The organism is Planomonospora parontospora (assembly GCA_014647935.1).
In the GTDB taxonomy this organism is placed as follows: domain Bacteria; phylum Actinomycetota; class Actinomycetes; order Streptosporangiales; family Streptosporangiaceae; genus Planomonospora; species Planomonospora parontospora.
This window is the reverse complement of record BMQD01000006.1, coordinates 1-56,687: the sequence shown is the minus strand read 5'-3', so window position 1 is coordinate 56,687 and position 56,687 is coordinate 1. Positions and strand designations below refer to the sequence as shown.

The window sequence follows — 56,687 nt, the reverse complement described above, 5'->3', positions numbered from 1 at the left end:
GAGGGTCGCCGGGGCCCCCTACCGGGCCCCGTCCACCCCGGAGGAGAAGGAGCTGGCCGCGATGTGGACCGAGGTCCTCGGCCTGGCCGAACCGGTCGGGGTCGACGACGACTTCTTCGAGCTCGGCGGGCACTCGCTCACGGCCGCCCAGATCATCGCCAGGGTGCGGACGATGTTCGGGGTGGCGGTGCCGATCGTGGCGCTGTTCGAGAACCCCACGGTGGCCGGGCTCGCCCGGGAACTCGACCGCGCGGGCGACGGCGCGGACGACGGGCCGGACCTGATGGACATGGCGGCGCTGCGCGAGCAGCTCGACGGGCTCAGCGCCGAGGAACTGGCCGCCCTCTTCGACGAACTGGCGCCGGACGCATGAGGGCGCCCCTGTCCCCGGCCCAGGAGCGGCTCTGGCTCCTGCAGCGCCTCGACCCGGGGAACGCCGCCTACAACCTCTACCTCGTGCGCGCGCTGCGCGGCCCGCTCGACCGGGCCGCGCTCGCCGGGGCGTTCGACGACGTCCTGGCCCGCCACGAGAGCCTGCGCACCCGCTTCACCGAGGAGGAGGGGGCGCCCTGGGCGGTGGTCGAGCCCCCGGCGCCCGCCGCCGTCGACTGGCCGGTCGCGCGGGACCGCGCGGAGGCCGAGCGGATGACGGCCGAGCGGGCCAACGCCCCGTTCGACCTGGCGCAGGGACCGCCGCTGCGGATCGCGGTGATCCGCCTCGGCGACGACGAGCACGTGCTCTGCGTCACGATGCACCACATCGTCGCCGACGGGTGGTCGCTCAACGTGATCCTGGACGACCTGGCCGCCTGCTACACAGCCCGGGTCTCCGGCGCGGTGGCGGAGCTCGCCCCGCTGCCCGTCCAGGCCGTCCACCACGCCCTCTGGCAGCGGAGCCGGGCCGGGCGCGCGGTGCCGTACTGGCGGGAGAAGCTGGCCGACCCGCCGCCGCCGGAGCTGCCCTTCCGCGAGGGTACGGCGAGCGGGGAGGGGGACTTCCACCGGACGCACCTGCCGCCGGCGACGGCGCGGCGGCTGGAGCGGCTGGCCGGGGAGCGGCGCACCACCCTGTTCACCGTGCTCATGGCGGCCTACCAGGTGCTGCTCTCCCGGCACACCGGGCAGAGCGACGTCCTGGTCGGCAGCGTCTTCTCGGGCCGGGACCGGGCCGAGCTGGAGGGGATGGTCGGGTACGTCTCCCAGACGGTGGTCCTCCGCGGAGACCTGAGCGGCGACCCGCCCTTCACCGAACTGATCACCCGCATGCGGGGCGAGGTCCTGGGCGCCATGGCGGGCTCGTCCGTGCCGTTCGAACGGCTCGGCGAACGGGCGGAGTCACTACTGCCGTCGATGCTGATCCTGCACACCCAGGACGGCGGCCCCCGGCGGCCGTTCGGGGACCTGGAGGTGACCGCGATCGAATCGGGGTTCCGGCAGGCCAAGAACGACCTGATGGTCGAGGCCTGGTCGGACGCCGGCGGGCTGGGGGTCTCGCTCTGCCTCGACACGGGGCTGTTCGGCCCGGAGGCGGGGCGCCGGCTGACCGGGCGGTTCGCCCGGCTGCTGGAGTCCGTCGCGGCCGGGCCGGACACCCCGATCTCGGAGCTGCGGATCTGGACGGACGAGGACGAGGCGGAGATCCGCGCCCAGGCCGTGCCCGACGGAGCCGTCGGAGCCGCAGCGGACGCCGGGACGGAGGGGACGGCCGCGGCGGTCCCGGAGATGATCGCCGCGGTCGCGCGGCGGTCGCCCGGCGCCGTGGCCGTGGTCTGCGGCGGGACGGAGGTCTCCTACGGGGAGCTGATGGCCCGCGCGGACGCGCTGGCCGGCGTGCTCGGGGAGAGCGGGGTGCGTCCCGGCGACATCGTCGGCGTCTGCCTGCCGCGCTCGGTCGAGGCGATCGTCGCGCTGCTCGCGGTGTGGCGGGCCGGCGCCGCCTATCTGCCGCTCGATCCGGACGACCCCGACGAACGGCTCGCCTTCTCCCTGGCGGACGCCTCGGTCGTCCACGTGGTCACCCGGCGGAGCCTTCCCCCCGGCCGGCTCGCCGTCGACCCGTCCGGCCCGGCGGGCGGCGGCCCGCGGCCCGGCCGCGCCGGTGCGGCGGCGGCCCCGGGGGCGGGCACGGGATCCGCTGCGGCCCCGGGGACGGAGCCCGCGGCGGCCGTGGGGGCGGTCGCGGTACCCGCGGCGGTCCGGCCGGCCGACGCCGCCTATGTGATCACCACCTCGGGCTCCACCGGGCGCCCCAAGGGCGTGGTGGTGGAGCACGGGGCCGTCACCGCGCGGGTGCGGTGGATGCGCTCCGCCTACGGCCTGGCCCCCGGCGACCACGTGGTCCAGTTCGCCTCGCTCGGCTTCGACGCGCACGTCGAGGAGGTCTTCCCCACGCTGGCGGCGGGCGCCGCGCTGGTGCTGCTCCCCGACGGGGCGACCAGCCTGCCGGAGGTGCTGGCCACCCCCGCGGGCCGGCGGGTCACCGTGCTGGACCTGCCGACCGCCTACTGGCACGCGCTGGTGGAGGAGCAGGAGGAGGTGGCCTGGCCGCCCGGGCTGCGCCTGGTGATCCTGGGCGGGGAGCAGGTCGCCGCCGCGGCGGTCGAACGTTGGCGGACCCGGTTCGCCGACCGGGTACGGCTGGTCAACACCTACGGGCCGACCGAGGCCGCGGTCATCGCCACCGCCGCCGACCTGGGCGCCGACGCGGCCTCGGGCCGTCCGCCGATCGGACGGCCGATCGGCGAGACCTCGGTCCACGTACTGGACGAGCGGGGCCGGCCGCTCCCGGCGGGTGCGACGGGCGAGCTCGTCATCGGCGGCGCGGGAGTGGCACGCGGTTACCTCGGCAGGCCGTCGCTGACCGCGGCGGCGTTCGTCCCGGACCCGTACGGCCCGCCGGGCTCGCGCCGCTACCGGACCGGCGACCGGGCCCGCCGCCGCCTCGACGGGCGGCTGGACTTCCTGGGGCGGCTGGACGGCCAGCTCAAGGTGCGGGGCTTCCGGATCGAGCCCGGGGAGGTCGAGAGCAGGCTGCTCGACCATCCGGAGGTGGGGCAGGCGTTCGTCACCGTCCGGGGCGAGGAGCTGATCGCCTACTTCACCGGCACGGCCGATCCGGCCGAGCTGCGCGCCCGGCTGGAACGGGTGCTGCCCCGGCAGCTCGTCCCGGCCGCCTGGGTGCGGCTGGAGGCGCTGCCGCTGACCTCGAGCGGCAAGGTCGACCGCGCGGCCCTGCCCGAACCGGACCTCGTCCCGGCCGCCGGGCGGGTCCCGCCCGGCACCGACGCGGAGCGGCTGGTGGCCGGGATCTGGGAGGAACTGCTCGGGGTCACCGGCCCCGGCGTGTCCGACGACTTCTTCGCGCTGGGCGGGCACTCCCTGCTGGCCACGCGGGTGGCCGCGCGGATCCGCCGCGCGACCGGGGTGGAGGTCCCCGTCCGCACCGTCTTCGACCGCGCCACGATCGCCGGGCTGGCCGCCGCGGTGGAGGAGCTGCTGATCGCCGAGCTGGCCGGCATGACCGACGAGGAGGCGCTCAGACTGCTCGACGGCTGACCGCCGCCGTCAGGACGACGGGCGGCCCGGTCCGGAGCGCTGACCCCGGCGGAGCGGGAGGGACTGCTTGGCCAGGCGCTGCGCCCGGGCGGTGCCGCCGGGGTGGTCGGCGCCGTGCGTCCCGCTGGCCTTGCCCGCGCGGGAGGGTGTCCCCCCGACCGTTCCCCTGACCGATCCCCCGGTCGTTCCTCCGGCGGCGGGGCCGGCCTGCTGCTGCCGGGCGGCCGAGGCCTTCCGCTGCTCGTGCTGGGCCTTCGTCTGCCGTGATTTCGAGCTCATGGGCACCCCCGAGAAGTGATGGCCGCTAAGGTGTCCCATGTCCGTTTTGTGGAGATGGAAACGCGGGAGTCCGGCCGGACGCGCCCTGCCTCGCCCCGCTCTCGCCGGAGATCACGGTTCTCCGCGGTGGAGACGGTAGAAGGGGTGGCCGGGGACGGGCCCGGCCCGCAGGGCGGACCTGCCGGTGACCTCGGAGCGCAGGCGGCTCTCCTCGCGGGCGGCCGGGCCGCCGGCCACCGGCGCGTCCGCGGCGGCGCGGAACACGCTTTCCGCGCCTGGGGTCGACGGCGCGGGCGGATCCGTGCCGCCGGAGGAGGATCCCCGGCCAGGGCCTCGACCAGGCATGTCGTGCGAGTTCATGACACGCGGGCACCGCTGTCCGAAACTTTCTTAAGATCTCCGAGATTTTTCGCGTCCCGCACCGTAAGCGCTTTCGCGGGGCGCGTCAATGGATCTCTCCCGCCAACCTCTAGATAACGGTGTGAAGACGGCCGTTGATACCGCGGAAAAGCCAATGTAACCTCAGCGCCATCTCTAGAAACTATCGGCAACGCGATGAAACTTTCAGAGATCAATCCGCGGTAGCGGATCACATCTGCGGTAGCGACGGCAGAGGAAGGAAGACCACTGTGAAGTCGTTCAATCGGCGAAGTGTGGTGACGCTGGCGGCGGCCGCGCTACTCCTTGCGGGGTGCGGCGGCGGCGGCCAGGAGAGCAACAACGCGGGATCGGGCGGGGGCGCCTCCTCCGGGGGCAAGGTCACCGTCGAGTGGTGGACCATCCACAACATCGATCCCATGCTGGGCGTCTGGAACGGGCTGGTCAAGGACTACCAGGCCAAGCACCCCAACGTCACCATCAAGGTGAACGCGATGAACGTCGAGAACTTCAAGTCGAAGCTCACGACGGTCACCCAGTCGGGCAAGGCCCCGCACCTGTTCCACACCTGGGGCGGCGGCGTGCTGGCCCAGCAGGTCGAGGCGGGGCTGGTCAAGGACATCACCTCCGACATCGCCTCCTGGTCCGACACGCTCTCCCCGGTCGCCCTGTCGGCCTACCAGATCGACGGCAAGACGTACGGCGTCCCGCACGACCTCGGCATGGTCGGCTTCTGGTACAACAAGAAGCTCTTCGCCAAGGCCGGCATCGACGCGCCGCCGGCGACGTGGACCGAGTTCCTCGACGACGTCAAGAAGCTCAAGGCGGCCGGGATCGCCCCGATCGCCCTGGCCGGCAAGGCCAAGTGGCCCGGCCACTACTACTGGGCCTACCTGGCCATGCGCGTGGCGGGCCTGGACGCGCTCAAGCAGGCGGCCGAGACCAAGTCGTTCGAGAACCCCGACTTCGTGACGGCGGGCCAGAAGCTCAAGGAGCTGACCGCCCTCGAGCCGTTCCAGCCGGGCTTCCTGGGCGCCGACTACGACAAGCCGGACGGCCAGGCCGCCACGATCGGCAACGGCAAGGCCGCGATGGAGCTGATGGGCCAGTGGGCCCCCAGCGTCCAGCGGGACACCTCCAAGGACCTCGGCGAGGACCTCGGCTTCTTCCCGTTCCCCGCGGTCGAGGGCGGCAAGGGCGCGGCGACGGAGGCCTTCGGCGGCGGCGGCGGCGTCGCAGTCGGCGCCGACGCGCCCCCGGAGGCGATCGACTTCCTCAAGTTCATCTCCGAGCCCGACAACCACCGCAAGGGTGTCAAGACGGGCGCCATCTTCCCGGCGGTCAAGGGCACCGAGGACGCGGTCACGGACCAGCACGCCAAGCTCGTGACGGAGAGCCTCAACAAGGCCACCGGCTACCAGCTCTACCTCGACCAGGCCTACCCGCCGGCCGTCGGCCAGCAGGTGAACGACAGCGTGGCCGAGCTCATCGCCGGGTCGAAGACTCCGGAGCAGGTCGTCGCCGACATCACGACGGCGGCGAAGTCGGAGTGACGACCGAGTGAAGACGAAGGAAGGGGCCGGGCGCCTGCCCGGCCCCCCGATCGGGGAGAACCGATGAAACCGGAGACCCTGGCGGCGGACAAGCGTCCGGCGCAGCCGGGACCCCGCCGAGCGCGGCCCTCGTCCGACGGCGGCGGCGCGGCCGGCCGCCGCAGGAACCGGCGCCGCACGCTGATGACGATCACGCTGTTCCTGCTCCCGGCGCTGGTGCTGTTCGTCCTGCTGGTGCTGGCGCCGATCCTGCTCGCCGCGTACGCCAGCGTGTTCAAGTGGAACGGGTTCGGCGGGCTGCCGACCAATTTCATCGGGCTGGACAACTTCACCCGGATGTTCGAGGACCCGGTGTTCCTCGGGGACCTGTGGCGCGGTCTGATCCTGATCGTGCTCTCGCTGGTGGTCCAGCTGCCGCTCGCCCTGGGGCTGGCGCTGCTGCTCAACCAGCCCATGCGCGGCAGGGCCTTCTACCGGTTGCTGTTCTTCGCGCCGTACGTGCTGTCCGAGGTCATCACCGCGGTGCTGTTCACGATGTTCTTCTCGCCCGAGCGCGGCCTCGCCAACGAGATGCTGAGCATGATCGGGCTGGAGGAGCTCAGCTCCACCTGGCTGTCGGACCCCTCGAGCGTCATGTACTCGGTGTTCATCGTCATGACCTGGAAGTACTTCGGCTTCCACATGATCCTGTACTTGGCCGGACGGCAGGGCATCCCCAACGAGCTGATCGAGGCCGCCCAGCTGGACGGGGCGACCGGCTGGAAGGTCTTCCGCCACGTGACGCTGCCGCTGCTGGGGCCGACGATCCGCATCAGCGCCTTCCTGTCCATCATCGGCGCCATCCAGCTGTTCGACCTGGTCTGGGTGCTCACCGAGGGCGGGCCCATCCACTCGTCCGAGACGATGGCCATCACCATGTTCACCTTCGGTTTCGGGCGCTACCAGGTCGGCTACGCCAGCGCCATCAGCGTCGTGATGTTCCTCATCAGCCTGGTCTTCGCGCTCGGCTACCAGAGGTTCGTCCTGCGGCGTGACACCGAAGGGGCGATCACCGGAATGCGAGACCAGCGATGAGCCACATCAGCAGCCGCGAACGGGCGAGGACGCAGCGCAGGCTCCGGCACCTGGGACTGCACACGATCGTGATCGCGATCGGAGCGCTGATCGTCGTCCCGATCGGGTACGGCGTGCTCGGCGGCTTCAAGAGCAACCAGCAGCTGTCGACCAACCCGTTCGGCCTGCCGTCGCCGTGGGTGGTCTCGAACTACACCGACGTCCTGGCCTCGCCGGACTTCTGGCGCCAGGTCGGCAACAGCACGTTCATCGCGATCGCCACGGCCCTCATCGTGGTCGCCACGGCGGCCCTGGCCGGGTTCGTCTTCGCCCGGTTCGCCTTCCGCGGGCGGGAGCTGCTGTTCACCCTGTTCACGATGGGGCTGATGTTCCCCTTCGCGGTGGCGATCCTCCCGCTGTTCGTGCTGCTGCGCGCCATGGGCCTGCTGGACAACCCGCTCGGGGTGATCCTGCCCCAGGCCGCCTTCGCCCTGCCGGTGACGATCGTCATCCTGCGGGGGTTCTTCCGGACGATCCCGGGAGAGGTGGAGGAGGCGGCGACGCTCGACGGCTGCAGCGCGTTCGGCTTCTTCTGGCGGATCCTGCTGCCGATGGCCCGACCGGCCATCGCCACGGTCTCGGTGCTCGCGGTGGTCAACAGCTGGAACAACTTCTTCCTGCCGCTGGTCGTCTTCAACAGCCCCGAGTGGTGGACGATCCCGGTGGGCGTCCAGCAGTTCAGCGGCCAGTACTCCACCGACACGGCCAAGGTGCTCGCCTACGTCATCGTGGCGATGCTGCCGGCGCTGGGGTTCTACGCCGTCGCCGAGCGCCAGCTCATCAGCGGCCTCACGGCCGGGGCGACGAAGGGCTGAGGGATGAGCGGGCGGCGCGCCTCACCGCGGGCCGGGCGGCCGGCACCGGTGGGGCGCGCCCCTTCACGGACCCTCCCGGGGACCCCCCCGGGCGGGCTTTCACACCCCCCTCCGGAGGCCGGGGAGCGCGCCTCCGGAGGGGTCCCCTCAGTGGCGGGGCGGGGCCGTGCTCTCCCGGACGACGAGCTCGGTGGCCAGCTCCACGCGCTTGGCCTCCGGGGCGCCCGGCCCGGAGGCCACCACCATGCGGGTGGCCAGCGCGGCCATCTCCTGGAGCGGCTGGCGGACGGTCGTCAGGGAGGGCCAGGCCGACTGGGCGAGGGGCAGGTCGTCGAAGCCGACCACGCTGAGGTCCTCCGGGACGCGCAGCCCCCGCTGCCGGGCGGCCTCCAGCACGCCGAACGCCTGCAGGTCGCTGCCGGCGAAGACGGCGGTGGGCGGGTCGGCCAGGGCGAGCAGCTCGCGGCCCTGATCGCGGCCGGAGTCCACCAGGAAGTCACCGCGGCGGATCAGCTCGGGGGCCACGGCGACGCCGGCGGTCTCCAGCGCGGCCCGGTAGCCGTCGATCCTGGCCCGGCTGCACAGCATGTCGGCCGGGCCGCCGATGATCCCGATCCGGCGGTGCCCCAGCTCCAGCAGGTGCCGGGTGGCGGCCAGCCCGCCGTTCCAGTTGGTGGCGCCCACCGAGGCGACGTTGGGCGGGGGCTCGCCCTCGGGGTCGACGACCACGAACGGCATCGACCGGGCGCTGAGCTGGCGCTGCAGGCCGGCCGAGAGCCGGGAGGCCACGATGACCACCCCGTCGGTGCGCCGGGCCGCGATGCGCTCCAGCCAGTCGCGGCCGGGCCCGGCGTGGGTGTGCAGTACGGAGATCACGACGCTGGCCCCGGCCTCGCGTGCGGCGGTCTCGGCGCCGCGCACGATCTCCATGGCCCAGGGGCTCTCGATCTCGGAGAAGACCAGGTCGACCAGGCCCGCCGGCCCGTCGGCCTGGCCGACCCGGCGCTGGTAACCGTGCAGGTGGAGCAGGCGTTCCACCCGCTGACGGGTCTCCGGTGCGACCTCCGGACGGCCGTTGATGACCTTGGACACCGTGGGGACGGAGACTCCGGCCTCTTCGGCGATCAGCGCGATCGTCACCCGCTTCTTCGTTGGCATGGCACGGAGTGTACCCGAAAAGTTTCGGGGTTTCCTCCTGCTGTGTCACCGGTCACTGGGAGCGCTTCCATAGTCGTATTGACGCATAACGGGCAATTATCTATCCTCGCCCGAGAGCGAAACATTCGGAAGTTCAATGAAACTTTCACAAGATCTCTACTCTCCGTGATAAGGGAGATTTGATGACTCTGCGTGTCTCCGGATCCCAACTCGTCGACTCGGCAGGCACTCCGGTGAGGCTGCGTGGAGTCGGCCTCGGGGGCTGGCTCAACATGGAGAACTTCATTACCGGCTACCCGGCCAACGAGGCCGGGATGCGGAACTCGGTGCGTGAGGCGATCGGGGAGGACCGGGCGGAGCTGTTCTTCGACCGGCTGCTGACCTCCTTCTTCGGCCCCGAGGACGCCGACCTGCTGGCCGCCGCGGGGATGAACTGCGTGCGCATCCCGTTCAACTACCGGCACCTGGAGTCCGACGACCGGCCGTTCGAGATCGACGAGCACGGCTTCCGCCACCTCGACCGCGTCATCGGCCTGCTCGCCGAGCGCGGCATCTACAGCGTGCTGGACCTGCACGCCGTGCCCGGGTCGCAGAACCAGCACTGGCACTCCGACAACCCCACCCACGTGGCCGCGTTCTGGCAGCACCGCCACTTCCAGGACCGCGTGGTGCACATGTGGGAGGCGATCGCCGACCGCTACCGCGACCAGCCTTACGTGGCCGGCTACAACCCGGTCAACGAGCCCGGCGACCCCAGCGGCAAGGTGGTCGGCCCGTTCTACGACCGGCTGGTCAAGGCGCTGCGCGCCGTCGACCCGGGCCACGTGCTCTTCCTGGACGGCAACACCTACTCCACCGACTTCTCGGTCTTCCGCGAGGTCTACGAGAACACCGTCTTCGTCTGCCACGACTACGCCCTGGCCGGCTTCGCGCACGGCGGGCCGTACCCCGGCTACACCCGCGGCGAGTGGGTGGACCGCGACCACCTGGTGCGAACCTTCGAGCGGCGCACCGCCTTCCAGCGCGAGACCGGCACGCCGATCTGGGTGGGCGAGTTCGGCCCCGTCTACACCGGCGACCCCGAGATCGACGCGCAGCGCTACCAGATCCTCACCGACCAGCTGGAGATCTTCGACGAGCACCAGGCCGGCTGGGCGCTGTGGACCTACAAGGACGTCGGCCTGCAGGGCCTGGTGAGCGCGGACCCCGCCGGGCCGTACCTGCGGCGCTTCGGGGACTTCATCGCCAAGAAGACGCGCCTGGGCGCCGACCGGTGGGGCTCCACGATGGAGGAGTCGGCCGACGTCCTGGCGCCGCTGCACCAGCTGGTGGAGACCGAGTTCCCCGAGTGGGACCCCTACCCGTGGGGCGCCCGCTACCAGACCGACGACCTGATCCGGCACATCCTCGTCGCGCAGGCGCTGCTGCCGGAGTACGCCGCCCTGTTCAAGGGCCTCTCCGACGACGAGCTGGTCGCCCTGGCCGACTCGTTCGCCCTGCCGGCCTGCGTGCGCCGTGAGCCGCTCATCGAGCTGCTCACCGCGAACCTCGCGGGCTGAGCCGGGCCCGCAGCACCCCCGCCGAATCCCGTCCGCCGAGAGAAGAGCACCCCCCATGAGCTCCCTCCGCTCCCTGCTGACCGCCGCCCTGCTGTGCCTGGCGACGCTCGTCGCCGTCCCGGGACCGGCGCACGCCGCGCAACCGGTGACGTACGACTTCGAATCCGGCACGCAGGGGTGGGCACCCCGCGGCGACGGGGTCTCGGTGACCGCCCCGTCCGGACTCGCCCGCTCCGGGACCGCCTCGCTGCTGGTCACCGGCCGCAGCGAGAACTGGCACGGGGCGGCCGTCGCACCGGGGTTCGCCGAAGGGCGGACCTACGCGGTCACCGCCTTCGCCCGCGCGGTGGCGGGGGAGAGCACGGTCGCGCTGACCGTGCAGCGCACCCCCGACGGAGGGGACGCGGTCTACGAGCGTGTCGCCGCCGCCACCGTCGGGGACACCGGATGGGTGGAGCTGTCGGGGCGGTACACCTTCACCGGCGCCTCCACCGATCTGCAGCTGTACGCCGAGAGCTCCGACCCGGCCGCCGCCTACCGCCTCGACGACGTCACGATCACCGAGGAGTCCGGCTCCGGCGACGGGAACGGGACGAGCACCGACTTCGAGACCGGCACCGCCCAGGGATGGCGGGCGCGCGCCTCCGCCACCCTGGCCGCCACCCCCTCCGCCGCACGGCAGGGAGGGTACGGCCTGGCCGTGTCCGACCGCTCCGCCTCCTGGGACGGGCCGGCGCTGGACGTCCTGCCGGTGATGGCCAAGGGCGCCAAGTACACGGCCTCGGTCTGGGTGCGTCCCGAGGAGGCGACCTCGCTGGGCCTGTCGATCGAACGGCGCAGCGGGGACACGCCGAGCTACGACCAGATCGCCGCGCCCCGCGAGGTCGCGGCCGGCCAGTGGACCGAGCTGAAGGGCACCTACACGCTCGGCCACGACGTCGACTTCCTGGCGGTGTACGTCGAGTCGGCCTCGGGCACCACGCCGTTCGCCGTGGACGACTTCACCCTGGTCCACGTCCCGGCGGTGCCGATCCAGCGGGACATCCCCGCGCTCAAGGACGTCCTCGGCTTCACCATCGGCACCGCGGTGCAGCGCCCCCAGACGCTCGGCGAGCACGGCGAGCTGCTGCGCAGGCACTTCGAGAGCGTCACCCCCGGCAACCAGCTCAAGTGGGACGCCACCGAGCCGCGCGAGGGCGAGTTCACCTTCGCCGAGGGCGACCACCTGGTCGACTACGCCCACGCGAACGGGCTCAAGGTGCGCGGCCACACCCTCGCCTGGCACAGTCAGACGCCCGACTGGGTGTTCGAGGGCACCAAGGCCGACGTGCTGCGCCGGCTGGAGAACCACATCCGGGCCGTGGCCGGGCGCTACAAGGGCAGGCTGTACGCCTGGGACGTGGTCAACGAGGTCGTCGACGAGAACCAGCCGGACGGCCTGCGCCGGTCGAAGTGGTTCCAGACCACCGGGCTGGACTACATCCGCACCGCCTTCCGGGTGGCCAGGGAGGTGGACCCGGACGCCAAGCTCTACATCAACGACTACAACACCGAGTTCCCGCGCAAGCGCCGGGCCCTGTACGAGCTGGTCAAGAAGCTCAGGGCAGAGGGCGTGCCGATCGACGGCGTCGGCCACCAGCTGCACGTCAACATCGAGCAGCCGCACGCCTCGGAGATCGAGGAGACCATCGAGCTGATCGCCGGCCTCGGCGTCGACCAGCAGGTCACCGAGCTGGACGTCAGCGTCTACACCGACTTCGTCCAGTCCTACCCCGAGATCCCCGCGGCGCTCCTGCTGAAGCAGGGGCACCGGTACAAGGAGATCTTCGACGTCTTCCGCAGGCAGAGCGGGCACTTGAACTCCGTCACGCTCTGGGGACTGGCCGACGACGACACCTGGCTGTCGACCTTCCCCATCACCCGGCTCAACGCGCCGCTGCTCTTCGACGACCGGCTGCAGGCCAAGCCCGCCTACTGGGGCGTGGTCGACCCCGCCAGGCTGGAGCCCCTGGTCCACGACGTCGAGGTGCCCGAGGGCACGCCGAAGATCGACGGCAGGCGCGACCGGGAGTGGGACCTGCTGCCCGACGTGCTCCTGGCCAGGAACGGCGACCTGTCGGCGGGGATCCAGTTCCGCCGCTCCGCCAAGGGCCTGTCGGTGCTGGCCGAGGTGACCGACCCCGCACGGGACGGGCAGGACGCCGTGACCGTGACGGTCGGCGGAACCGACCACGTGATCCGGCGCACCGCCCCGCACGCCAAGGGCCTGCGGGCGCACGTCGGGAAGACCGCCGGCGGCTACCGGGTCGAGGCGCTGCTGCCCGCGGGGGCCTCCGGCGCCGGCGGGGTCCGGCTGACCGTCCGCGACGCCTCCTCGCAGGACGCCCTGGTCTGGGCGGGCGAGATGACCCCCGTCCCGGCGGTGCGCACGACCACGGCGGTCCGGGGCACACCGCAGATCGACGGCACCGTGGACGCCGTGTGGGCCAGGGCGCCGGAGATCCGGACCGCGACCTGGGTCCAGGGCTCGGCCGGGGCGACCGCGAGGGTGCGCACGCTGTGGGACGCCGGACGCCTGCACGTGCTCGCCCGGGTGAACGACCCGCGGCTAAGCGAGGAGTCCCCCGACGCCTGGCAGCAGGACTCGGTGGAGATCTTCGTGGACGCCGACAACGGCAAGACCAAGGGCTACGGCGACGACGACGGCCAGTACCGGATCTCCTTCACCGGCAGGCGGACGGTCGGCGGCCCCCTGGACCCCGCCGCCATAGAGGGCAACCTGACGAGCGCGGTCCGGCAGGTGCCCGGCGGGTACGTCGTCGAGGCCACGATCGGGCTGCCGACCGCCGCCCTCGGCGGGGACGCGCTGCTGGGCTTCGACGTCCAGGTGAACGACGCGACGGGGGCGAGCCGTACCGCCGCGGTGACCTGGAGCGACCCGACCGGCCGGGCCCACCTCAGCACCGCCCGCTGGGGCGTGCTCGGGTTCGCCCGGTGAGCCGGGGAACGGTACGAGAAAGCGGAAGAGAGCACGTGAGGACGTTCGCCAACCCCGTCATCCCGGGCTTCCACCCCGACCCGTCGATCTGCCGGGTGGGGGAGGACTACTACCTGGTCACCTCCAGCTTCGAGTGGTATCCCGGGGTGCCGGTCTTCCACAGCCGCGACCTGGTGAACTGGCGGCAGCTCGGGCACGTCCTGGACCGCCCGTCCCAGCTGCCGCTGGACGGGATCCGGCCGAGCGGCGGGATCTACGCCCCCACCATCCGCCACCACGACGGCGTGTTCTACATGATCACAACGCTGGTGGACGGGCTGGAGAACTTCGTGGTCACCGCGACCGACCCGGCGGGGCCGTGGAGCGATCCGTACCCGCTGGAGATGCCGACGGCCTTCGACCCGTCGCTCTTCTTCGACGACGACGGGAGCGCGTGGGTCACCGCCAACCGGCCGGTCGGCGACGACGGCCTAGGCGAGGTCTTCCTGCGCGAGCTGGACCTCGAGTCCATGACCCTGACCGGGCCGGAGCACGTGCTCTGGACCGGTGCGCTGCGGGACGCGGTCTGGCCGGAGGCCTCCCACCTGTACAAGGTGGACGGCCGCTACTACCTGATGATCGCCGAGGGCGGCACGGACATCGACCACGCGGTCACGGTCGCGCGGTCGGAGCGGGTGACCGGCCCCTACCGGGGCAACCCGCGCAACCCCATCCTCACCCACCGCGACCTGGGCCGCGACCACCCGATCACCGGCACCGGCCACGCCGACCTGGTCCGCACGCCGGACGGGCAGTGGTGGATGGTCCTGCTCGCCATGCGCCCCTACGGCGGCTACCACTACAACCTCGGCCGGGAGACCTTCCTGACGCCGGTCCGCTGGGAGGACGGCTGGCCGCTCGTGTCACGGGTCGAGCCGTACGGCCCGGCCCCGGACCTGTCCGAGCACCGCTGGCCCGCCGAGCCCGCCTGCGACCACTTCGACGCGCCGCGGCTGGCGCCGTGCTGGAACCACCTGCGCACGCCGCGCGAGCCGTACTGGAGCCTGACCGAGCGCCCCGGGCACCTGCGGCTGCGGGTCCGCCCGCAGACGCTCTGCGAGCGGGCGAACCCGAGCCTGGTGGCGCGGCGGCAGCAGCACCGGGACTTCGCGGTGCACGCCTCGCTCGACTTCACCCCCGGCCCGGGCGAGTGCGCGGGGCTGGTGCTGGTGCAGAACGACGACTTCCACATCCGCTACGTGCTCACGGAACGGGGGCTGGAGGTGGTCCGCCGGGAGGGCGGGAAGGAGGAGGTCACGGCCCGCGTCCCGGTGCCGGGCGGCCGGATCGTGCTGGGGATCGAGGCGCGGGGCCAGGAGTACCGCATGCGCTGCGCCACGGCCCCGGGCGAGTGGCTGACGGCGGGGGACCCGGTGGACGGGCGCCTGCTGAGCTCCACCGTGGCGGGCGGCTTCACCGGCGCCTACATCGGCATGTACGCCGCGGGCGGGAACGGCGGGAACGGCGGGAACACGGCCGACTTCGACTGGTTCGAGTACGTCGGACTCGCCCACTGAGCCGCGGCCGGTCCGGGGGCTCCCGCCCGTTTCCCCCGGTCCGGCCGCACACCGCCTTCTCGTGCACCGCCTGCCCGCCCACGACCTCCGCGCACACCGCCTTCTCGTGCACGGTCTCCGTGTGGCGGTCCGGCCGCGCGGCCCGCGGCCGGTCAGCCGCGCAGCCGCCGGGCGGCCAGGGAGATCACCCGGACCGCGGCCGGTCAGCCGCGCAGCCGCCGGGCGGCCAGGGAGATCACCCGGACCGCGGCCGCGGGCGAGAGCCGTACCCCGCGCCAGAGCAGCCGGCTCGAGGCCGGGGCCACGATGAGGGCCTTGTTCCGGGCGACGCCCCGCATGACGTCGCCGGCCAGGGCGTCGACGGAGTAGAGCCGCCCCTGCGCCCGGACCGCGGCCAGGCGGGCGCCCGCGCTCGTGGCGGTCTGCGGCAGGCCCGGGTTGGCGTGGTCGAGCAGCGGGGTGTCGGTGAAGCCCGGGCAGACCACGCTCACCCGCACACCGTGCGCCCTGGCCTCGGCCCGCAGCGCCAGTGAGAGCCCGACCACGGCGTGCTTGGTCGCGGTGTAGGGGAGCATCAGCGGGGCGGGGGTCAGCCCGGCCAGCGAGGCGGTGTTCACGATGTGCCCGAAGCCCTGCTCGATCATGATCGGGTAGGCGGCGTGCACGCCGTGGACCACGCCGCGCAGGTTCACGTCGATCGTACGGTTCCAGTGGTCGAGGGTGAGCTCGTCGGTGGTGCCGCCGACCGCGATGCCCGCGTTGTTGAAGACGAAGTCGAGCCGTCCGTGCTCGTCCCGCACCCCCCGGACGAGCGCGCGCACCGCCTCCGGGTCGGTGACGTCGACCGCGGCGCCCGCGCAGCCGAACTCCTCGGCGGTGCGCGCGGCGCCCTCGCCGTCCAGGTCGGCGGACACGACGTGCAGGCCGCGCCGGGCCAGTTCCCGGCAGAGGGCCCGGCCGATGCCGGACGCGCCTCCGGTCACGATCGCGGTCCTGCGGCCCCGGCGGGCCGGGACGCCGCGCCCTCCGGGAGCGCCCGTGCGCGGCTCCCCGGCAGGCCCCCCGCCGCGCCCTCCGCCCGGTTCGCCGCCCGGTTCGCCGTCTCGCTCGATCATGCGGCCGCCTTCCGCGCGGGCTCGTCGTAGATCCCCATGGCCTTCCAGACCCTCCGCTGGACCCGGTTCATCATGCCCAGCTCGGTGCAGAGTTCACGGGTCCGGGAGACCGAGTCGCGGATCTCCTGCGCCATGTGCGGGTCGTCGGTGTAGACCTCCCGGACGACGTCGTCCGGGATGCGGAACGCCCTGATCATCGATCCGGGCGGCGAGAGCATGATGCGAGCCATGACGCCCAGCACGACGGGGGAGACCAGGCCCAGCAGGAGGCGGTGGAGGCGGGGCAGGCGGGGGACCCGGCGGCGCAGGTAGTGCCGGGCGAAGGAGATGTGCCGGGCCTCCTCCGCGATGTGGATCCGCATGATGACCTCCTCCAGCGGGTGCTTGATCTGCCCCTCCCGCAGCGCCTTGCGCTGCACGTGGTCGATGGGGTCCTCGCCGCCGAGCACGAAGACGAAGAACAGCTCGGTGGAGACCAGCGGGATCCAGGGCGTGATCTGGGAGAGCAGGCTGAGCGGGCCGGGCATGCCGCGGATCGGGAGTCCCGTCCGGTTGACGAACTCCTGGAACATCATCCCGTGGTGCCCCTCCTCGATCGTCTCGTGGTAGACGTAGCGGAACTCGGGGGAGCCGTTCGGCAGCCGGTAGGCGTAGTTGAGCAGGCCGCGTTTGAGCAGGTTCTCGAACTGCAGGCCGATCTTCATGGCGGTCGCCACCCGCCACAGCCCGATCTTCGCGCGGACCTCGGGCGGCTGCGCGCGGTACCACGCGGAGCCGCCCAGCCGGTCGACTCCGGGCAGCTCCCAGCGGGGGTCGTCCTGGCGGACCAGGAAGTCGGGATCGTCCCAGGGGATGTCGACGTAGGGCTCCCAGTGCTTGTCGACCGACGCCTTGGAGAGGCGCTCGATGACCGCCTCGTAGGCGCGCCTCTCCGTGACCGCCCGGTCGTGCTCCTGATCGGCGGTGGTGCGCGGAGTCGCTGTCATGCGGTCCTCCCTCTCGGATCTCCTGCACCGTATTGTACGAAGAATCCAATAAGGCGGAAAGTCCGGAAAACTGAGGTCTTTCAGAACGGAGGGTCCTTTTCGTCACCCCGGAGTGGCGTCTGTCGCCCGCGGGAGGTGCGTCCTCCCTCAGGGTTGTATTCAGCCCACCCTCCACGACCGAAGGCCGCCTTCCGGCGGCTCACGGTGATGCCACCCTTCCCGTATGGCAGCACCGGTGTCGTCAGTGCCCCGGCCCCTCCTGGGCGCCGCCCTCCTGTTGTTCGTCAGCGCGGCCTGGGGGTCGGCCTTCCCGCTGATGAAGGACCTCATCGCCCGGATGCCGGTGGCCGACCTGCTGGCCGAGCGGTACGGCCTGGCCACGCTGGCGCTGCTCGCGCTCCGCCCCGGCTGCCTGCGCGGGCTGCCCGAGGGCACCTGGCCCACCGGGATCCTGCTCGGCCTGCTGTTCGGGGTGGGGCAGACCGCCCAGGCGGTGGCGCTGCACGACCTGTCCTCACCCGTCTCCGGGTTCACGGTCGGCTCCTACGTGGTGATCACCCCGATCCTCGGCCTGGCGGTGCTGGGCACCCGCCTGTCGCGGCGGACGTGGGGGGCGGTGGCCCTGGCGGCGGTCGCGCTGGTCTCCTTCACCCTCCTGCGCGGGACCCCCGGGCAGGACGTCTCCCTGCCCGCGCTGGGCGTCACCCTGCTGGCCGCGGTGCTGTACTCCGCGCACACGCTGGTCCTCGGCGCCTCCGGCCGGGCGCGGCGGGACGTCTACGCGGTCACCGTGATCCAGCTCGGCGTCATCGCCGCGATGACCGGCGTGCTCGCCGCCCCGGACGGCCTGACCCTGCCCCGGACCCCCGAGGACTGGGCGATCCTGGGCCACCTGTCGATCGTGGCCTGCGCGCTCGGCTTCCTGGCCCGCTCCTTCGGCCAGGCCCACGTCCCGCCGGTGCCCGCCGCGGTGATCCTGTCGTCGCAGCCGCTCTGGGTGACCGCCCTGGCCGCCGTCGCCTACGGCGAGGCGCTCACCGGGAGCGTCCTGCTCGGCGGCGGGCTGATCGCCGCGGCGATGCTCCTGGTGGTGGCACCCGGCCGCCGCCCAGCGGCGGGCGCGTCGGCGGGCCCGCCGCCGGGCGCGGGGCGGACCGGACGCCCTCCGGGCCGGCGGGTCACGGGCGCGCCACCGGCAGGCGCAGGACGAACCGGGCACCCTTCGGGCTGTCCTCGATCCGCAGGGTCCCGCCGTGGGACGCGGCGATCTCCCTGGCGATGGAGAGCCCCAGGCCGGTGCCCCCGGCGTCCCTGCTGCGGGCGGCGTCCAGCCGGGTGAACCGGCGGAAGACCACCTCCCGCTGCTCGGGGGCGATCCCGGCGCCGTCGTCGAGCACCTCCAGGACGGCGGTGTCCCCGCGCGCGGCCACGGTCACCGTGACGGCGGAGACGGCGTGCCGCTCGGCGTTGTCCATCAGGTTGGTGAGCAGCCGGGAGAGCCGGAGCGGGTCGCCGGTCACCCGCACGCCCGGCTCCAGCCTCCTGACCACCTCGACCCGGCGCGGCCGGCGGTCCAGCTCGCCGCCGGCCAGCTCGCCCAGGTCGACGGCCTCCTCGGCGGCGGGCGTGCCGGAGTCGAGCCTGGCCAGCGTCAGCAGGTCGGCGACGATCGCCTGGAGCCGGTCCAGGCTGGCGAGCATCGCCTGCGCCTTGGCGGTCCAGTCGACGTCCTCGGGATACTGCAGGGCCTCCTCCACCTGGGTGCGCATCGCGGTGAGCGGGCTGCGCAGGTCGTGGGAGGCGTCGGAGGCGAACCGGCGCTGCTGCTCGACCGCCTCCTCCAGCCGGTCGAGGGTCTGGTTGATGGTCTCGGCCAGCTGCCTGATCTCGTCCTCGGCGCGCGGCACCGGGACCCGGCGCCCCACGTCGGTCGCGGTGATCTCCGCGAGCTCGCCGGTGATCGCGTTCACCGGGTTCAGCGCCCCGGTCACCGTGCGGTAGGTGCCGGCCCCGGCCAGCACCACGATGAGCAGGGAGACGGTGACGAGGAAGGCGAACAGCCCCGAGTGCACGTACCAGGGGATCATCGCGCCGAGGGAGTAGACGAGCCAGTCGCCGCCCGGCCGGTCGATGCGGAAGGCCACGGCGATCACGCACTCCCCGGGCATCCGGGGCGGGTCGCACAGCTCGCGGCCGGCCATGACGTCGTCCCCGCCGGGCCGGAAGTCCGCGACCGGGGGCGCGCCGGCCAGGTCGGGGGTGGCCGCGACGACCCGCCCGGAGGAGTCCAGCACCTGGCTGCCGACCCCGTTGCCGTGCTCCAGCACGGCGGGCAGCCGTCCCCGCTGGGCGAGGTGGACGACCTCCAGGGCGGCGCCGGCCACCTGGTTGGTCTGGTAGTCGCGGGCCAGGTCGTAGAGGGCGAGCGTGGCGACCGTGGTGATGACGAGGCCGGACAGGGCGGCGGTGGCGACGGCGATCAGCGTCAGCCGGGTTCGGACGGACCACGAGTGACGTGTGATCACACCGACCTTCCCCCCGAACCCAGACGACCCCACCAGGCGGATTAATTGCCATTACCTGGCGATACATGGCCAAGAAGGGGCAAAGATCATCTCCGGGTCCGGTGTAGAGCAATGCTCTGTACGGCCGCGCCGCCGCTCGTTAGAGTAAGTGGGCACTGATTGGAGTGGACATGGATCTCGAGGAGTACCGGCGGCGGGCCAGGACCTGGCTGGAGGCCAACGCCCAGGACGGCCCGGACGGCCGGGCGGGGGGCGCCTCCGACCCCGGCGGGGTCGCCGCCGCCAAGGAGTTCATGGCGAAGCTGTACGACGCGGGCTACTCGGGCATCACCTGGCCGGCCGAGTGGGGCGGGCAGGGCCTCACCCAGGCCGAGGAACGCGCCTTCGCCGCCGAGGCCGCCGCCTTCACCCTGCCGACCTACGTCTTCTCCATCGGCCTCGGCATGTGCGGGCCGACCCTCGTCGACCTGGGTACCGACGCCCAGCGCCGCCGCCACCTGCGGCCGCTGCTGCGCGGCGAGGAGATCTGGTGCCAGCTGTTCTCCGAGCCCGCCGCGGGCAGCGACGTCGCCGCCCTGCAGACCAGGGCCGCGGCCACCGACGGCGGCTGGGTGGTCGACGGGCAGAAGGTCTGGACCTCGGTCGCCCAGCACGCCGACTGGGGCCTGCTGCTCGCCCGCACCGACCCGGACGTGCCCAAGCACAAGGGCCTGACCATGTTCATCGTGGACATGCACGCCCCCGGCGTCACCGTCCGGCCGCTGCGCGACATGACCGGCCGCGCCCACTTCAACGAGATCTTCTTCGACGGCGTGCACATCCCCGCGGAGAACGTGGTCGGCCGCGTCGGCGACGGCTGGAACTGCGCCGTCACCACCCTGCTCCACGAACGCCTGTCGATCGCCGGCGGCGTCGGCATGGGCGGGCAGAAGGACAACCCGGTCGCCTTCGAGGCGCTGCGCCGCACCGCCGACACCGCCGACCCCGTGGTCCGCGACCGGCTCGTCGAGCTGCACATCCGCTCCCGCGCCCTGGCCCTGTTCAATCAGCGGCTCGCCCAGGAGACGAAGGCCGGGATCTTCCCCGGCGCCCGGGGCAGCGCGGCCAAGTTGCTGCTGGCCGAGCTGACCATGTTCCAGGCCGACCTGGCCACCTCGCTGGCCGGGCCGGAGGCCGTCGCCTGGATCGAGGACGGGCCCGGGGACGCATCCCCGGGCGGGACCGGGAACGGGGAGGGACCCGGGGTCGGGACCGGGGACGGGGCCGGAGGAGACGGCGGGACGGCCGGAGGGGACGGCGGGCTGGCCCACGCCGTCTCGCTCGCGCCCGCGATGGCCCTCGGCGGCGGCACCAACGAGATCATGCGCAACATCGTGAGCGAGCGCGTGCTGAACCTGCCCCCCGAACCGCGCACGGACAAGAACGTGCCGTTCAAGGAGCTCAGGACGAGCGGAGAGGCCCCCCGATGAGACTCGTGCCCACCCCGGAGCAGCGCGAGCTGCGCGACGCCGTCTGCTCCTTCCTCGCCGCCGCCTCACCCATGCCGGCCGTACGGCGGGCGATGGAGTCGGAGCCCGGCCACGACCCGGAGGTCTACCGGCGGCTGGCCGGCGAGCTCGGCCTGACCGGCCTGACCGTGCCCGAGGAGCGCGGCGGGACCGGCGCCGGGCACGCCGAGCTGGCGGTCGTCCTGGAGGAGACCGGCGCGGCGCTGCTGCCCGGGCCGTTCCTGGCCACCACGCTGGCCGCGATCCTGCTCACCGAGACGGGCGAGAAGGAGATCCTGGCCGGCGTCGCCGCCGGGACGACCACCGCGACCGTCGTCCTCGACGGGAACCGGGCGCTCAACGGGGCCGAGGCCGACGTGGTCCTGACGATCGACGGCGACCGGGTGCTCGCCCGCACCGACGGCGAGCGGCGAGCGCTGCGGACCCTCGATCCCACCCGCCGGCAGGCCCTGGTGGAGCCGGGCGGCGAGGTGGCGGCCGTCTCCGCCGCCGGGATCGCCCGCGCCCGCGACCTGTTCGCCGTGGCGGTGGCGGCCGAGCAGCTCGGCGTGCTGCGGGCCTCGCTGGAGGCCATCGTCGCCTACAGCAGGATCCGGGTCGCCTTCAACCGGGTGATCGGCTCCTACCAGGCCGTCAAGCACCGGCTCGCCGACATGCACTGCACGCTGGAGCAGGCCGAGTCGATCGTCCGGTACGCCGCCTGGGCCGCCGACGAGGCCCCCGCCGAACTGCCCGGGGCCGCCGCGCTGGCCCAGGCGTACCTGGGCCGCGCCTGCTTCGAGGTCGCCTCCGGCAGCCTCCTGCTGCACGGCGGCATCGGCTTCACCTGGGAGCACGACGCCCACCTGTACTACAAGCGCGCCAAGGCGGACGAGGTGCTCCTCGGCCCGCCGCGGGTCCACCGCGCCCGCCTCGCCGACCTGCTGGAGCTGTAGAGCCGCACAGAGAGGGGAACCCGTGACCGACATCAGCGGGCTGCCGGGCTTCTACCGGATCGCCGAGGCCGACCCCGGGCGCAGGGCCGTGATCGACACCGACGGGACCGTCACCACCTACGGCGAGCTGCTCGCCCGCGTCAACCGGGTCTCGCACGGGCTGCGGGCGCGGGGCCTCGGCCCGGGCGACGTGGTCGCCGGGGTGCTGCCCAACGGGATCGACGCGGTGGTCATGCTCCTGGCCACCGGTCAGATCGGGCTGTACCACGTGCCGGTCAACTGGCACCTGACCGAGAAGGAGATCGATTACATCCTGGCCGACAGCGAGGCCCGGATCACGGTCACGCCCGAGTCGGGCGGGACCGCCGCGCTGGCCGAGGGGCAGCCGGAGACCGCGCCGCGGGACCGGACCGCGGGCGCGGTCATGTGGTACACCTCGGGCACCACCGGGTTCCCCAAGGGGGTGCGGCGCCCGCTGTCCGGCGCCGAGCCGGAGAAGAGCCTCCCGCTCTACACCTGGTTCCTCGGCGAGACCTGCGACCTGCGGCCGGGCGACGGGATCCACCTGGTCACCTCGCCGATGTACCACTCGGCGCCGTGCGCGCACACCCTGTTCGCCCTGCACCTGGGGCACACGCTGGTGATCGCGCCGAGGTTCGACCCGGTGACCGTCCTGGAGCTGATCGAGCGCCACCGGGTCACCAACGCGATGATGGTGCCCACGATGTTCCACCGGATGCTGCGCCTGCCGCCCGAGGTCCGCGGGAAGTACGACGTGTCCTCGCTCCGGCAGGTGGTCCACACCGGCGCCGCCTGCCCGGTGGCCGACAAGAAGCAGATGATGGACTGGTGGGGCCCGGTCCTGTACGAGTACTACGGCTCCACCGAGTCCGCCATCGCCTTCGCGGTCAAGCCGTACGACTGGCTGGAGCGCCCCGGCACGGTCGGCCGCCCGGCCCCGACGTTCGAGGCGAGGATCCTCGGCCCGGACGGCGAGGAGCTCCCGCCGGGCGAGCCCGGCCTGATCCACGTCAGGTCGGCCACCAACCGGTTCGAGTACCTCAAGGACCCCGCCAAGACCGCCGCCAGCATGCGGGACGACTGGTACGCCCCCGGCGACATCGGCTACCTGGACGCCGACGGCTTCCTGTTCCTGTGCGACCGCCGGACCGACCTGATCGTCTCCGGCGGGGTGAACATCTACCCGGCCGAGGTGGAGGCGGCGATCCTGGAGCATCCGGCGGTCGCCGACGCCGCGGTGATCGGGGTGCCGGACGAGGAGTGGGGCCACGTCGTGGTCGCGCTCGTCCAGCCCCTGCCCGGTCCCCGGCCCTCGGCCGAGGAACTGCTGGAGCACCTCGGGCCGCGCCTGGCCCGCTTCAAGCACCCCCGGGTGGTCGAGTTCCGCGACGAGCTGCCCCGCACCCCCACGGGCAAGCTCTCCCGCTCCCGGGTCCGCGAGGACTACCTGGAGCACCGGTAGCCCCGGTGGCGCCGTTCACCGGCGACCCGGTGAACGGCGCCTGGGACCCGCGTCCGTGCCGAAGCCGGGATGACGGAGGAGCCGGGCCCGGCGGCCCTCACCCCCGCCCGCTCCGCGGGGCCCGGTCCGGGACCCGCGCGATGAGGCTCCTGCCCAGCCGCTGCGCGGGAGCCTCCACGAACCGCCAGGTCAACGCGCTGATACCGAGCAGCAGCCCCAGCACGCCCGCCAGCGCCACCAGCCGAGCACCCAGCGGTACGGCCAGCGGTTCGGGCCAGAACCGCTCGACGCCCTCCAGCAGGAGGGGATGGAGCAGGTAGATCGAGTAGCTGACCAGTCCCAGCCAGGCCAAGGCCTGCGGCACTCTGCGGCGCCGCAGCGCCATGCCGCCGGCGAAGGTGAACCAGGCGGCGGCGATCGCCGTCTGAAGCCCTGCCTCGCCGTGTGCCAGCCAGATCCCGGCCAGCGGCACCAGAGCCACCCACCCGGCCCGCCTCCAGGGGATCTGGCCCTGCTCGGCCCGGTACAGGGCGGTGCCTGAGAACATGGTGGCCAGGATCAGCAGTCCCTGTCCGGGGGCGGGGAAGCTCTGGTTGACCGCCAGCAGCGCCAGCACGGTGACCACGATGACGATCGCGCCCGCCCGCCGTACCCGGTCCGGACCCGCGAGCACCGCCGCCAGCCCCGTCGCCACCAGCGCGGTCACCACCAGCACGACCGCCAGCATCCGGCCCGATCCACCGGTCGAGAGCAGCGCGACCGGCAGCGTGCCCGCGCCCAGCACGGCCGCCGCGGTGAGACCGAGCGCGCCCGCGGTGCTCCCGCGGTGCAGGCCGAGGACGTAGACCGCGGTCACCAGCAGGTAGAAGGCCATCTCGTAGGAGAGCGTCCACAGCACATTGACCAGGTTCGGTACGTGCAGCAGGTTCTGCAGCATCGTCAGATGACCCACCGTCATGGAGACCGGCCGCGACCCCCACCAGACGTGCAGGCCGTCCCACCCGGCCGCCATCAGCAGCCCCACGCCCGCCAGGCACACCCCGAACAGCGGGTACAGCCGGAGGAGACGGGAGATCCAGAAGGCCCGGACACTGCCTCGCCGCTCCAGCGACGCCGGCACGATGTAGCCGCTGACCAGGAAGAACACCAGCACCCCGTACCAGCCTGGTTCGAAGACCGTCTTGACCGGCAGCCGCGCCTCGGGCAGCAGGAACTTGAAGGCGTGCTCGAAGACCACCGCCACGGCGGCGATGCCGTGCAGGGCGTCGAGCCAGGCCATGCGGCTCCCGGTCTGCCGGGCCGCGGAAAGAGTGACCATCCGGCGATGTTAACGATCAAGGGGTTGAAGGCGCTGATATACCGATAAAAACGACTTTCTGGCTGAGTGGCAGTACTGCGCGGTCCGACCGCCGTGGACGTACGGACATGGAGGCGAGATCCTCGGCCATGGAAGGCTTCGGCCGGCCGGGATTGACTTGCCCCATGACGGAGAACAGCACGGAGAAGACGACACTGGTCACCGGCGGCACCGGCAAGACCGGGAGGCGGGTGGCGGCCGGGCTGCGGGCGCGCGGCCTGCCGGTGCGGATCGGCTCCCGGTCGGGGAACCCGCCGTTCGACTGGAACGACCCGGACACCTGGGAGGCCGCGCTGCGGGACACCGGGGCGGTGTACATCTCCTACCAGCCCGACCTGGTGGCGCCCGGGGCGGTCGAGGCGGTCGGCGCGCTGGCCGGGCGGGCCGTGGCCGCCGGAGCCCGCCGCCTGGTCCTGCTGTCCGGCAGAGGAGAGGAGGAGGCGGGGCGCGCGGAGGAGGCGGTCAGAGGCTCGGGCGCCGAGTGGACGATCGTGCGCGCGAGCTGGTTCTGCCAGAACTTCGACGAGGGCCACCTGCTGGAGCCGGTGCTCGGCGGTGTGATCGCGCTCCCGGCGGGGGACGTCGCCGAGCCGTTCGCCGACGCCGGCGACATCGCGGACGTGGCGGTCGCCGCCCTCACCGAGCCCGGCCATGCGGGCCGGGTCTACGAGGTGACCGGCCCCCGGCTGCTGACCTTCGCCGAGGCCGCCGCGGAGATCGCCGAGGCCTCCGGCCGGGAGGTCCGCTACGCCCCGGTCTCCGCCGACGGGTACGCGTCCATGCTGGTGGAGTACGGCGTGCCGGCCGAGGAGGCGGAGGTGCTGGCCGTCATGTTCGGCAAGGTCCTCGACGGTCGCAACGCCCATCTGGGGGACGGGGTCCGGCGTGCGCTGGGCCGCGCCCCCCGCGACTTCACCGACTACGCCGAGGCCGCCGCGGCCACCGGCGTCTGGAAGGGCTGAGGACGGCCGAGGACGGCGCGCCGGGGGCCCGGGAGCGGCCGGCCGCCGAGACCCGGGGCCCGGAGCCGGACGGCTGGAGGGACCGGGACGGCCCCGGGCTCAGACGGGCCTGCCCAGCTCGGCGCGGAACAGGCGCAGGACGTTCTCGCCGAGGATCTTGACAATCTCCTCCTCGGCGAAGCCGTGCCGGTCCAGGGCCTCGGTGACCAGCGGCAGGCCGGACGGCCCGGCCAGGCCGGGGACGGCCGCCAGCACGTCGAGCCCGTGGACGCCGTCCTCGCAGCACGGCGGCGTGACGTCGTGCATGACCTCGCGGATGAAGTCCGGGCCGAGGCCCACGTGGTCGATCCCGGCCACGCCCGCCACGTACGCGATGTGGTCCACCAGGCGGTCCACGGTGTACTCGGCGGCGTCCTCCGACAGGAACGCCGCCAGGAAGTTCACGCAGACCACGCCGCCGGTCGCGGCGACGCCGCGGATCTGCTCGTCGGTGAGGTTGCGGTGGTGGTCCCGCAGGGCGCGGGCCGCCGAGTGGGTCGCCATCACCGGCCGGGAGGCCAGCTCGAGCACGTGCTCGACGCCCGACGCGCCCAGGTGGGAGACGTCGAAGACCATGCCGAGGCGCTCCATCTCCCGGACCGCCGCCACCCCCGCGGCCGTCAGCCTGCTCCCGGTCGCGTCCTCGCCGCTGCCGTCCGCCAGCGGAGTGCGGCCCCAGTGGGCGATCGAGGCGACCCGCACGCCCAGCCGGTGCAGGGCGGGCAGCAGCTCGACGCTCGCGTCCAGGCCGGGCATGCTCTCCAGCGCCAGGACCAGGGCGATCCTGCCCTCGGCGAGGGCCTCGTCGATCTGGGCGCCGTCCGTGCAGAGCCGTACCTCGGCGGCGTTCCCCTCGGCCAGCGCGTGCGCGCACTCGATCATGCGCAGGGTCTGCCGGAGCGCGCCCTCGGGCCGGTACTGGTCGTCGACGAACACCGGCAGCACCTGCAGGTCCACCCCGCCCTCGCGGAGCTGGGGCAGCCAGCGCTCCCGGAAGAACGACGCCCAGCGCTCCGGCGGCCGGGCCGTCACGGCCATCAGCAGGTCGTTGTGGGTGTCGGCGACCACGGCGCGGTGGTGCAGGTCGTGGTGCGGAGCGCTGGGGAGGTCGGCGGGCACGGGCGGGTTCCTCCTCGGGGAACGACGGTTGCGCACCGACGCTACCGCCCCGGCGCGCTCACCCGCCGAAGCGGAACGCCCCCGGCCGGGGCGCGCGGGTCAGGCGCCGGTAGAGCGTCGTCGGCCCCGGCCAGTTGTTGACCACCCGGCCCGCCGCGTTCTTGTACCAGCTGGTGCACCCCGCCTGCCACACCATGTCGCCCATCGCCCGGTCCAGCCTCCGCCGCCAGGCGTCCATCGCCTCGGGCCGCACCTCCATCGGCCCCGCGCCCGCGAGGTACGGCAGGCAGCCCATGATGTAGCGGACCTGGCACTCGAGCATGAAGACGATCGAGTTGTGGCCCAGGTTGGTGTTGGGCCCGTACAGCAGGAACAGGTTCGGGAAGTGCGGCACCGCGATGCCCAGGTAGGCCTCCGCGCCGTCCTTCCACTCCTCGTGCAGGCGGCGGCCCCGCCTGCCGACGACCTCGAGCGGCGCGAGGAAGTCGGTGGTCCGGAACCCCGTCGCGTAGACGATCACGTCGGCCTCGCGGTGGCCGGCGACGGTCTCCACCCCCGAGGGCGTGACGCGGACGATCGGGTCGGTGACGACGTCCACGTCGGGCCGGGCCAGCGCCGGGTAGAACGCGCTGTCGATGACCACCCGCCGGCAGCCGATCGGGTAGGCCGGGGTGAGCTTGGACCGCAGCTCCGGGTCGGGGATCCGGGCGTGCAGGTGCTCCAGGGCGCGCCTGCGGAGCAGCCCGGTGCTCCACCCGCCCGCCAGGGCGCTGTGCAGGGTCGCCTCGGCGTAGCGGTAGACCCACTCGCGATAGGCCCGCTGCAGGAACGGGACGTACCGGAAGGCCGCCCGCACCGCCGGGCCGAAGACGGCGTCCGGCTTGGGGATCACCCAGTTGGGGGTGCGCTGGAAGACGTCGAGGTGACCGGCGGCCTCGGCCACCGGCGGGATCAGCTGGGCCGCCGACGATCCGCTCCCGATCACGGCCACCCGCCTGCCGGTCAGGTCCGCCGAGTGGTCCCAGCGGGCGGAGTGGAAGGAGGGACCGGCGAAGGACGACATGCCGGGGATGTCGGGCAGGCGGGGCCGGTTGAGCTGGCCGACGGCCGAGACCACCACGTCGAAGAGCCGCTCGCCGTCCGCCGTGCGCACCCGCCACCGGCCCAGCGACTCGTCGAAGGCGATCGAGGTGACCTCGGCGCCCAGCCGGATGCGCGGGCGCAGGCCGTACTTGTCGGCGCAGGACTCCAGGTAGGCGAGGATCTCCGGCTGCCCCGGGTAGCGGCGGGTCCAGCTGGAGTACTTCTCGAAGGAGAAGGAGTACAGGTGCGAGGGTATGTCGCAGCCCGCCCCCGGATAGGTGTTGTCCCGCCAGGTGCCCCCGACGTCGCCGCCCTTCTCGAAGACCGTGTAGGAGCGGATGCCCGCCTGCTCCAGCCGGATGGCCATGCACAGCCCGCCGAACCCGGCACCGATGATCGCGACAGTGGGACTCATACGCTGGCCCTCCACGAGTCAGGATCCACTTACATTAAGCGATCCGCGGGCCCGGAAACAGGGGCGGAGACGACGACGATGGCGGGGCCGGTAGTCTGCCGCACGTGTCCACCCTCGCCGACGCCGTCACCGAGCTCGAGACCCTCTACGACCCCGCCTGGGCGGAGTCGTGGGACGCGGTCGGGCTCGTCTGCGGCGACCCCGCCCAGCCCGTCCGGAAGATCCTGTTCGCGGTGGACCCGGTCGCCGCCGTCGCGGACGAGGCCCTGGCGTGGGGCGCCGACCTGGTCGTGACCCACCACCCGCTCTACCTGCGCGGCACGACGACCGTCGCGGCCACCACCTTCAAGGGCCGCCTGGTCCACCGGCTGATCAAGAACGACGTGGCCCTCTACACCGCCCACACCAACGCCGACGTCGCCGACCCCGGCGTCTCCGACGCGCTCGCCCGCGCCGTGGGCCTGACCGGGCCGCTGGTCCCGCTGAGCCCCGCCGCCGCCGACCCCCGCCGCGGACTCGGCCGCGTCGGCTTCCTGCCCGCGCCGACGCCCCTGCGCGACTTCGTACGGCGGGCCGCCCGGGGACTGCCCCGCACGGCGGGCGGCCTGCGCGTCGCCGGAGACCTCGACCGGGAGGTCCTGCGGGTCGCGGTGAGCGGGGGAGCGGGCGACTCCCTCCTGGGCACGGCCCGCGCCGCCGGAGTCGACGTCTTCCTCACCGCCGACCTCCGCCACCACCCGGCCAGCGAGTTCGCCGAGGCGTCGTCCTCCTCCGGCGGCCCCGCGCTCGTCGACGCGGCCCACTGGGCCACCGAATGGCCCTGGCTGGCCGACGCCGCCCGGCGGCTGACGTCAGGGTTGGCGGCGCGGGGGATTAATGTTGAGGCACGTGTCTCCGAGACGGTCACGGACGCATGGACGACAACAGCAGAGTGCGAGGAATGAAGTGAAAGCAGCCCCGGCATCCCAGAAGCGCCTGCTCGACCTGGCCGAGGTCGACTCCGTCCTCGACCGGCTGGCCCACCGCCGCCGCACCCTGCCGGAACTGGCCGAGATCGACGAGCTCGCCGCCCGCGTGGCCAGGCTGGCCACGCAGGTGATCGCCGCCGAGACCGAGGCGGGCGACCTGGCCAGGGAGCAGTCCAAGGCCGAGTCCGACGTCGACTCGGTCCGCGTCCGCGTCGAGCGCGACCAGAAGCGCCTCGACTCCGGCCAGGTCTCCTCTCCCAAGGACCTGGCCAGCCTCCAGTCGGAGATCGCCTCGCTGACCCGCCGCCAGGGCGACCTGGAGGAGGTGGTGCTCGAGATCATGGAGCGCCGGGAGACCGCCGACGGGCAGGTCGTCAAGCTGTCCGCCGAGCGCGACGAGCTCGCCGCCGCCCGCGCCGCCGCCGAGGACCGCAGGGACGCCGCCTTCGCCGAGATCGACAAGGAGCTCGGCGAGGTGAAGACCAAGCGCTCCGGCGTCGCCGCCGACGTCCCCGCCGACCTGCTCTCCCTCTACGAGAAGCTCCGCGAGCAGTTCGGAGTCGGCGCCGCGATGCTCCAGGGCGGCCGCTGCCTGGGCTGCCGGACGAGCCTGTCCATCGCGGACGTCAACCGCATCAAGGCCGCCCCGCACGACGAGGTGATCCGCTGCGAGGAGTGCCGCCGCATCCTGGTCCGCACCCCCGAGTCCGGGCTGTGACGTCCTACCTCGTCGAGGCCGACGGCGGGTCCCGGGGCAACCCCGGTCCCGCCGGCTACGGCGCGGTGGTCAAGGACGCCGCCGACGGCCAGATCCTCGCCGAGGACGCCGCGGCGATCGGCACCGCGACCAACAACGTCGCCGAGTACCGCGGGCTGATCGCCGGCCTGCGGGCCCTGCTGGACCTGGCCGGGGACGGCGCGGCGGTCGAGGTGCGGATGGACTCCAAACTGGTCGTCGAGCAGATGGCCGGCCGCTGGAAGATCAAGAACGAGGGCCTGCGCCCGCTCGCCTCGGAGGCCGCGGTCCTGGCCCGCCGCCTCCGGGTCACCTGGAAGTGGATCCCCCGCGAGCGCAACACCGACGCCGACCGCCTGGCCAACGAGGCGATGGACGCCGCCGCCAAGGGCCTCCCGTGGCGCTCGACCGCCTCCGCGGCGGGGACCGCCCCGGCGGGAGGAGCCGCTCCGACGGGGGGAGCCGCCGGCCCCGGGAGAGCCTCCGCCGGTGCCGATCGAGTCCCGGAACGCTCCGCCGGTTCCCCGCGCTCCGGCCCTGGCGCGTCCGCGGACGCCGGGCGGGCGGGAGCCCCCGCGCCCGCCGCGCAGGGGGCCCTCTTCGATCCGACCGACGTCTCCGAGGTCCCGTCCGGCCTTCCGGCGAAGGCGGCCGCGGCCATGGCCCCGGCCACCGGCACCGCTCCGGCCACCGGCACGGCCCCGGGCACCGGCTGGCGCCCCCCGACCACCGCGGCCACCACCCTGATCCTGCTCCGCCACGGCGAGACCCCGCTCTCCGTCGAGCGCAGGTTCTCCGGCCTCGGAGACCCCGAGCTCACCGCGAACGGCGCCGCCCAGGCCGAGGCCGCCGCGGCCAGGCTCTCGCAGCCGTCGTACGGCGTGCAGGCGATCGTCAGCTCCCCGCTCAAGCGGGCGCGGGCCACCGCCGAGGCCGTCGCGGCCAGGACCGGTCTGGAGGTGCTCGTCGAGGAGGACCTGCGGGAGGTCGACTTCGGCGACTGGGAGGGCCACACCTTCACCGAGATCCAGCGCCGCTGGCCGGACGAGCTCAAGGCGTGGCTGTCGGACCCGGCCGCCGCGCCGCCGGGCGGGGAGAGCTTCGAGACCGCGGCACGGCGGGTCGAGGCGGTCCGGGACGGGCTCGTCGAGCGCTACGAGAGCAGGACGGTCCTCGTCGTCTCCCACGTGACGCCGATCAAGACGCTGCTCCGGCTCGCGCTGCTGGCCCCGCCCGCCGCGCTGTACCGCATGCACCTCGACCTGGCCTGCCTGTCCCTGGTCGAGTACTACGCCGACGGGCCGGCCGTGGTGAAGTCGTTCAACGACACCTCGCATCTGCGCTGAGAGCGGGCACGCGCGCGGCCGGCGCCCGGGGAGGTCCGGATCCGGCCCCGACAGGCCGCGGCGCCCCGGACCGGACCCGTCGGCCCGGGACCGGGAGGCGTCCGCCCACGCGATCACCGGACGCGGGCCGGACGGCGGCCCGGCCGGAGATCGCCCGGGAGCGGATAAGCTAGGCGGCACGGCGGACGAGCCGGCCGGGCGGCCGCGTCGGGTCCCTTGCGGGCCCGCCGAGGAAGGTCCGGGCTCCACAGGGCAGGGTGGTCGGTAACGCCGACCCGGGGTGACCCGCGGGACAGTGCCACAGAGAACAGACCGCCTCTCGCAAGAGGGGTAAGGGTGAAACGGTGGTGTAAGAGACCACCAGCGCCCACGGTGACGTGGGCGGCTCGGTAAACCCCACCCGGAGCAAGGTCAAGAAGGGACGCTCCGCGAGGAGCGTCCCGCGCGCGACGTTCGAGGGCTGCCCGCCCGAGCCGCGCGGGTAGACCGCTCGAGGCCGGCGGCAACGCCGGCCCTAGATGGATGGTCGCCCCTTCACGCGAGTGAAGGACAGAACCCGGCCTACAGGCCGACTCGTCCGCCCCACCCGCCCCTGACCTGCGGCGGAACCCTCACCCGGGAAGATCGAAGCCCTGAGAGGGCACATCGGGGGCACATCCGGCGGACCCGAGCGCCGAGGCGAAGGCGTTGTCCAGCGCCGTCCGCGCCCGCTCGGAGGCCTCCGGGACCAGGTGCCCGTACAGGTCCACGGTCGTGGTGATGGACTCGTGCCCGAGCCACCGGGACACCTCGGAGATCGGCACGCCCTCGGCCAGCGCCGTACTGGCGAAGGTGTGCCGCAGATCGTGGAACGTCATGTCCATCGGCACCCCGGCCGCGAGGATCGCGGGCCGCAGGACGTCGGCGTTGAAGTAGTCGCGCCGGATCAGGTTGCCGCGCGTCGTCCGGAACAGCACGTCCTCCGGTTCGCACCGGTCGATGTGCTCGGCCAGCGCGTCGGCGAGAACGGCCGGCACCGGGACGTCGCGGACGGAGGCCCGCGTCTTCGGCGGGGCCAGCACCGGACGCCGGTCGATCACCACGACCTGCTGGTCCACCGTCAGCATGCCCTCGGCGAAGTCGATCCGGTCGACGGCCAGGCCGAGGGCCTCACCCTGCCGGAGACCGGCCGCGGCCCCCAGGAGGACCAGCGGCGCGTACTCGGGCCGCATGGACCGGTAGAGCACGATCACCTCGGCGGGGGAGAGGAGCCGGATCGTGGTCTTGTCCGGCTCCGGCAAGCGGATGTCGACGCACGGAGAACGGCGGATCATGCCGTCCCGTACGGCCCCGCGCATGATGCTGGAGAAGATCACATAGACGGTCTCGACCGTACGCGGCGCCAGGCCCTTCACGTGGAGGTCCTTCACCCACCGCTGTACGGCGGTGGGCCGTATGGAGATCAGGGGGACCAGGCCGAAGACCGGATTGATGTGGTTCTTCAGGTGCCCGGCGTAGGTCATCGCGGTCCCGGGCTTGTGCAGTCGCGACGCCATCCACGTCTGCGCGTACACCTGGAACCTGGTCTGCCCGAGCTTGGGGTCGATCCACTCGCCGCGCGGCTCGTCGGCACGGCGCGTCACGTCGAAGCGATCGGCGTCGGCCTTCCGCTCGAAGTTGCGCTTGAGCTGCTGGCCCTTCTCGTCGCGGTAGCGGACCTGCCAGCGCGCTCCCTGGCCGTGCTTGGCGGTCGGCACGCGCTTGTGCTCGGAACACTTCGCCTCTTCGGGCTCGGGGCGGGACTTGTGCCACCGGTCGTAGACGGTCATGTCTGCTCCCGGACCCAGGCGTGCACGTCCTCGGGCAGGTAGCGCAGGTGCTTGCCGATCCGCCGGCCGGGCGGGCCGATCCGCTTGCAGCGCCACTGGTAGAGGGTTCCGACCGGCACGCCGAGGTACTCGGCGACCTCCTCCACCGTCCAGAGCCGGTTCATCGTCTTCATCACCGGCCTCCGGGATCAGCCAGGGCGACACCGGCCAGGGGGACGCCGGTCAGCGCGGCGGCGAGGAGAGCGTCACCGAGCGAGTAGCCCTGTCCGGCGTACTCCCATTCGGTGATCACGAGGACGGTGTCCTCGTCGAAGAGGGGAAGCCGCCCGGTGCTGACGGCCTCGGCGCGCATGTGTTCGGCGCGCTCCTCGCGGATCTGCCCGAAGGTGGTGGAGTAGCGGCGGGACTTGGTGGAGAAGTGGCCGCGGAAGCCCAGCATGTGCGCCCACTGGGTCAGCCGCAGGTCGGCCAGGCCGTCGAGGGCGCCCAGGCGGAAGCACTCAGTGATGAGCCGTCGGGCGTGCTCCCGCAGCGGCAGCGCGTCCAGGTCGTCGAGAGGGCTGATGCGCCGGTCGAGAGTACCGACGCACTCGGCGGCCTTGGTGGCGTACTTGGCGATGTAGCCGGCCACCGCCTGATCGGTCAGCTCCCCACCCATCGTGATCGGGCGGACGTCGAGCTGAGCGCCCCAGCGCAGCACCCGCGCCGGTTCGCCCTTCACGGCCGGGACGGTGACGGCCACGGCCGAGGCGGCATGCCGTACGGCATCCTCCAGGGCGTCGGCCGTCGCCCAGGACGGAGGCGAGGCGGTGGGTCCGTCGGGGCCGTCGAGGCGGATGACGGCGTGGAAGTGGACGACGCCGCGCCGCTGGTACTCGGCGACCTTGGCGAAGGACACCGTCACCTGCTCGCGTAGCTCCCGAACGGTCAGGCCCGCGGTCTTGGCCAGGCGGCGGCGCAGGGCCAGCGTGAAGCGCCGCCACAGCTCCGGTGACAGGGCATTGAACAGCACGCTGCCCGCGTAGTCGTAGCAGTCCGGGCACAGCGGTTCCCCAAGGCGGGTCTCTTCGGTGCCGTGCCGGGCGGTGCAGGACATGACCCGCCCGTGCGGGCAGGTCCCGGAATCACGGCGGGCGTGGCAGGGCAGGACCTTCCCGTTCTTCTCCCTGCGGGTATGGACGACACCGAAGGACGGAGCGGTGAGAGTGACGAACAGGCACGGGTGGCCGGTCACGGTCTCCGGGACGCCCTTGCCGCCGGCCAGGCCCGCACGGATCAGTTGGTAGGTGTCGGCGCGGTAGACCTCGGCGCAGGCCGGGCAGCGCGAGGCCCGCCGGGTCTTGCACGGGACACGGAGCACGCCGCCCGGTTCGGCGCGGGTGCTGTAGCGGTGGAGCAGCTCACCTGTGGCCGGGTCGATGTGGTCGACGCGGCCCCGCAGGTGGATCGGCTGTCGGCAGCCGCCGGTGGCGCGGACCTGGGAGGCCCAGCGGGCGTAGTGGGGATCGTTGAGCCGGGAGACCATTCCGGCTACGGCGTGCGGGTGGGGCAAGATGGGTTCCGTCCTATCCAGAGGTGATCTGTGAGGGATGGCCCCCGGCCTGGCGCGGAACTTGGCGGTTGTGCGGCCAGGCGGGGGGCGCTCACGGCTATGCGCCGTGGTTGTCGATTCCGATGCCGTCGCAGTCGGGGCAGGTCTCGCCGTCTCCGGTGACGCCGGTCCCGTTGCAGGTGCCGCAGCGGTAGCGGACCACCGGGAGGGGTTCGGTCATCGCGCGCCCTTGATCTCGCGCGGGATGATGTTGACGAAGACCCGGTAGTTCCGGGGGCGGGTGCGGTCGGGGTGGGCCCGCGAGACCGAGGTCACGGTGAAGATCTCGCGGAGGCGGAACATGCTGTAGGTGATCTCGGCGTGGGTGCCGTCGAGGCGGATGCGCATGGTGGTTGTCCTTCGGTCAGGCAACGTGTGCCGGGTCGGAGTCAGGGGTGACGCAGCCGTGGTAGCTGCTGAGGGCGCCGTAGCGGGCGCGGGCGTCGGCCAGGATCGCGGCGATCTCGTAGCGGAGCGGCCCGAAAGGCAGCGTGATCATGTAGTGCCCGTACGGCAGGGGTGCCGGGTCGATCCGGGAGCCGCACAGGCCGGCGATCCGGTCGACCTCCGCGCACATTTCGGCGTCCGTCGCCTGCTCGGGAAAGTAGGTGATCGCCGTCGACTGGCGAGGGACGGGGACGCCGGGGTTGGTCTCGATGAAGTCGGCCAGGTCCCGCAGTCCGGTGATGAACGCCGCGCGGCGCGTCGGGTCGGTGGGCATGGGTTCGGTTCCTTTCACAGGGCGTCCGGCACGGTCCGCAGGTGGCGGAGCAGGTCGGAGGCGAGTTGGTCGGACACGCCCAGGCGGGCGCGCAGGAGATCGCAGGTGATCGGCTTTCCGTGCTTGGCGTGGTGCTCGTCGACGATCCGCCGGGCGTAGTCCAGGAGGGCCGGGGCCGGTCCCGGGGCGCCGTTCTGGTGCTCGTCGACGGCCGGGGCGATGGCCGGCGCCGAAGGCGCCGCAGCGGTCATCGGTGACGGTTCCGGCGACAGGCGAGGACGAGGAGCGGCGGCCCGCCGCTCCAGCATGGAAACGGCCACCAGGAACGCCGCGGCCGGGGTTCCGGCGGTCAGCCAACCCCACACCGAGGGTTCGGCCTGGTGGAGGTTGGCGGCCAGGGACAGCACGATCCCGGCGACGAGGACGAAGGTCGGCCAGGAGAGCGGGCCGGTCCGCTCGCGTCCGGTCTTCTTGTCGCGCTGGCGCTCGCGAGCGGCCATGACACAGGTGAGATCGACGCACACGGCCACGGCCCAGGCCATCCAGCCCGTCTGCCCGTGCTCTACGGCGGTCTGGCGGATGTGGGAGAAGGAGCCGGCACCGGCGATGAGCGCCAGGACGAGGACCGGGCCGGAGTCCAGCAACCAGGAGGCGAGGCGTCGCATGCTCTCTCACCCCTTCCGAGGTTCCGGGATAACAGCGGCGGGAGTGAGGAACTGGGCAAGGTCGTCATCGGTCATCTCGATCGGCTGAGCGCCGCTGGTGATCTCCTCCCAGGACGGGGTCAGGTCGGCGTACATGCGGGCGGCGCGTTCGGCCGCGTGCTCGGAGACGTAGAAGGAGCGCGCCCGGTACCACTGGCCGTCCTGTGAGGCGACGATCGCCACTCCAGGCGTCTCGGCGGGGATCGCCCGAGCGGACACCAGCGCGGCCGGGTCGAGGTCGCCGAGCGTCATGGTCGCGGTCTCCGGATCGTTGACCCGGTGGCAGATCCGCCCCGAGCACTGGGCACGCAGCGCCGTGACGCCCGGTCCGAGGTCGGAGCCGATGCGCTGGCCGGAGCAGAACAGGTAGATGCCGAAGGCCCGCCCGAGCTGCGCCACCCTCAGCAACGCCGTGGAAGTCTTAGTGATCTCGTCTTTCTCGCTCTTGTCGGCCATCAGGTACAGCTCGGCCAGCTCGTCGACCAGGACCACGACGGGCACCGGGCGAACGGCCGGCGGAAGCTGCCAGATGTTGCGGGCGCCCGCCTGACGGCACAGGCTCATCCGGTCGGCCATCAGGCCCACCAGGTCATCGAGCAGCTCGACGCACTCGGCCCGGGACGTCGCCAACGCCGACAGCCGAGGGCTGTACGGGGTGAACTCCACGCCGCCCTTGAGGTCGAAGCCGACCAGCGCGACCGGCTGCGGCGCCAGGCCGACGATGAGCACGTTGGCGAGGTTCGACTTCCCCGATTGGGTGGCCCCGGCATTCAGCCAGTGCGGGACCGTCCGGAAGTCGATCTCCCACGGGCGGCCGGTCTCCAGCCGCCCCACCGTGACCTTCAGCAGTTCCGAGGAGGGCGGGATCTCGTCGACCCGGAGGAGGGGATCGCGCATGGTCGCGGCCAGCACGACCCGGCCGGGCCGGGGCGAGGAGACCCGGACGGCGTGCACCCGCCAGGAGTGCGCGAGCCGTTCGGCCGCCGCGCTGTAGTCGTCGGGAGTCTGGCCCTCCAGCGTGTGGAGCGTGACGCGCCAGCCGTACCGGGTCGGCATGGGCAGCCACATCCACGGCTTGGTGTCGACCGCCACCCGCTGGAAACGCCGCTTGACCCGTACGGTGCCAGTCGAGGAGACCAAGCCGGGAACGGTGGTGAACCAGAACCGCTGCCGCTTCTTGGTCAGGCCGCAGCCGAGGGCGACCTTGCGCCAGGTGGCGCGGACGCTGACGGCCATGAGCGGGTAGCCGACCACCAGCCAGAACGACCGGTAGTGCCAGCGCCGCCAGGCCCAGAGGCCGGCCACCGTGACGGCCAGGACCACACCGGCGTCGAGGAGCGCCAGGAGGAAGCGGTCAGGCACCGCGCACCTCCGCAACGGCGGCGGGCAGCACGGCGGACGCCCGGTAGGCGATGCCCCAGCGGCCGGACAGCTCCCAGACGTAGCCGATCAGGCCGACCGGGGTGACCTGGTCGCCGGGGCTGACTGGGGGTTCTCCGACGACGCCGACCTTGACCAGCTCGATCTTGCCGGAGGCGTCCTCCACCGAGCACAGGACCTCGTAGACCGTCTGACCGCTGGTCTTGTCGGTCTTGATCTCACCCGTGTCCTTGTTGATGACGCGGGGGCAGGGAGCCTTGACGCAGATGAACTGGAGCCGGGCGACGTCGACGGGGATGGGGATGTTGCGCATGAGAGTGGACCTCCAGAGAGCGATTGTTCTGCCTATCAAGATACCTAGGTATCTAGAATTGTAAACCGACACAGCTAGGTTGCCTCCGTGTTTCGTTACAGGTTGCCCAGGGACCTAGATGCCTAGAACGGCTACTGTGGAGTCATGGGCACCACCGACCGGCGACGGCCTTACCTTCGTATCGCCGACGACATCCGCCGCGAGATAGCCGCCGGCCGGTACGCGGTCGGGGAGCAGCTCCCCGTGGCCCGGGAACTCGCCGACAAGTACGGCGTCGCGATGATGACCATCGGCAATGCGCTCGCCGTGCTACGCGATGAAGGACTTATCGAGACTCGCCAGGGCACCGGCAGCTTCGTTCTCCGCGCATCAAGCGAGGAGGCCGCGCAACCCGCCGCCCCCGAAGGTTCGGGTGAGGAGCACAGCGAGGAGTTCCGCCTCCTCTCCCAGCAGCTCCAGGAGATCCGCGAGCACGTCAAGAAGCTGGGCTTCAGGCTGGATGAGCTAGACGCCCGGACTCGTCCCGATCGACCCGAGCAGTGATCACGAGCGCCCGCCGTTGAAGCTCGGCAAGCTCGGTCGCGATCTCCGCCAGTTCGCGTAGCAGGATCTGCCGTTCGATCTCGTTGAGACCCACGAGTAGTGCCCCATTCATTCGCTTAGGCAGGCCGCGAGCACGACCTGTGGAACCTTCATGGATGGGGAGAGCCATGTGCGGACAGGCTCACCGATGAGCTTTGGTCAGGGCAGCCGCATCGCCTGGGCGAGGCCGGCGACCTCGCGCTGACGAAGATGCTTGCCGCTGTCACGCAGGTCACGCACGATGTTGCGGACCAGAGGGCGATTACGGACGTGCTGAGGAGCGACGCGATCCGCGCGGAGCAGCGCTTCCACAGCCTCGTTGTCCTTGCGGTTCATGTGGTAGCCCGCCGCCGTGCAGGTCCAGTAGTGCGCCTGCCTCTCGGACGAGGCGATCTGCGCGATCTCCACCTGCTCCGCCCGCGTGATCACATCCCGGGGGCGCCCCAGCTCCATGCTGACCTCGACCGCGTGAATGGTCGTGTTGACGCGGTTGAACTGGGTCTGGAAGACATTGCCGTTCGCTGGCAGACGCTCGGCGATCTGCCGCGCCTCGCCGAGGTGGTGTTCCGCCTCGCTCTGGTTCCACAGCCGGGAGTAGGCGACGGCCGCCCGCAGGTGCAGCGCCCCCCACAGCGCCCGGATCGTGTCGTCGCCCGTACCCATGTGCGGGTCGAGCTGATCGAGTGCCGACAGCGCCGCGTTCTTCGCCGGGTCGAGCGCCGCTTCGTGGAGCCAGACGCCGCACAGGTCCCAGGACGCGGCGGCGACAAGCTCGGGAGCGCCGACCTGCTGGGCGGCAACGAGCTCACGCTGTACCGCCGTCCACCCGAGGTCGTGGTGACCGAGGAGGTTGGAGGAGACGCGCGCCATGTGGCAGGCCCGCAGCATCAGCGCCTCCGCCCGGTCCTTGTCCGCCGTCGAGCCGGAGGTGATGAGCAATAGGTCCGTGATAATGCTCGGCAGCACCTCACCGAGGGCGGTGAACTTGGCGTCCTGGCGGAGTTGCTCAGCGAGCCGAACGTTCGCCTCCAACTCGTCGAGGCCCCGCGGTTCCCGGTTGCCCAGGAGTGCGGCCCCGCCCGGCATGGTGGCCTGCTGGAGAGCCAGACGCAGGCCGGGGACCGCCGAGTGTCCGGAGTCGAGGTCTTCCGTGTCGTGCCGGTACGGCTGGCCGGTGAGTTCGGCCATCTCGACCCCGAGCGCCTCGGCGAGCTGGCCGACGACGCTCATCCGGTCGAGCGGCAGCCGGCCGTTCTCCACCTTCGACAGCCAGGAGACTGAACGGCCGATCTTCTCCGCGAGGGTGGCCTGATCCCAGCCCTTGCGGTGACGAGCCCGCGCGATCCGCTGGCCGGTCGTCATCTGTTCGGTAGCCACGTTCTCCCCTGCCTCTCGTCGTCTGGTTCGACGATAAGCCGGGTGATCTGAGCCACTGGCAGAAAAACTGCCAGTGGGCACACGCCTGTAGCCGCAGGCCGGGCGTGACCTGCGGAAACAGACGATGATGAAGTTGTCCTCAATCGTGTGCGACATGTTCCCGCACCGTGTCGAGCATTTCGGTATGCCGGATCGGTCAGAACATATCCGCTATTTCCATCTCCTCTCAATTCCGGGTTAATCCGAGGGCGATCATCGGGCCTGCCCGAGGAGGAGCCGCAGCCACAGGCGTTCGGCGTCCCGGATGCGCAGCCACTCGCTCTCATGGACGACCACGCCGTCGGAGCGGTACGTCCTGCGGATGAACGCCAGGCCCCCGCCGAGGCAGAACTCGTAGCTGACCGCATGGTGGGAGCAGGTGTGCTCGCGGATGCGGATACGGTCCGCGCGAGGAGCAGCCGGGTTCCAGGTCAACCGCTCATAGGCCTGCTGGAGCGGTGCCAGGTGGAGCGTGTGGTAGACGTCCGCAGTCCGCCCCTGGTCGCGCATGGTCTTACCTCAGCCCCTCTTGCTCTTGGAGGAGTCGGACGAAGTTCGCCAGGCCGTCTGCGCAGACCGTGCGCTGAAGGCCGGCATCGATCTGCTGGTCCGTGAGCGTCTCGCCGCGCCGGGTCGCGTAGAAGGCTCCCGCGTCGCTGCGGAACACCGACCAGGCAGGGAAGACCGTGCGGATCGCGTCGAGGTCGTAGGTCACCGGGGTCATGATCTGACCGTAGGTCAACCTGTCCTATCCTGTCTACACCATTCCTAGGAATTTCTGTTCTATGTTCGTAGGTAGGGGCATACCTAGAGTCGTCTTGTGATCGAATGGGACCCCAGGCTCTACAAGTGGGAACAGATAGCGAACGTCGTCGCCGAGCGGATCAAGGACGACACCTATCCGCCCCTGACGCTGATCTCCGAGGTGAAGCTTCAGGAGGAGTTCGACGTTGCCCGGGTCACCGTCCGCAAGGCTATGGAGGCCCTGCGCGAGCAAGGGTTGATCACGACCAAACCCGGAAAGGGATCGATCGTCGCTCCTCTCGATCAGGAGTAGTCGCACGCCCTGATAAGGGCACCGAGCCTGAACGATTCATCGCCTGCTGTGCTGGTGGATGCCCATGGGCTGCTCAAACGGACGTGCAGAGTTCCTGAGGGGATCTGAAACGTTTTGCGGCATACTGCCCGGATGAAGACTGATACCCCGACGCTGCTGGGGTCGATCACCTGTCCGTCCGGACGATTGGTGATCGCCGACACCGGTTATCTGGGTGCGTGGTCAGGAGACGCGCCACCGGTGGTGGACGAGGCCACGCTTTCCACTGTGGACGATCCGGCGTTGCTTGAGAGCATCCGCACGTCGGCTGACCTTGCCGTGGTCGGCGCCGACGCCGAGCCCGCCGCTCGATCCTTCAACCGTCAATCGGGCACATGGCTCTACGACATCCCCGGACACGGCGTCGAGCAACTGACCGATATCTTCATCGAGCACTGCCGGACACACGGGTTCGATGCCCGGCTGGAACGCCAAAAACCGCGGGTGGCGCATCGTGAGCGTGTCGAGCATGCGGTGCGGGTCGGCGGCTCGGAGTTCATCATGAACGGCGTTCCGGTCGTGGCCATCGGCGACCTACCTCCAGACCAAGAGATCACCGTGATGGCGACTTCCCGGGATTACGGGCGAATCGGCGTGCGGTGGGAGTCGATCTCACTGAAGGTGCGCTCCACGCAGCCCGCATCGACCAGACTCCTCGGCCATGTCGGAGTGGATGCGGCCCGGCTCAGTCTCATCGACGCCGACGGGCTGGGAACCTGGCAGCATGAGGAGCCGATCGACGGTCGGGCCGACGTCGCATTCTGGGGCCGTTCAGTGCAGGAGGCGGTTACCTGCTTCGGAGCCTCGCTCCTGGCCAACCCAGGCGAGGACGAGGTGTACGGGTGGGCGAACCTGGCTGTCAACGAGGCCGTCGACTGCGCCATTGCCTTGCAGGAGTGGAAGCAAGCCGTTCCAGAACGAACGATCGCGGTCGATTTCCGACCACACTCCCATCACTGGCAGGTCATGGCCGAGGTTCGAGCTGCTGAGCATGAGGCCGGAGTGATCGAAGTCGGCGGCACCCGGACGATGTGCCTCATGACCAGCTGGGGGGACGGACTCTTCCCCGTTGCCACCGACCACGACACCGATGGGCACCTTGTGCAAATCCGGATCATGCTCGGAGACCCCGAGCGCCAAGCCCGGCTTGAGGAGATGCACGACCGGTTCAGCCTGGACTGATCACAATATGGCGGTCTCCACCGACCTACCTGATCTTCCGGTTCTCTACCTTGCTCCGCTCCTGCACGCTGCCGGCTACCGCTGAAGCGACTATCTGGGCAGGCCACGAGCAGACGTTTTCCCAGGTCAGCACCCGAGCCATCTCAGACGGATGAGAACTTTCTCTACGTCTTCAAGGGCGGTCCGCTCCGCGGCCCGCCGCGCGTCGGGCGGACGCCGGCCCGGCTGCGGCTCTTCGGCCGGTCCGGGCCGCGCCGCCCACGCGCTCACGTCCACCGGGCAGACCTCCGAGACGGTTAAGCCCTCCGGCAGTCGAGGAGGCTCGCTCCACAAGGCTGCCGCGCGGCTTCCGGTCCTCGGGCCTTGACGGCCCTGCGGTCCGGGTCCGCTTGCCATCGAATATTCCGGGTGGCGGTGGGAGCCCATACGGCAGGGCAGTACAGCACGCCGTACGACCGCGCCGCCACCCGATCGAACCCTGATCACAGCAGGGTCGGGGCCTCAGGTGACTCGGGGACAGGGGCCTTGCGAGCACTGGCGGGAACCGGGAAGACGTTCGCCCCTTCGAGATCGGCCACGGTGACGAGCGGACCGTTACAGATCTTCTCCAGCAGGTCGGCCTGGTCCGGCTCCACCTCCACGCAGAGCGTGAGCACGTGGAGGAGATGGAGAAGCTCAGTGGTGAACTCGGCCGGCCATTCCTCGGTGTGGATGTCGTCGAGGGAAGAGGACTTGCGACCGGTCGGGTTCTTCTTCCGGTAGCCGAACCACTTCTTGATGATCTTCATCCCGGACACCTCGTATGCCCACACCTCGGGGCGGACGGGTGAGATGCGACCGGCGCCAACGTGGAGGGTCGCCGTATCGGCGTCATAGGAGATGTCATCGGGCATCTCTTCGGCGGTTCCCGGGATCGCTACCTGTACTTTGGCGCGCTGATCGGGATTCGGCTTGGGAGATCCGGAGGGGCGGCCCTCGGCGGGGTCGGCGAAGCGCTCACCGTAGGTGTGCAGCCAGACGACCCGCTTGCCGAGCCGTACGGCCTGCGCCCACAGTTCGGGATCCGCCGTGAGGGGGACGCGCACGCCGGGTGTGCGCAGGTTCTCTGCGAAGCGTGCGGTATAGCCACCGTGCGCGGTCACCGCGGCAACGTAGGCCAGCATGTCAGGGGCCGTCACGAGCAGACCGAGACGTTGCGACAGTAGACGGACGAGGTTCGGGCGAGGTTGGCGGCCCCGGCGGCGCGGTCGCGATAGAGCGGGAGCACCCGCCCACCACGGCCGTTGATGTGGTGCATGTCAGGCACATGTGAGGTGAAGACCAGGCCGGGGCCGGCCTCAATTGGATGAGCGTGTTGTTCCGTGGCGAACACCTGTTCACCGTCCGCAACTTGCCATAGCTCAGGTCGAGGCCGCTCCTGAACACGCGCATCAGGGATCACCCATTGCCGGTCGAAGGATCGATAGGCGACTCGGACCGGGGTGGGGCAGGGGCCCGACTCCTCTGCGATCGTCCCCTTGTGCATGACGAAGCCGGTGATCAGCTGTACCAACATGCTGTCGATCTTGCGGCCGTCACTTTCCTTGAACTGCACGGCCTTTTCGTCGGCAGGGGCCTTGATCAGCCGTTCCCAGCGGGACCGAAGGATCTCGGGACTCGGTGCATAGACCCACGTCCGGTTCGGTTTGACGCCGGGAGCCTGCCACGGCATCAGATCACCGAGCGCGGGATAGCTCAACCACTCGTCCGATCCGGCCGGCTGGAGTCGGTCGTGCCAGCCGGTCGCGCAGGCGGTCCACTCGGGACCGTCGAGGGTCAGGCCCGCCAGGTGGGCGAACTTCTCCGAGCGGCGCCCCGACAGACTGACATGGTGGATCAGTGCGGGCGTCTCCCGGTTGCCGGTGCTGTACCGGACGAAGATGCCGATGCAGAGCGGTTGCTGGACACCGGGAAAGGCCCGGGTGGACACGTCGGGCTGATGCCCTTCCGGAGAGAGATCAATGATCCATCCCTCATCGGTCGTTCGGCGCAGGTACTCCCGCATGCCGGCGAAACCGGGGCCAGTCGTGTAGCCCGACGTGGTGATGAAGGCGACGATGCCCGTGGGGTGCTCGGGGTGCGCGTCGAAGACCTTCCACGTGGCCCATCGCCAGAAGTACACGTACAGGTTGGACAGGACGTACTCATACTTACCGAGCCCCGCAGACTTGAAGGCGTGCAGCGGGACGCCGTGCCCGGAGTTCTCCGCGCCCTGTTCGATCCAACCGCCCATTCCCTTGGCCCGCTCCCGATAGGGAGGGTTGCCGATCACGACCTGAACGGGTGACTCCCGCTTGACCCGGTTTGCCTCCCGGCGGGAACGCACGATCGGCTCATACATCGAGCCGAGATCAAGCTGGGTCTTATCGAACGGGCTGTCCAGAGTGTCGGCGACATAGAGCTTCTGGTCCTTCTCGGCGATCTCCGCGCCGTACTTGGACTTCAGCGCCTGGTTCAATCGGAGCTCGGCCACCGCGTACGGCCCGGCCTGCCGCTCCATCCCGATCAGGCGACCGAACAGCTTCTTGAGGCGTGCCGGAACAGCTCCCTGGCCTTCCTCTTCCTCCACGTTCTGGGCCACCATGTCGACGATGTTGAGCAGGTAGGTTCCCGTGCCCATGGCCGGATCCACGACCACGACATCGTCAGCGGCGAAGCCGCCTTCTCGGCCGAACCGGTTCCGCAAGATCTCGTCGACGAAGTGGACCATGAATGAGACCACCTCGTTGGGGGTGTAGTACGACCCGCTCTGCTTACGGAGATCGGAGTCGTACACCTCAAGGAAGTGTTCGTACAGGTGAAGATAGGAGTCCGCCGAGCCGTTGCTGATCCGATCCCAATCCACCGCGCCGATGACCCGTTTCAGCGTCTCGACGACGACGCTGCGCCCCTCCACGGCGTCATGGGTCAGTACGGCGAGTGCCTTGCCCATCAGCGAGTGGTTCTTGCCGAGCTGCGCGGCGATCTGCCCCAGCATGCGGCCCTCGAAGGCGATGCCGTCGACCCGGGCGAGCAGTAGAGCGAACGTGACCGTCTGCGCGTAGGCGTCGGCGAACTCCTCATGCGTCAGACCAGGGAACAGTAGCTTGCGCCAATCGGCGCTCAACTCGGTGAAGACCTTCGGCTTCTCCTCCCCCCGGCGTTCACGGTCGATGGTCTCGATCACCTCGCTGCGCAGCAGCTTGCACAGCCCAGCCACCGCACGTACAAGCTGGCGGATGTTGCGAGGCGGGTTCGGCTTCCAGAGCAGGAAGTCGGAGAGGACACGGACAAACTCGCCGTCAAGGGGGGCGAGCTTGTCGCCGGCCTTTCGGATATCACCGTTGAGTCGGGCGATCTGCCCGATCAGCTCCCCATTCCGGAAAACCGCCCATAGGGCGCCATCGGTGTAGAGCACGTTCGGTAGGAGACGGAGCTTCTCCCACTGTGTCTTTTCGTGCTTGTTGGGGGCCCAAACGGTCGGTACACCACGGCCGGGGGCCTTGAGTTCGACATAGCCGACTCGGGCACCGGCAACATTAACGGCATAATCCGGTCGCACGCCGAGCGAAGCCAAAGAGGTCTCGCCGATCATCACGACGGAGACACCCAAAGCTTCCGCCATGTCGTGAAACAGGCGCTCCAACGGTGCGCGAAGCTGATCCTCGGGCTGTCCGCCACTATCCAGCTTGGCGGCAATGGATCTGCCGAAGCGCGCCACCGCCTCAGCGGCCTTGTCCAGCAATGGGGAGGGGGAATGCGTCGCGGGCATGGAGCACCAATCAGTCTGAAATTGTCGATTCAGATCGAGCCTCAATACATCGCTTATACCGATTCGGTCGTCTTGGCGATACCTATTCAGTGATTAATGCGGAACTGAGATCGCCGCTGTATGGCGGACGCTCCATCGTTGAGCAGCCCATAGGATCAATTCGGTATTATGTTCGAGAGTTCGATAGCTCTGAGGCTGTCGCGGAGTCAGGGGGAAGTCGTGACCGATATCTACCAGAACGTCACTCCATATACCCATCCTGAGCGTTGGACGGTACAGGAGAAGAAACTCTTCGACGCGGGCAGGTGCTGTTGGGTGATCGGAACCGGGTCCGGTTCTGTTGAGCACTGCGGCGAACCAAGCGAGGAGGGGGCATCCTACGGCTACTGCCCCGAACATGCAGATCAGTTCCGGGAGAACTGCTATCCCAATGGCACCCGTCGTTAGCCGCCTTGTCAGGTGATCAAGCAGGGGGATCCACGTAGGGTGTAGCTGTGCAACGGCTTGCGCTCTTCGACCTGGACAACACGCTCGTGAACCTGGATGAGGCGTTCCGGGCGTGGACCATGGAGTTCGCCGACGAGCACAGGCTTGGACACGAAGCGGTTGACTGGCTGCGTGCTCTCGACCAGGCGGGTTACCCACATCGTGAGGTCTTCTTCGGAAAGGTTCGCGAGCACTTCGCCCTTTCGGAGTCGGTCGAGGAGCTGTGGGGCCGCTACCGCAGGCGCATGCCGTACCTGGTGCGCTGTCGGCCCGAGGTGATGGGCGGACTGGCTCGGCTCCGTGCGGCCGGGTGGAAGGTGGCCATCGTCACCAACGGGACGGCGGACAATCAGCTCGGGAAAATTCAGCGGACGGGACTAGCCGAGGCTGCCGATGCCTACGCACTCTCGGGACTTGAAGGCATCCGCAAGCCGGATGTCGGTCTGTTCGAGATCGCCGCCCGGCGGTGCGGCATGAACCTGGCCGGCGGGGGATGGATGGTCGGGGACCATCCCGTCAAGGACATCGGCGGGGGACGGGCCGCCGGCCTCCGTACGGTCTGGGTCGACCGGGGGACGTCGCAGCACCAGGAGCACCAGGCCGACCACGTCGTCACGGATGTACTTCAGGCGATCGAGATCCTGCACGGGAACCGGTGACGGAGCAGCTTGAACCGGCTCACCGGCGCGTCATAACCGTCTGACGGTATCTCGTCATCGGCTCGCGATCTCCTCACGATGACGACATGGGGAAGTCTCAGAAGCAGCGCCAGCCCGCCAAGCCTGATCCCGCGAAGCCGAGTGCCGAGGAGCTTAAGGTCCGCAAGAGGCTGGGGGAGATCGCTTCACAGCGGGCCGTGGCCGAGAAACAGGGGCGGAAGCTGAAGGTCACTCAGGAGGAACGAGAGCTACGGGCCAAACAAGGCAAGTTCATGCGCATCCGGGCCAACACCCCCGGCACCCCCGAGTACCTCAACCGCCAGCGCCAGCGCCAGGCTGCCAAGACCGACGAAGCGATCTGGAACAGCGCCCATGACCCGGAGACCTTCAACTCCGACGATTGGTGATCTTGCTAACGCGGACGCTAACAACAGCTCTGAACGGACCTGGACGACCGTGGATCGCAGGTCCCCTTGGAGCCCGCCTGACCAGGCCCGGATGGCAGCCGTGGACGGTCCTGGACGGTCGTGATCTAACTCGTAATGAAGACGTCGGTGTTGGCGCTACCGCAGGTGGGACTCTTCGACCTGTCTGGTGGCGGCGTCCCTGTCTCGGTACGCGGCGACCACGGTGAGGGCGGCCACGGCGAGCAGGTGCCATCGGATGAACATGGCCGCGACCGCGAGGTCGAAGTATTCGGCGGGCCAGAGGATGAGGGCCGCCACGAATCCCTCGAAGGTGCCGAGGACGAGGAGCGCCGCGAACCCCAGGGCGACCCCGCGCCGGAGCCGTTCGGCCGTGAGCGCGCCCGCCGCCGCGACCAGGGCGACGAGCACGACCAGCACGCCGTCCACGTCGGCCTTGCAAGACCACGCCCCCGGCTGCTTCCACATCAACTCCGGCGGCATGTAGGCGAACCAGCCGAAGGAGGACGCGTCGGATTGGGCGAGGGTGAGCCGGCCGACCGTCCACGCGGCCACCATGGCTGCCGCTGCCCAGAGCAGAGCACTCCTGCGGACGGGCGGGGCGGGCGCGCGTGCCACCAGGAGTAGCGCGGCGACGGCCAGGCAGTAGCAGACGGCCGAGGGCCAGGGGCTTTGAACGGGAAGGGCACGGCCAGGGAGAGGGGAGGGGATATCGAGGGGGAAGGCGGTGGCGGCCAGCAGGAGGGCCAGGACGGCGCACACCGCCGTGATCCCCAGGTTCGTGGCCCGATGAGGAAGGCGCAGCAGGAGGCCGGCCAGGACCACCGGGAGCAGGAGCTGGGTCCATAACACCAGCCACCACCATGTGCCGGCGGCCATGTGGAGGAGGTCGGGGTCAATCTTGTAGCAGACTCCCACGCTCAGCTCCGCCAGGCTGATCTCCGTGCTCCTCAGGATGACCGGCCCGGAGGCTGCCAGGACCGCCCCGAACCGGAGCGCTCCGGCCGGGAGCGGCGTCTTGGTTCGCGGCGCCTGAGTCATGAAGTCCTTTGTCCCGTCTTCCGCTCGAAGATCGATACGGGTGACAGTAGCGCTGACAGCAACGTCCCCGTACGCGGACTCACCTCGGCCACCGTCCACCGCCCTCTGACCACGGCGCCCAGTGCCCGACGAGGGTGATCGCTCCGCCTGAAAAGCGGACGGTCATGCTGCCGCGCCGCTTCTGGCGCTCGGGCCTGGCAGCCTGTGCTCCGGGTCAGCCTGCCACCGAATGAACTATGGCTGATGTCCGTGACCCGAACCCGCGCCGGGATGCTACTTCGTGAGCGCAGCGATTCCTTGGCGAAAGCGCGTTAGCCTTGAGCCCCGTCGCCGTTGTTTGCGGTTCGCAGGGTCGGATCACCCTGAAGCGGCACTGGCTTTCCCTCCAGATGTGCACGCCCGTTGCTCAAGAAGATGCCGCGCGCCCGGGACACCTCATTCATGGCGGCCTCCAGCGCCCCTCTGATCTCTTCCAGGGTAGATCGGCAGACTACCCCGTATTTTGCGAGAGCCCTCTCAGCGCGTTGACAAGTGACGTAGATGTCCCAAGCCATATCGACAAGCTCGACGGGTCCGTGTAGTTGAACGCTGATGGCGGTGTGTGCCACCTCGTCCAGGCAGGCATCCAGCGCGGCGTACTCCTCGGCTGGCACGGCTACATGAGTGGGATGCGATCCGGCCCAGCGCTTGTCCATGATCTGTTGGATGTCAACGACCTTGCGGCCGAACCGAAACGCGGCCGTGCCGAGCGCAGCGTAGGCCTGGCGTCGGGCGGCCTGGCGCGCCAACTCGTGGTTGGAATCGCTCGTTACCGAAGCCACTCTGACCGCACCTCGTCTGCCGACAAGTGCGCCTCCGAGTGTGCCCGCTACTCCGACGATTCCAGTGATGATCGCTACGATGCCGCCATCCATATCGGCCCCAATGTGTGGAGGAGGTCAGATATCTGATCTCTTTCATACAGCACACGGACGACGGTTGTTGGAACACGCCATGGTCGGCCCCGATGTCTTACATGGGCCTGTCAAAGAGGGGTCGGCCGACTGAACAAACCTCGTTCAGGTGCCGCTGCTCGCCTCTCAGGAGATCCGGCTGAGGGCACATCGGGGGCACACCGCGTCTGCGGGCGGTGGCAAGCAACGTCAAATGACGAAGGCGCTCCCGCAGCTCAATAGCCTGATCGCGGATTCCGCCGCAGGTCGCGGGCAGGCGGAAATAGAACCCGGCCTACAGGCCGACTCGTCCGCCCCATCCGCCCCCGACCTGCGGCGGAACCCTCACCCGGGAAGATCGGTCGATCAGGAGCGGCGCCAGCGGGCACGGGAGTCACCGGCCTTGGTGGAACATCGCATCAAAACACCTGACTTGCTGCGGCCCAGCGCGCCGCTGGGCGAGCAGAAGGCACCTGGATGCACGCTGGACACCACATCCCTGCTCTCCTCTGCGGGAACATCATCGAGCTCTTCACTTTCTGCCGGGACATCCTCCGTCGCGTAGCGGTCCTGCTCGGTGACGGTCAGGCGGATGGGACGGCCGGGACGGAGCGCGGCGCCCGCCCTGGGTGATTGCTTGATCACCTGGTCGGCCTTCTGCCCGGCCTTGGCGGTGACGTGGTCGGTCTCGACGAGGGGGGAGACCGCGTCCAGCGCGTCCGACGCCTTGTTCTCGGAGAGCCCGACGAGCTTGGGCATCTTGGAGCGCTTGCGGTAGAAGTCGTAGACCTCGCGTTCGGCCCGGACGAGGAGGACCGTCGTTCCCTGGGCCAGTTCGGTGCCGTTCTCGGGGCTCGTGGAGACCACGACGCAATCGAGGCTGCAGGACGGCAGGTTGTCCAGATCCATCCAGCTGAGGACCAGGCCCGCAGCGATGAGCGTAGTCGTGGCGTCATCTTCGTCCGCTCCGGTCACATCCGGCAGTGCGACGGAAGCGGGGCTGGTTGTAGGAGTGGGGATAAAGGAGGGGGCGGCGCTGGTCACCGCTGCCGTGGGCGTGGGACGGGAAGAGGGGACGGCGTTGGCCGTTGCTGCCGCAGGTGCGGGAGGCTCCCCGCCGGAGAAGGCGTTGACGGCGACCGCGGAGGCGAGCAACCCCACAAGGGTCCCGCGAATGGCTTTACGGACGGGGCTGTGCGCCACCGGACCAAGGCAGACCCGCTTGGCCAGCCTGGCCGCGTAGCCGCTGTCATCACTCCACAACTGCCAGCCCGCAGGCGGCGGAGGCCAGGAGGGGTCGGGCCGCCATCCGCTGGGCGGAGTCCAGTCGTCGGGCAGGGCAGGCCAGTTCGGCGGCGGGTTGAAGCGGCGGGCCATGGCGGAACTCTCGGGGGAAGGAATGGAACTTGGAGAATTTACCAGGTCAGATGTAGTGAAGTGACTCTATGTGACTAGACTTTTACTCATGGGATTCTCTATCCGTGTCGCGCCGGGAATTCGCATCAGTGCCGGCAGTAGAGGGATGCGGGCCAGCCTCGGCCCGCGCATCGCCCGCGTGCACGTCGGAGCAGGCCGTACCGGGTTCTCGACCGGAGCGGGCCCCGTCGGCTTCTACGCCAGTCTCGGCGGCGGTCCCAGGCGCGGCTCCCGGCCCAGCCGGCGCAGTCCGGCGCAGGCCACCAAGGAAGCGGAGGCCGAGCGCCTGCTGGCCGCCTTCAATGAGATCACCTCGCTACATCGCACGGAGTTCCCCGGCGTCACCCCGCCTGTCGCCCCACCCGTCGCGCCGGTGGAGCACGCCAAGATGCTGCGCCGCCACGAGCGGCAGGCGCTGTCCGGGCTCGGCTGGTTCGCCCGCGCCGAACGCCGCGCGGCCCGCGAGCGCTCCCGTCTGACCGCCAACGCCGAGGCGGCGGCCTGGGTGGCCGAAGCCGAGCGTGAGCGTGCCAAGGTGCAGCAAGAGCTGGACCGGGGGTGGGAACGGCTGCTCGCCAACGATCCGGACGCCTTGCTGGGGACCCTGGCGGAGGCGTTCGACGACAACGAAGCGCCCGCCGCCGCGGTCGACGTGCAGGGTACGGAAGTCTCCCTGGTGGTCCTGGTGCCCGGCGTCGAAGCCGTGCCCGAGCGCATGTCCGGCACGACCCAGGCCGGCAATCTCACTCTGCGGAAGCTCAACAAGACAGACCGCGCGGTCTACCATCTGCTCCTGGTTGCAGGTCATGTCCTGGTGACGCTGCGCGAGGCGTTCGCTGTGGCGCCCGGGATCGAGGCTGCACGTGTTGTCGCACTGCGCCGGGTCAGGACTGACTCGTACGGCTCGCCGCAGCTGGAGTGCCTGCTGGCGGGCCGGTTCCAGCGCCGGTCCTTCGACGGTGTGCGCTGGCATGAGGCCGATGCCGCCAACGTGCTCACCGACACCGCCGACGAGCTCTTACTCGACCGCGCCCCGCGGACCGGCGAACTCCGCCCCATAGACGTGCGCCGGGAGCCTGAGCTCGCGCGTCTGATCACGAACGTCGACCTTGATGAGCCGTGATCTTCTCGTGGGTGCATGCAAAGCCGAAGTGACCGCTCATGGCTATGTCGGTGAGAAGTGGCAGCGTTCGTTGACGGATTCGGGCAGCAGTTGATGATCAACAAGTGCGGAGATGTTCGTGGGAAGTGGCAGCACGGACTGTCACTGAAGACGCCTGAGAGCGGGCCACGTGTGGACGCGGCTCCGGGGTGATGGGTAGATCTTTCTGTGCGCGATCTCCACATTCCGCCCAGAGGGTTCTGCACGCGGCTGTGCGAACATGCCCGCCGTGTCCAGATATGTGATTATCGCCGTGTTGGTGCTGCTGGTGGCGGGTTGCAGCTCGGGAGCGAAGACCGCTCCCGAGATCGCCGGATATGTCGAGACGTATCTGCAGGCGCGCCCGGACGTCAAGCGGGTGGCGAAGAAGGGGACCCAGGGCGCCACCGTGGTCACCGAGGGGCAGGACCAGGACGTCTTCGCCGATCTGGATGCGGGCCTGCGCGGACGGCTCATCCGGACGGGCGGTGCCGCGTATATGCAGACGCCGGGAGAAGAGGTGGCGCCGGGAAAGACCTGGGACAAGATCACCGAAGAGCACGAGCCGTCCCACCTGTTCGGTATCGGCGTGGTGACGAGCCAGGCGATGACGCTGGTGAACAGCCATCGGGTGCATGCGCTGCTGGCGGGGAGAGGACGGGCGAGCGGCCCGGCGTCCGATGGCGGGCTCGACCGTTACACGGTCACCATCGACGTGCAGGCGGCGCTCGACGAATTGGATCTCGGCGCGTTCCTCGAGGTGTACGACCCGCTGCCGCTCATGCAGGACACCGCGCATGAGTACGCCATGGTCCGGGCCGGCGACAGGGCGGCGCAGGAACGGCTGCGCAACCAGTTGCTGGAGGAGTTCGGCGCGCAGGCCACGTACGATCTCTGGCTCGATGGCCAGGGGCGGCCGGTACGGCAGCGGCTGACCGCGAGGGCCCCGACGGAGGTCGTCTTCTCCCATTGGGGCGATACGGCCGTGACCGCTCCTCCGGCCGATCAGGTCCGGGTGCTGACGAGGTGACCCCGCGCTGTGCGCCGATGCCCCGATGCCGGCCATGGCACGGAACGCGGCATCCCACGATCGCGGCGAGCCGCCACTCGTTTCGGTTCGACGGAAAACGGCTCGATCCCGCCCACGACGGACGGATACCGTCTGACTGGAACAGGCCGATCGAGTAGGAGGGATGTTGAGGCGTAGGAGTCCGCAGGAGAAGAAGCGCCTGAGTTATGCCAAGGACCGCCGCAACGACTACGGGGAGAACGACAAGGGCTCCCGTAAGAACATCCGGCGCAACAAACGCGCTCCTCATCGGGCGAACAGGCACCGGGCGCACCAGGTCCTCGAAGCGGCCGTCGGCGCCGTCGATGAGGGCGCCGAGGAGGAGGTCGAGCGGCGGCTGCTGGTGAAGCGGCCGAAGTCCTGGGAGAAGTCCCCGGACGCGCCTCTGGGGGAGATCGTTCAGTACACCCTGCGGCGGCGGATGACGCTGGGGACCGGCGATCCGAAGCGGGACGCCGCCCGTCTGGAACGCGTCCGCCGGCGGACCCGGCAGTCGGCCGGTTGAGCGTGCCTTCTCCGGCCTCATCGCCGTGGAGGCGTGGCAGGCCCTCGCCCTCGGCGACGAACCGGCCGTGACGGCCTGTGACCCGAGCACCGCTTCTCACCCGCGGTGCGGGTGCCGGCAACAGGTCCGGGCGGACCCGGACGACCGTGGCGCGAAGGACCGCGTAGCGCCCGGCCGACCAGGCCCGGAGCGCGGCGGCGGACGGTCTTGGACCGGCTACGGGCCGGAAGGCGTCCGGTCGGTGCGGGGTTCGTCGCGGCTCCAGATCTGAGTGCACCGGGGAAGGTCTTCGATGTCGCCTCCTTCGGGGATCATGCCCCAGAGGAAGGGGACCAGATACCGGGGCGGTCCGCCCAGGAGCACGGCCAGATCGTCTTCGGAGACGGTGAGGGTGGTTCACCCCGAGGGTGGAAGGGGCCGGTCCCTCAGCGAGGCCGCCGTCGGTTTCGTCGAAGGAGGCGGTGAGGAGAGGGCCGGGACCGGTCCGCGGCCTGCGGTGGATCTCCCGGCTGGAGGAGATCCACCGCAGGCCGGCGGCGATGTCCGTACGGCGCGGCTCCCCGGCCGCCGCGGACGTCAGGAGCCGCAGACCGTGCCCTTGGCGGGCACCTTCCCGTCGATCAGGTAGGCGTCGGCGACCTTCGTCGTGCAGGCGTTGACCCCGTAGGCGCCGTGGCCCTCGCCCTCGGAGGTCACCAGCACGGCCGTCCTGAGCTGCTTGGTCAGCTTCGGCCCCCACGCGTACGGCGTGGCCGGGTCACCGGTCGTGGCGACCACCACGATCGGGGCCGAGCCGGTGGCGTCGACCTTCTTGGCCGCGTTGCTCCCGGCGAACGGCCAGGCCCCGCAGAGGCCGCCCAGGCCGGCGCCGCCGAACATCGGATTGATCTTCCGTGCCGCGGCGTCGGTCCTGGCCTGTTCCGCGGCGCTGGGCCGCTCGGCGGAGTCGGCGCAGCTGATGGCCGGGAAGCTGGTCAGCATGGTCGAGTAGGTGCCGTCGGCCCGGCGGCCGGTGTAGCCGTCGGCCAGGCCCAGCAGGAGCCGGCCGTCGCCCTTGAGCGCCGCGCCCAGCGCCTGCTCCAGCACCGGCCAGGCCTGCTGGGCGTACAGCGCCGCCCCGATGCCGGTGACCGCCAGGCTCTGGGTGAGCTCCCGCCGGTCGACCTTCAGCGGCTTGGCGTCCAGGCGCTTCCACAGGGCCCGGACGGTCCTGTCGGCCTTCTTCCGGTCCGCGCCGAGGACGCACTTGCCGGCGCCCTTCGCGGCGCAGGCGGCGAGGAACGCCTCGTACGACCGCTGGAAGCCTCTCATCTGGTCGAGGGTGCGCTGCCGGAACGAGACCGTGGGGTCCAGCGGGGCGTCCAGCAGGAAACGGCCCACCTTCCCGGGGAACATCGTCGCGTAGACCGCCCCCAGATGCGTGCCGTACGACATGCCGAAGTAGTCGAGCCTGCTCTCGCCCAGCGCCTCACGCAGCAGTTCCAGATCCCGGGCGGCGTTGACGGTGCCCACATGGGGCAGGATCTCACCGGAGGTCTTCTCGCAGGCCCGGACGAACTCCGCGGTGGCCCGCTTCAACCGTGCCCGCTCGGCCCGGGTGTCCGGGGTGGCGTCGGCGGCGTTGTACTCCTCCATCTCCGCGGCGTCGCCGCACCGGACGCCGGAGCTGCGCTCCACTCCGCGGGGGTCGAAGGAGACGAGGTCGTAGCGGGCGTTCAGCGCGGTGTAGGCCGGAGCGGCCAACGGCAGGATGTCCACGCCCGAGCCGCCGGGCCCGCCGAAGTTGAACACCAGCGACCCCAACCGCTTGCCGGAACCGGTGGCCTTGATGCGGATCAGCGCCAGCTCGATGCTCTTGCCGCCGGGGTCGGCGTGGTCGAGGGGGACGGTGAGCGTGCCGCACTCGGTGCCGGTGGGAAGCTTCTGACCTTCGGCGGGCCGCATGCCGGCGCACGATCCCCAAACGATAGTCCCCTGCCCGGCACCCGAACCGGTGTTCGCCGCGGCGGCCGGACCACCTGCGGTGACCAGGGCCAAGGGCAGGGCGGCGGCGATCGCCGTGAGTCTCACAGGGCGCATGGGCACTCTTTTCATGATCGGAAGGTTTCTGTCGGGGTGGGGCGTCCTCCAGGAAAGATCTTGCCTTTCCTGACCGCACGCAGACAGTCGCCGATATCACCGGAGGCATATGGATCTTGCGGGCGAGCTCGATGACAAATGTCATCTGGTCCGGAGGTCCGGAGGCCGGGGACGCGCGCCGGTCGGCCGCCGCCGATTCGCCGATTCCCGGCCGGGCCGGTGGCGGACCGGCCGGGGCCGTGCGCTGTACTACCGGTCATGACGATCGTCCGCTCGCTGGTGCTGTTCGCCCTGGCCGCCGTCTTCGAGATCGGCGGCGCCTGGCTGATCTGGCAGGGCTGGCGCGAGCACCGCGGCCCGGCGTGGATCGCCGCCGGGATCCTCGCCCTGGCCGCCTACGGGTTCGTGGCCACCTTCCAGCCCGACGCGCACTTCGGGCGGATCCTGGCCGCCTACGGCGGCGTGTTCGTCGCCGGATCCCTGGCCTGGGGCATCGTCATGGACGGCTTCCGCCCCGACCGCTGGGACGTGATCGGCGCGCTGATCTGCCTGGCAGGGGTGGCGGTCATCATGTACGCTCCGCGCGGATAGGCGGCGCTGGGCGCCCTCCTCGAACCACTGCGCCCCGAACATGTACGCCCCGCGCGGATAGGCGGTGCGCTCCGTCCGTCGGCCGCCGGTCGGCAGCGGTCTCCATCGTCGTCTGCCCGGGTGAACGCCCGCGGGCGAGGTGCGGCGGGGTCATCCGTCTCAGGCGACGTGCTGCCAGGGGGTGGTGTGCAGGAGTTCGTCGATTCGGGGGGCGGGGAC

49 protein-coding genes, 1 other RNA gene and 2 pseudogenes (1 of these 52 running past the window's edge) are annotated in these 56,687 nt (G+C 70.9%); 26 read left to right on the top strand and 26 right to left on the bottom strand.

What is annotated here, in order from left to right:
• On the top strand, positions 1-373 hold the final stretch of the coding sequence (locus IEZ07_RS11335; RefSeq protein ID WP_204054341.1) for a non-ribosomal peptide synthetase. Its footprint begins 1,640 nt before the window's first position; 373 of the gene's 2,013 nt are visible here — the last part of the coding sequence; its start codon lies beyond the left edge, outside the window; the stop codon is at positions 371-373.
• On the top strand, positions 370-3,555 hold the full coding sequence (locus IEZ07_RS11330; protein WP_191894715.1) for a non-ribosomal peptide synthetase: 3,186 nt from the start codon (positions 370-372) through the stop codon (positions 3,553-3,555). The genes IEZ07_RS11335 and IEZ07_RS11330 overlap by 4 nt, the downstream gene beginning before the upstream one ends.
• 9 nt (positions 3,556-3,564) lie before the next feature.
• On the opposite strand, the gene IEZ07_RS11325 is transcribed toward IEZ07_RS11330, so the two are convergent.
• A complete protein-coding gene (locus tag IEZ07_RS11325; RefSeq protein WP_191894714.1) occupies positions 3,565-3,834 on the bottom strand; it encodes a hypothetical protein in 270 nt (89 codons plus the stop codon).
• 111 nt (positions 3,835-3,945) lie between these two features.
• Positions 3,946-4,098: a hypothetical protein gene (locus IEZ07_RS11320; protein WP_191894713.1), complete on the bottom strand. Its 153-nt coding sequence runs from the start codon at positions 4,096-4,098 to the stop codon at positions 3,946-3,948.
• Between the two features lie 365 nt (positions 4,099-4,463).
• On the opposite strand from IEZ07_RS11320, the gene IEZ07_RS11315 reads away from it, so the two are divergent.
• The 3 genes from IEZ07_RS11315 (at position 4,464) to IEZ07_RS11305 (ending at position 7,693) form a co-directional block, all read left to right on the top strand.
• A complete protein-coding gene (locus IEZ07_RS11315; RefSeq protein WP_239319837.1) occupies positions 4,464-5,765 on the top strand; it encodes an extracellular solute-binding protein in 1,302 nt (433 codons plus the stop codon).
• Between the two features lie 63 nt (positions 5,766-5,828).
• Positions 5,829-6,839: a carbohydrate ABC transporter permease gene (locus IEZ07_RS11310; protein WP_068898455.1), complete on the top strand. Its 1,011-nt coding sequence runs from the start codon at positions 5,829-5,831 to the stop codon at positions 6,837-6,839.
• Positions 6,836-7,693 carry a carbohydrate ABC transporter permease gene (locus IEZ07_RS11305; RefSeq protein WP_191894712.1) on the top strand — a complete coding sequence of 286 codons (858 nt, stop codon included), beginning with the start codon at positions 6,836-6,838 and terminating at the stop codon, positions 7,691-7,693. Before IEZ07_RS11310 ends, IEZ07_RS11305 begins: the two co-directional genes overlap by 4 nt.
• A 147-nt stretch (positions 7,694-7,840) precedes the next feature.
• Here the strand turns inward: IEZ07_RS11305 and IEZ07_RS11300 are convergent, their stop codons facing one another.
• Positions 7,841-8,851 carry a LacI family DNA-binding transcriptional regulator gene (locus tag IEZ07_RS11300; RefSeq protein WP_191894711.1) on the bottom strand — a complete coding sequence of 337 codons (1,011 nt, stop codon included), beginning with the start codon at positions 8,849-8,851 and terminating at the stop codon, positions 7,841-7,843.
• A gap of 182 nt (positions 8,852-9,033) precedes the next feature.
• On the opposite strand from IEZ07_RS11300, the gene IEZ07_RS11295 reads away from it, so the two are divergent.
• The 3 genes from IEZ07_RS11295 to IEZ07_RS11285 are packed head-to-tail and all read left to right on the top strand — an operon-like array spanning position 9,034 to position 14,964.
• Positions 9,034-10,410, top strand: a complete 1,377-nt coding sequence (locus tag IEZ07_RS11295; RefSeq protein ID WP_191894710.1) for a glycoside hydrolase family 5 protein — start codon at positions 9,034-9,036, stop codon at positions 10,408-10,410.
• Positions 10,411-10,465: 55 nt separating this feature from the next.
• Complete coding sequence (locus IEZ07_RS11290; protein WP_191894709.1) at positions 10,466-13,408, top strand: endo-1,4-beta-xylanase; 2,943 nt, start codon at positions 10,466-10,468, stop codon at positions 13,406-13,408.
• Positions 13,409-13,443: 35 nt separating this feature from the next.
• The gene (locus tag IEZ07_RS11285; RefSeq protein WP_191894708.1) at positions 13,444-14,964 is read left to right on the top strand and encodes a glycoside hydrolase family 43 protein; all 1,521 of its coding nucleotides are present in this window, start codon (positions 13,444-13,446) and stop codon (positions 14,962-14,964) included.
• Between the two features lie 203 nt (positions 14,965-15,167).
• Here IEZ07_RS11285 and IEZ07_RS11280 read toward each other — a convergent pair whose 3' ends face one another.
• Positions 15,168-16,079: an SDR family NAD(P)-dependent oxidoreductase gene (locus IEZ07_RS11280; RefSeq protein ID WP_191894707.1), complete on the bottom strand. Its 912-nt coding sequence runs from the start codon at positions 16,077-16,079 to the stop codon at positions 15,168-15,170.
• The gene (locus tag IEZ07_RS11275) at positions 16,076-17,065 is read right to left on the bottom strand and encodes an AurF N-oxygenase family protein (protein ID WP_191894706.1); all 990 of its coding nucleotides are present in this window, start codon (positions 17,063-17,065) and stop codon (positions 16,076-16,078) included. Before IEZ07_RS11275 ends, IEZ07_RS11280 begins: the two co-directional genes overlap by 4 nt.
• Positions 17,066-17,288: 223 nt before the next feature.
• On the opposite strand from IEZ07_RS11275, the pseudogene IEZ07_RS11270 reads away from it, so the two are divergent.
• Positions 17,289-18,146, top strand: a pseudogene (locus IEZ07_RS11270) (DMT family transporter); the annotation flags it as partial.
• Positions 18,147-18,243: 97 nt separating this feature from the next.
• On the opposite strand, the gene IEZ07_RS35610 reads toward IEZ07_RS11270, so the two are convergent.
• Complete coding sequence (locus IEZ07_RS35610; protein ID WP_239319839.1) at positions 18,244-19,590, bottom strand: sensor histidine kinase; 1,347 nt, start codon at positions 19,588-19,590, stop codon at positions 18,244-18,246.
• A gap of 170 nt (positions 19,591-19,760) precedes the next feature.
• On the opposite strand from IEZ07_RS35610, the gene IEZ07_RS11265 reads away from it, so the two are divergent.
• Genes IEZ07_RS11265 through IEZ07_RS11255 form a run of 3 tightly spaced genes read left to right on the top strand, consistent with a single transcriptional unit; the run spans position 19,761 to position 23,516 of the window.
• Positions 19,761-21,059 (top strand): acyl-CoA dehydrogenase family protein, encoded by a 1,299-nt coding sequence (locus tag IEZ07_RS11265; protein ID WP_191894704.1) that lies wholly within the window; start codon positions 19,761-19,763, stop codon positions 21,057-21,059.
• A complete protein-coding gene (locus IEZ07_RS11260; RefSeq protein ID WP_191894703.1) occupies positions 21,056-22,033 on the top strand; it encodes an acyl-CoA dehydrogenase family protein in 978 nt (325 codons plus the stop codon). Before IEZ07_RS11265 ends, IEZ07_RS11260 begins: the two co-directional genes overlap by 4 nt.
• Before the next feature lie 22 nt (positions 22,034-22,055).
• Positions 22,056-23,516: an AMP-binding protein gene (locus tag IEZ07_RS11255; RefSeq protein ID WP_191894702.1), complete on the top strand. Its 1,461-nt coding sequence runs from the start codon at positions 22,056-22,058 to the stop codon at positions 23,514-23,516.
• Between the two features lie 97 nt (positions 23,517-23,613).
• Here IEZ07_RS11255 and IEZ07_RS11250 read toward each other — a convergent pair whose 3' ends face one another.
• Entirely contained in the window at positions 23,614-24,834 is a 1,221-nt protein-coding gene (locus tag IEZ07_RS11250) for an acyltransferase family protein (protein WP_191894701.1), read from the bottom strand.
• Positions 24,835-24,998: 164 nt separating this feature from the next.
• On the opposite strand from IEZ07_RS11250, the gene IEZ07_RS11245 reads away from it, so the two are divergent.
• Entirely contained in the window at positions 24,999-25,835 is an 837-nt protein-coding gene (locus IEZ07_RS11245; protein ID WP_191894700.1) for a Rossmann-fold NAD(P)-binding domain-containing protein, read from the top strand.
• 99 nt (positions 25,836-25,934) lie between these two features.
• Here the strand turns inward: IEZ07_RS11245 and IEZ07_RS11240 are convergent, their stop codons facing one another.
• Both IEZ07_RS11240 and IEZ07_RS11235 read right to left on the bottom strand, forming a co-directional pair.
• On the bottom strand, positions 25,935-26,993 hold the full coding sequence (locus tag IEZ07_RS11240; RefSeq protein WP_239319841.1) for a dipeptidase: 1,059 nt from the start codon (positions 26,991-26,993) through the stop codon (positions 25,935-25,937).
• A gap of 58 nt (positions 26,994-27,051) precedes the next feature.
• Positions 27,052-28,491, bottom strand: coding sequence for a flavin-containing monooxygenase (locus IEZ07_RS11235; protein ID WP_191894699.1), 1,440 nt, complete (start codon positions 28,489-28,491; stop codon positions 27,052-27,054).
• Between the two features lie 104 nt (positions 28,492-28,595).
• On the opposite strand from IEZ07_RS11235, the gene IEZ07_RS11230 reads away from it, so the two are divergent.
• The 4 genes from IEZ07_RS11230 (at position 28,596) to rnpB (ending at position 32,121) form a co-directional block, all read left to right on the top strand.
• The gene (locus tag IEZ07_RS11230) at positions 28,596-29,435 is read left to right on the top strand and encodes a Nif3-like dinuclear metal center hexameric protein (protein ID WP_191894698.1); all 840 of its coding nucleotides are present in this window, start codon (positions 28,596-28,598) and stop codon (positions 29,433-29,435) included.
• Between the two features lies 1 nt (position 29,436).
• Positions 29,437-30,177, top strand: coding sequence for a zinc ribbon domain-containing protein (locus IEZ07_RS11225; RefSeq protein WP_191894697.1), 741 nt, complete (start codon positions 29,437-29,439; stop codon positions 30,175-30,177).
• Positions 30,174-31,541: a bifunctional RNase H/acid phosphatase gene (locus IEZ07_RS11220; RefSeq protein ID WP_191894696.1), complete on the top strand. Its 1,368-nt coding sequence runs from the start codon at positions 30,174-30,176 to the stop codon at positions 31,539-31,541. The genes IEZ07_RS11225 and IEZ07_RS11220 overlap by 4 nt, the downstream gene beginning before the upstream one ends.
• A 186-nt stretch (positions 31,542-31,727) precedes the next feature.
• Positions 31,728-32,121: RNase P RNA component class A (rnpB, locus tag IEZ07_RS11215), an RNA gene on the top strand.
• A 31-nt stretch (positions 32,122-32,152) separates the two neighbouring features.
• Here the strand turns inward: rnpB and IEZ07_RS11210 are convergent.
• The 9 genes from IEZ07_RS11210 to IEZ07_RS11175 form a co-directional block, all read right to left on the bottom strand.
• Positions 32,153-33,349 (bottom strand): tyrosine-type recombinase/integrase, encoded by a 1,197-nt coding sequence (locus tag IEZ07_RS11210; RefSeq protein WP_191894695.1) that lies wholly within the window; start codon positions 33,347-33,349, stop codon positions 32,153-32,155.
• Positions 33,346-33,522 (bottom strand): helix-turn-helix domain-containing protein, encoded by a 177-nt coding sequence (locus tag IEZ07_RS11205; protein WP_191894694.1) that lies wholly within the window; start codon positions 33,520-33,522, stop codon positions 33,346-33,348. The genes IEZ07_RS11210 and IEZ07_RS11205 overlap by 4 nt, the downstream gene beginning before the upstream one ends.
• The gene (locus tag IEZ07_RS11200; RefSeq protein ID WP_307729015.1) at positions 33,522-34,901 is read right to left on the bottom strand and encodes a replication initiator; all 1,380 of its coding nucleotides are present in this window, start codon (positions 34,899-34,901) and stop codon (positions 33,522-33,524) included. Before IEZ07_RS11200 ends, IEZ07_RS11205 begins: the two co-directional genes overlap by 1 nt.
• A 97-nt stretch (positions 34,902-34,998) precedes the next feature.
• Positions 34,999-35,121, bottom strand: coding sequence for a hypothetical protein (locus IEZ07_RS35605; RefSeq protein ID WP_275413803.1), 123 nt, complete (start codon positions 35,119-35,121; stop codon positions 34,999-35,001).
• Positions 35,118-35,288: a hypothetical protein gene (locus tag IEZ07_RS11195; RefSeq protein WP_191894693.1), complete on the bottom strand. Its 171-nt coding sequence runs from the start codon at positions 35,286-35,288 to the stop codon at positions 35,118-35,120. Before IEZ07_RS11195 ends, IEZ07_RS35605 begins: the two co-directional genes overlap by 4 nt.
• Before the next feature lie 16 nt (positions 35,289-35,304).
• The gene (locus IEZ07_RS11190) at positions 35,305-35,661 is read right to left on the bottom strand and encodes a hypothetical protein (protein WP_191894692.1); all 357 of its coding nucleotides are present in this window, start codon (positions 35,659-35,661) and stop codon (positions 35,305-35,307) included.
• 14 nt (positions 35,662-35,675) lie between these two features.
• Positions 35,676-36,326 (bottom strand): DUF2637 domain-containing protein, encoded by a 651-nt coding sequence (locus IEZ07_RS11185; protein WP_191894691.1) that lies wholly within the window; start codon positions 36,324-36,326, stop codon positions 35,676-35,678.
• 6 nt (positions 36,327-36,332) lie between these two features.
• Entirely contained in the window at positions 36,333-37,727 is a 1,395-nt protein-coding gene (locus tag IEZ07_RS11180; RefSeq protein ID WP_239319843.1) for an FtsK/SpoIIIE domain-containing protein, read from the bottom strand.
• Positions 37,720-38,058 (bottom strand): SCO3933 family regulatory protein, encoded by a 339-nt coding sequence (locus tag IEZ07_RS11175; RefSeq protein ID WP_191894690.1) that lies wholly within the window; start codon positions 38,056-38,058, stop codon positions 37,720-37,722. Before IEZ07_RS11175 ends, IEZ07_RS11180 begins: the two co-directional genes overlap by 8 nt.
• Before the next feature lie 144 nt (positions 38,059-38,202).
• Here IEZ07_RS11175 and IEZ07_RS11170 point away from each other — a divergent pair, with 144 nt between their 5' ends.
• Positions 38,203-38,601 carry a GntR family transcriptional regulator gene (locus tag IEZ07_RS11170; RefSeq protein WP_191894689.1) on the top strand — a complete coding sequence of 133 codons (399 nt, stop codon included), beginning with the start codon at positions 38,203-38,205 and terminating at the stop codon, positions 38,599-38,601.
• A gap of 198 nt (positions 38,602-38,799) precedes the next feature.
• Here IEZ07_RS11170 and IEZ07_RS11165 read toward each other — a convergent pair whose 3' ends face one another.
• The 3 genes from IEZ07_RS11165 to IEZ07_RS11155 form a co-directional block, all read right to left on the bottom strand.
• Positions 38,800-40,017 (bottom strand): helix-turn-helix domain-containing protein, encoded by a 1,218-nt coding sequence (locus IEZ07_RS11165; protein WP_191894688.1) that lies wholly within the window; start codon positions 40,015-40,017, stop codon positions 38,800-38,802.
• 252 nt (positions 40,018-40,269) lie between these two features.
• Positions 40,270-40,566 (bottom strand): hypothetical protein, encoded by a 297-nt coding sequence (locus tag IEZ07_RS11160; RefSeq protein WP_191894687.1) that lies wholly within the window; start codon positions 40,564-40,566, stop codon positions 40,270-40,272.
• A gap of 4 nt (positions 40,567-40,570) precedes the next feature.
• Positions 40,571-40,780, bottom strand: a complete 210-nt coding sequence (locus tag IEZ07_RS11155) for a hypothetical protein (protein ID WP_191894686.1) — start codon at positions 40,778-40,780, stop codon at positions 40,571-40,573.
• A gap of 96 nt (positions 40,781-40,876) precedes the next feature.
• On the opposite strand from IEZ07_RS11155, the gene IEZ07_RS11150 reads away from it, so the two are divergent.
• On the top strand, positions 40,877-41,113 hold the full coding sequence (locus tag IEZ07_RS11150; RefSeq protein WP_191894685.1) for a GntR family transcriptional regulator: 237 nt from the start codon (positions 40,877-40,879) through the stop codon (positions 41,111-41,113).
• Between the two features lie 132 nt (positions 41,114-41,245).
• Complete coding sequence (locus tag IEZ07_RS11145) at positions 41,246-42,334, top strand: hypothetical protein (protein ID WP_191894684.1); 1,089 nt, start codon at positions 41,246-41,248, stop codon at positions 42,332-42,334.
• A gap of 482 nt (positions 42,335-42,816) precedes the next feature.
• Here IEZ07_RS11145 and IEZ07_RS36275 read toward each other — a convergent pair.
• Positions 42,817-45,305 (bottom strand): annotated as a pseudogene (locus IEZ07_RS36275) (type ISP restriction/modification enzyme).
• A 1,313-nt stretch (positions 45,306-46,618) separates the two neighbouring features.
• On the opposite strand from IEZ07_RS36275, the gene IEZ07_RS11130 reads away from it, so the two are divergent.
• Both IEZ07_RS11130 and IEZ07_RS11125 read left to right on the top strand, forming a co-directional pair.
• Positions 46,619-47,269 (top strand): HAD family hydrolase, encoded by a 651-nt coding sequence (locus tag IEZ07_RS11130; protein WP_191894681.1) that lies wholly within the window; start codon positions 46,619-46,621, stop codon positions 47,267-47,269.
• Positions 47,270-47,355: 86 nt separating this feature from the next.
• Positions 47,356-47,676 carry a hypothetical protein gene (locus IEZ07_RS11125; protein WP_191894680.1) on the top strand — a complete coding sequence of 107 codons (321 nt, stop codon included), beginning with the start codon at positions 47,356-47,358 and terminating at the stop codon, positions 47,674-47,676.
• A 156-nt stretch (positions 47,677-47,832) separates the two neighbouring features.
• On the opposite strand, the gene IEZ07_RS11120 is transcribed toward IEZ07_RS11125, so the two are convergent.
• From IEZ07_RS11120 to IEZ07_RS35600, 3 genes are all read right to left on the bottom strand, one after another.
• The gene (locus tag IEZ07_RS11120; protein ID WP_191894679.1) at positions 47,833-48,735 is read right to left on the bottom strand and encodes a hypothetical protein; all 903 of its coding nucleotides are present in this window, start codon (positions 48,733-48,735) and stop codon (positions 47,833-47,835) included.
• A gap of 311 nt (positions 48,736-49,046) precedes the next feature.
• A complete protein-coding gene (locus tag IEZ07_RS11115; protein WP_191894678.1) occupies positions 49,047-49,556 on the bottom strand; it encodes a hypothetical protein in 510 nt (169 codons plus the stop codon).
• A gap of 477 nt (positions 49,557-50,033) precedes the next feature.
• A complete protein-coding gene (locus IEZ07_RS35600; protein WP_239319844.1) occupies positions 50,034-51,044 on the bottom strand; it encodes a PASTA domain-containing protein in 1,011 nt (336 codons plus the stop codon).
• A gap of 88 nt (positions 51,045-51,132) precedes the next feature.
• Here IEZ07_RS35600 and IEZ07_RS11105 point away from each other — a divergent pair, with 88 nt between their 5' ends.
• The 3 genes from IEZ07_RS11105 (at position 51,133) to IEZ07_RS11095 (ending at position 53,798) form a co-directional block, all read left to right on the top strand.
• The gene (locus tag IEZ07_RS11105; protein WP_191894676.1) at positions 51,133-52,206 is read left to right on the top strand and encodes a DUF4236 domain-containing protein; all 1,074 of its coding nucleotides are present in this window, start codon (positions 51,133-51,135) and stop codon (positions 52,204-52,206) included.
• A 292-nt stretch (positions 52,207-52,498) separates the two neighbouring features.
• Positions 52,499-53,254 (top strand): hypothetical protein, encoded by a 756-nt coding sequence (locus IEZ07_RS11100; RefSeq protein ID WP_191894675.1) that lies wholly within the window; start codon positions 52,499-52,501, stop codon positions 53,252-53,254.
• A 163-nt stretch (positions 53,255-53,417) separates the two neighbouring features.
• Complete coding sequence (locus IEZ07_RS11095; RefSeq protein WP_191894674.1) at positions 53,418-53,798, top strand: hypothetical protein; 381 nt, start codon at positions 53,418-53,420, stop codon at positions 53,796-53,798.
• Positions 53,799-54,374: 576 nt separating this feature from the next.
• Here the strand turns inward: IEZ07_RS11095 and IEZ07_RS11090 are convergent.
• Positions 54,375-55,877 (bottom strand): alpha/beta hydrolase, encoded by a 1,503-nt coding sequence (locus tag IEZ07_RS11090; protein ID WP_191894673.1) that lies wholly within the window; start codon positions 55,875-55,877, stop codon positions 54,375-54,377.
• Positions 55,878-56,135: 258 nt separating this feature from the next.
• Between IEZ07_RS11090 and IEZ07_RS11085 the strand changes: the two genes are divergently transcribed.
• Entirely contained in the window at positions 56,136-56,468 is a 333-nt protein-coding gene (locus tag IEZ07_RS11085; RefSeq protein ID WP_068898409.1) for a YnfA family protein, read from the top strand.
• The last annotated feature ends 219 nt before the right edge of the window (positions 56,469-56,687 follow it).

What these genes read in the sequence shown, in the direction of transcription:
- IEZ07_RS11330 (WP_191894715.1), top strand. Translation starts at nt 370, where the DNA reads ATGAGGGCGCCCCTGTCCCCGGCCCAGGAGCGGCTCTGGCTCCTGCAG.
- IEZ07_RS11325 (WP_191894714.1), bottom strand. Translation starts at nt 3,834, where the DNA reads ATGAGCTCGAAATCACGGCAGACGAAGGCCCAGCACGAGCAGCGGAAG.
- IEZ07_RS11310 (WP_068898455.1), top strand. Translation starts at nt 5,829, where the DNA reads ATGAAACCGGAGACCCTGGCGGCGGACAAGCGTCCGGCGCAGCCGGGA.
- IEZ07_RS11305 (WP_191894712.1), top strand. Translation starts at nt 6,836, where the DNA reads ATGAGCCACATCAGCAGCCGCGAACGGGCGAGGACGCAGCGCAGGCTC.
- IEZ07_RS11300 (WP_191894711.1), bottom strand. Translation starts at nt 8,851, where the DNA reads ATGCCAACGAAGAAGCGGGTGACGATCGCGCTGATCGCCGAAGAGGCC.
- IEZ07_RS11295 (WP_191894710.1), top strand. Translation starts at nt 9,034, where the DNA reads ATGACTCTGCGTGTCTCCGGATCCCAACTCGTCGACTCGGCAGGCACT.
- IEZ07_RS11290 (WP_191894709.1), top strand. Translation starts at nt 10,466, where the DNA reads ATGAGCTCCCTCCGCTCCCTGCTGACCGCCGCCCTGCTGTGCCTGGCG.
- IEZ07_RS11280 (WP_191894707.1), bottom strand. Translation starts at nt 16,079, where the DNA reads ATGATCGAGCGAGACGGCGAACCGGGCGGCGAACCGGGCGGAGGGCGC.
- IEZ07_RS11275 (WP_191894706.1), bottom strand. Translation starts at nt 17,065, where the DNA reads ATGACAGCGACTCCGCGCACCACCGCCGATCAGGAGCACGACCGGGCG.
- IEZ07_RS11265 (WP_191894704.1), top strand. Translation starts at nt 19,761, where the DNA reads ATGGATCTCGAGGAGTACCGGCGGCGGGCCAGGACCTGGCTGGAGGCC.
- IEZ07_RS11260 (WP_191894703.1), top strand. Translation starts at nt 21,056, where the DNA reads ATGAGACTCGTGCCCACCCCGGAGCAGCGCGAGCTGCGCGACGCCGTC.
- IEZ07_RS11250 (WP_191894701.1), bottom strand. Translation starts at nt 24,834, where the DNA reads ATGGTCACTCTTTCCGCGGCCCGGCAGACCGGGAGCCGCATGGCCTGG.
- IEZ07_RS11245 (WP_191894700.1), top strand. Translation starts at nt 24,999, where the DNA reads ATGACGGAGAACAGCACGGAGAAGACGACACTGGTCACCGGCGGCACC.
- IEZ07_RS11235 (WP_191894699.1), bottom strand. Translation starts at nt 28,491, where the DNA reads ATGAGTCCCACTGTCGCGATCATCGGTGCCGGGTTCGGCGGGCTGTGC.
- IEZ07_RS11210 (WP_191894695.1), bottom strand. Translation starts at nt 33,349, where the DNA reads ATGACCGTCTACGACCGGTGGCACAAGTCCCGCCCCGAGCCCGAAGAG.
- IEZ07_RS11205 (WP_191894694.1), bottom strand. Translation starts at nt 33,522, where the DNA reads ATGAAGACGATGAACCGGCTCTGGACGGTGGAGGAGGTCGCCGAGTAC.
- IEZ07_RS35605 (WP_275413803.1), bottom strand. Translation starts at nt 35,121, where the DNA reads ATGACCGAACCCCTCCCGGTGGTCCGCTACCGCTGCGGCACCTGCAAC.
- IEZ07_RS11195 (WP_191894693.1), bottom strand. Translation starts at nt 35,288, where the DNA reads ATGCGCATCCGCCTCGACGGCACCCACGCCGAGATCACCTACAGCATG.
- IEZ07_RS11190 (WP_191894692.1), bottom strand. Translation starts at nt 35,661, where the DNA reads ATGCCCACCGACCCGACGCGCCGCGCGGCGTTCATCACCGGACTGCGG.
- IEZ07_RS11185 (WP_191894691.1), bottom strand. Translation starts at nt 36,326, where the DNA reads ATGCGACGCCTCGCCTCCTGGTTGCTGGACTCCGGCCCGGTCCTCGTC.
- IEZ07_RS11175 (WP_191894690.1), bottom strand. Translation starts at nt 38,058, where the DNA reads ATGCGCAACATCCCCATCCCCGTCGACGTCGCCCGGCTCCAGTTCATC.
- IEZ07_RS11170 (WP_191894689.1), top strand. Translation starts at nt 38,203, where the DNA reads ATGGGCACCACCGACCGGCGACGGCCTTACCTTCGTATCGCCGACGAC.
- IEZ07_RS11160 (WP_191894687.1), bottom strand. Translation starts at nt 40,566, where the DNA reads ATGCGCGACCAGGGGCGGACTGCGGACGTCTACCACACGCTCCACCTG.
- IEZ07_RS11155 (WP_191894686.1), bottom strand. Translation starts at nt 40,780, where the DNA reads ATGACCCCGGTGACCTACGACCTCGACGCGATCCGCACGGTCTTCCCT.
- IEZ07_RS11145 (WP_191894684.1), top strand. Translation starts at nt 41,246, where the DNA reads ATGAAGACTGATACCCCGACGCTGCTGGGGTCGATCACCTGTCCGTCC.
- IEZ07_RS11125 (WP_191894680.1), top strand. Translation starts at nt 47,356, where the DNA reads ATGGGGAAGTCTCAGAAGCAGCGCCAGCCCGCCAAGCCTGATCCCGCG.
- IEZ07_RS11120 (WP_191894679.1), bottom strand. Translation starts at nt 48,735, where the DNA reads ATGACTCAGGCGCCGCGAACCAAGACGCCGCTCCCGGCCGGAGCGCTC.
- IEZ07_RS35600 (WP_239319844.1), bottom strand. Translation starts at nt 51,044, where the DNA reads ATGGCCCGCCGCTTCAACCCGCCGCCGAACTGGCCTGCCCTGCCCGAC.
- IEZ07_RS11105 (WP_191894676.1), top strand. Translation starts at nt 51,133, where the DNA reads ATGGGATTCTCTATCCGTGTCGCGCCGGGAATTCGCATCAGTGCCGGC.
- IEZ07_RS11095 (WP_191894674.1), top strand. Translation starts at nt 53,418, where the DNA reads ATGTTGAGGCGTAGGAGTCCGCAGGAGAAGAAGCGCCTGAGTTATGCC.
- IEZ07_RS11090 (WP_191894673.1), bottom strand. Translation starts at nt 55,877, where the DNA reads ATGCGCCCTGTGAGACTCACGGCGATCGCCGCCGCCCTGCCCTTGGCC.
- IEZ07_RS11085 (WP_068898409.1), top strand. Translation starts at nt 56,136, where the DNA reads ATGACGATCGTCCGCTCGCTGGTGCTGTTCGCCCTGGCCGCCGTCTTC.